This window comes from Pantoea sp. M_10 (genome assembly GCF_008631515.1).
In the GTDB taxonomy this organism is placed as follows: domain Bacteria; phylum Pseudomonadota; class Gammaproteobacteria; order Enterobacterales; family Enterobacteriaceae; genus Pantoea; species Pantoea anthophila.
In genome coordinates this window covers 1-57,671 of the sequence record NZ_VWUL01000004.1, presented here as the reverse complement: position 1 = coordinate 57,671, position 57,671 = coordinate 1, and the positions used below count along the sequence as shown (strand labels likewise).

The window sequence follows — 57,671 nt, the reverse complement described above, 5'->3', positions numbered from 1 at the left end:
TACGCTGGCGTCCCCGGGCGGCCAGATGTCGCACCACAGCCTGCGCGGCGCGCTGATCGTCAATGCCGACGCAGGAGACCCGCCCCTCATCATCGTGTTCGGCGCACTGCACCCAGGGCGCAGCGCCAATCAGCTGACTCAGCTCCGGCAGCTTACTGAAAGCATCCATGGTGATGATGCCATCCACCATCTTGCCGGAAAGCAGTTGCAGACTGGATCGCGACCGGGCGATATCGGCCCCCGAATTACAGAGCAGAATGCGATACCCCTGTTGCTCCGCCTGCGTCTCAATGCCTTTAACCACCTCAGCGCAGAAGGGGTTAGAGATATCGGAGACCAGTACCAGAATCATCGAGCTGCGGGCGGTGCGCAGCTGTCGCGCCAGCAGGTTGGGCTGATAACGGCTCTCTTCTATCGCCGCCAGCACTTTCTCCCGGTTGGCCGGTTTAACCCGGTCGCTGTTATTCAGCACTCTGGAAACCGTGGCGACGGACACCCCGGCCATCCGGGCGATTTTCTGAACAGACATAGCGCTCCCTGTTTTAATCCTGTGCGGTTCCGGTTATCCGCGCACTTCACGCGTCGCGATCCAGCCCCAGCTGCTGACGCACTGACGGGCGGTTTTCACCGGACGCGGCAAAATCATCAAAGGCGCGATCGGCCACCGGAATAATATGACGCTGGATAAACGCCGCACCTTCCCGCGCGCCCGTCTCACCCGCCTTCAGGCAACACTCCCACTCCAGTACCGCCCAGCCGTCATAGTCATACTGCGCCAGCTTACTGAAGATGCCGCCGAAGTCTATCTGGCCGTCGCCCGGCGAGCGAAAACGCCCGGCGCGCGTCAGCCAGGGCTGATAGCCGCCATAGACCCCGCTACGCCCGTTAATCTGATACTCCGCGTCCTTGACGTGAAAGGCTTTGATGCGTGAATGGTAGTGGTCGATGAACTGCAGATAATCGATGTGTTGCAGGTGAAGATGGCTGGGATCGAACAGGATATTGCAACGGGGATGATGATTGACCTCAGCCAGAAAACGTTCAAACGTGACACCGTCATGCAGATCTTCGCCGGGATGGATCTCATAACAGAGATCAACACCGTGCTGGTCAAAAACGTCCAGCAGCGGCAACCAGCGGCGCGCCAGTTCGGCAAAGGCTTCTGCAAACAGCGCGGCATTGTGGGGCGGCCAGGGATAGAACCAGGGCCAGGCAAGCGAGCCGGAGAAGGTGGCGTGAGCGCGCAGGCCGAGCCTTTCCGACGCGGCTGCGGCACGTCTGAGGGTGGTCATCGCCCACTCCGTGCGCCTGGCAGGATCGCCACGCAGCGTTGCCGGTGCAAAATTATCGAAAGCGCTATCGAAGACGGGATTGACGGCAATCAGCTGTCCTTCCAGATGCGTCGACAGTTCGCTGATTTCGAGGCCAGAATCGGCCAGCACCCCCCGCACGTCATCACAGTAAGTCTGGCTCACCGCCGCCTGTTCAAGGTCAAAAATGGCGGGCTGATGGCAGGGGATCTGCAGCGCCCGGTATCCCAGTCCCGCCGCCCATTCCGCCAGTCCGGCCAGCGAGTTGAACGGAGGCTGAGAGGTAATGAACTGTGACAGGAAGAGTCCCGGCCCTTTAACTGTTTTCATCTGTCGCTCCTGCGCGCCGCCAGCGCTTATTCACGGTATCGGAATGAGAAGAAGAAAATAATCGCGATCAGCGCGGCGGCGCCCGCCGGGATCCACCAGAACAGCGCCCAGTTCTGCGCACTCACCTGACCCGCAACCAGATGGTTGTAGAGCGCGCCGGAGATTTGCGAACCCAGCAGCATGCCGATGCCATAGGTGAACATCACCACCATGCTCTGTGCCTGTCCCTTGACCTTTTCACCGGCGATGCGATCGGTGTAGATAAATCCCACCACAAAAAAGAAGTCGTAGCAGACGCCATGCAGCAGAATGCCGAGGTAGATCAGGGTGCGCGTCTCATCACTCATGCCCAGTGCAAACAGGGCATAACGCACAAACCACGCTGACATGCCAATCAGCAGCATCGCCTTCACGCCAAGGCGGCGAAACAGCAGCGGGATGATCAGCATGAAGAGAATTTCAGACATCTGACCCAGTGACATCAGTGTGCTGACGTTGCGGACACCGGCATCCGCCAGCCAGGAGGCGGTGAAGGCGTAGTAGGTGCCCAGCGGAATCGAGATCAGGGTGGCGCACAGCGCGAAGACAAAGAAATGACGCTGTTTAAGCAGGGCAAAGGCATCCGCGCAGAAGAGATCGCGGACTTTCACCGGCAGACCTTTAGCCGGCGCTGGCGTGTGCGGCAGCGTCAGGCTGTAAAGAGCGAGCAGCACGGAACAGAGTGCGGCCAGCTGGAACACGGCCACACTGTCGGCAATCGCGGCGACGCCAATAAAGATCCCCGCCGCAATCCAGCCGATAGTGCCGAAAACCCTGACGATGGGAAAACTCTTCTCACTGCTGGCGAGGCTGTGAAAAGCGATGTTGTTTGCGAGCGCCAGCGTCGGCATAAAGCAGAGCGTGTAGCCAAATAACAGCGCGATCAGCAGCGCCCCGTTCTCTGCCATAAGTGCCTGTGGCACAAACCAGAGAATCATCGCACCGGCCAGATTCATCACCGCCATCACCTTCTGGGAAGGGAAAAAGCGATCCACCAGCATGCCGAGCACAAACGGCGACAGAATCGAGGCGATAGGCCCGGCAGAGAAGGCATCCCCGATCAGCAACGGCATGTTGTGGCGGGTCATGACCAGGCCCAGCGTCACCGACCAGCTGCCCCAGATAAAGAACTGCATAAACATCATCAGAGAGAGGCGCGGAACCAGCAGCTTATGCTGCACCCGCTGGCCTGCACTCTCCTGCACCGTTGCAATCATAGGAACCTCACCTGTGAGTCATCGATTACCTTGTCTGAGTGTAAAAGTAATCGATTACAAAATGAGCTTCTCTCGCCGGGATCACAAATTATTAACGCTGCGTTATCATTGCGCGCTTTATACACACGCGCCGGACGCTGCAGATCATGAGCTGACATTCGCCATCTGCGTTTTGCGGAAACGATAACGCTCATAGAGCACGGCGTAGAGACCGCCTGTTACCACCAGGATCGCACCGACCACGGTGGCAGAGTCCGGCAGGCTGCCCAGCAGCAGATAGCCCACCGCCACCGACCAGATCAGGGTGGTGTAGTCAAACGGGGCTAGTAGTGAGGCCTCGGCGTAGCGCAGACTCAGCGTCATCAGAATCTGGGTGATGCCGCCCAGCAACCCGCAGCCCACCAGCAACGCCAGTTGATTGCCCTGCGGCACCTTCCATCCGGCAGGCAGCGTAACCAGCGACGTTAAGGCGGTGGTAATGGCGAACCAGAAAGCGATGGCTCCCGGTTTCTCTTTGCCGTTAAGAAAGCGGATCTGAACCAGCGCACAGGCGGTGCAGAATGCGGCCATTAACGCCAGCAGGATCCCGGCCGACGCGGAGAGCGAGAAGCTGCCCTGCTGCGTCAGCGAGAGATGCCCGGAGAACATGACCAGAATGCCGCTGAATCCCATAAACACGGCAACCCAGCGGTGATGACGGACTTTTTCACGCAGCAGCAGTGCCGCCAGCAGCACGGTAAACAGCGGCGCGGCATAGTTGATCGCGGTGGCATCGGTCAGTGAGATATAAAGTAGCGAAAGATAGCTGAAATAGAGCCCACCGGTCCCCGCCAGCCCACGCACAACGTGGCCGCGAATGTTACGGGTGCGGATGCCGTCCAGCACGCTGCCCTGGATACGCAGCCAGATGAGCAGCGGCACCAGCGCCAGCAGCGAGCGAAAAAAGATCACTTCGCCAACCGGTATCGCCCCATCCAGTTGTTTCACACAGGCCAGCATCAGCGTGGAGCTCAGCGCAGCCATGACCTTCATTGCGATGCCAGCAGAGGCGTTCATAGAGCAGATAACCTTCCGGGTGGTAAACGTCAGCAGGAGAAGTTCTTTGCCTCTATAGTCGCACAGCCATAAACGGCTATCTGCCGCGATAAGCCTGCTGACGGCATTTTATCTTTTTTTCTCACCGTTTTACGGCATGAAGAGGTCCGCGGCTCAGCCGCTGTCAGGAGGGAATGGCTTAGTGGCTGGCTTCAGAACGCAAAAAACCCGCACAGGGCGGGTTTTTTCAATCATCAATGCTCGCTTAACTGCTCAGGCTGTTGCCGTCATCGCTATCGTAAGCCGCATTGATCATCAGATGTTACATCGGGACAACGTTTGCCGCTGATGGGCCTTTAGCGCCGTTTTCAATGGTGAATTCGACCTGCTGACCTTCATCGAGGGTTTTATAATCGTTGCTCTGAATGGCAGAGAAATGAACGAATACATCTTTGCTGCCATCCTGCGGGGAGATAAAACCAAAACCTTTGCCCGCATCAAACCATTTTACTAAACCAGTCATTTTATTCGACATCGATACTTCCTTAATAATGAGCCACAAGGTGGCAGAGATGGCCTGTCTTCCAGAAATAAACTTACCAGGATTTTAGGAGGAGACTCACGAAGAAGGGGTATCTTGAGATATCGCTTGCACTGAGGACTGCTTGACTAAAACTGCTTTGATAAGGTCTGTGTTCCAAACCGATGACGCTATTAAGTCATGCCTGCCCGACATTAGCAAACATTATTTTAATTTAATTTTAACATCCAGACGGCCAGGCATCTTTACTGATTTATCTGGCCTTTTTTATTTCCTGAACGGCGGAAAAGATAACGAACGCTGAATCTTCATAGCCGCAACCCGGTTCTGAGGCTGGCTGCACCCCGTTTCCCACGGGTCTCAGCCAGCCCCGCGCAGCGACAACCCCGGCTGCCGCTGCGCCCTGCCCGGCGGCTATCAGGCCAGTTCAGCCTGCTGGCGGGCGGCATGCCGCGCCGTCATTACAAAGACCATCAGGCCACCGACCCCCAGCGCCACGCCAACCCACGCCGTTGACAGCCAGCCATAACCCAGCGACACCGTCAGGCCACCGAGATAGGCGCCCATCGCATTGGCGATATTCAGCGCCGAATGGTTCATCGCGGCTGCCAGGGTCTGTGACTCATTGGCAACATCCATCAGGCGGATCTGCAGTGATGGCAGCAGCACTGAACAGGTGCCGATCAGGAAGGTCGCCAGTAGGCCGGTTGCCACATGCTGGACCAGCACCGGGAAGGCCAGCATCACCAGCACGTTCCAGAGCAGTGTCCAGCCGATAATGTTCAGCACCGGCCCGTCCGCCAGACGGCCACCGACCAGATTACCGATGATCATCCCCAGCCCGAACGCCACCATCGCCCACGGGATCAGCGAGGGAGAGATACCCGCGATGTTAATCAGCGTCGGCGCGATATAGCTGAAGATCGCAAACATGCCGCCAAAACCGACGGCGCCCACCAGCAGAGTCAGCAGCACCTGCGCGTTTTTCAGCGCACCCAGTTCACGCAGCGGATGAGCCTCTGTATCGCCGGGTGTATAAGGCACATAGCGACCAATCAGCAGACAGGTCAGCAGACCAATCGCGCCGACAAAGGTGAAGACCACGTGCCAGCTGAACAGCTGACCTATCCAGGAGCCGAGCGGCACCCCAATCAGGGTGGCCACCGTCAGTCCCAGCATCAGCGAGGCCAGCGCACGCCCCCGCCGCGCCGGCGACACCAGTGACGCCGCGACCAGTGAGGCCACGCCAAAGTAAGCGCCGTGCGGCAGGCCGGTCAGAAAACGCGCCACGATCAGGCCGTGATAATTGTCGGCCATCGCGCTGGCGACGTTGCCGATGCTGAACAGTGCCATCAGGATGAGCAGCAGCGATTTACGCGCCATCCGCGCCGCCAGCACCGCAATAAATGGCGCGCCAACCACCACCCCCAGCGCATAACTGGCGATGGCGTTGCCCGCCTGCGGTTCGGTGATGGCGAGCGAGCGCGACACGTCCGGCAGCAGGCCCATCATGATGAATTCGCCGGTTCCGATGCCGAAGCCGCCCAGTGCAAGGGCCAGCAATGCCCAGCGGACAAAACCGGCATCGTCGGTTTTATGATCTTTTCTTAACAAAATGGATTCCCAATGGCCTGATCTGAAAAACTGAAGTGAGCCGGAGGAAGGAAGCAGAGCGTGTTCCGTCCGGATGAAGCGGCCAGACTATAAAAAGTCAGACCGCGCATGGCAACCCATTTTGTGATCTGGCGCACATTCCATCCGCACAGGCGACTATGGCATGCCGGTATTCACCCGACGGCCAATGTCTTTCAGCTGCGAATACTTCTCCAGCAGCTGAGGGCCATCATCGAGGCTCATGGCAAACATCCACATATAGGTCATTACCGAATAGATGTGACCCGCGCTGGTGCCACCCCGGCCCGCCATTAACGCGATGGTGCCAGCAAACAGCAGCGCGGCCATGCTGCCGATGGCCAGATAACCGCAGGCTTCCCGATTAGAGAGACGGATACGCAGGCTGGCTAAAACCCCATAGTGACGGCCGAGTGAAGCGGCGTTCGCATGGGTAACGAAATTCACCTCTTTCTCCAGCCGGTTGTTAAGTCGATTAAACAACGCATCATTTTTGCGGGTAAAGCCTGGCAGAAAACAGGCGAAAAACAGCAGGATCGCCAGGCACCCTGCGCCAGTCCAGAACTCAATGGCCAGCAGCATCACCGCCGCCCCGGTCATCGACGCCAGCGAGGTAATCAGCACCGGCAGATGTTTCTCAAAGAAATCGACAAACTCACGTGATAGCGCCACCCTTGCCGCAATCGTCGACGCGCTCTGATTTTCGCTGCGCTGCGCCACAATCACTGGCACCGCCAGCTCCGCATAGATGCGGGCAAAGGTGTGGGTGTCGACGCTGCGCCGGGCTGCGCCAATCGCCCACATGGTAAACACCATCGCCGCATAGAGTATCGCCTGCCACGTTCTGCCGGAGAGGATGGCATTGATAGCAAAGCCCGCCAGCAGCGGATAAAGCAGATACATGACATTTTCCGCGACCACCAGCAGCAGCGTAAAGAAGAGCTTGCGGCGATGGCGACGGCCAAGCGCTTTCAGTGTCAGAATAGCGCTGCGGGGAGCCGCAACGGGAAGGATAAGTTTAGAGGAAGACATCGTTTCTGTTTCTGATAGTGTTATCCTTGAGCGGTTGCTCAAGTATGAAAAAGAGTCTATTTGAGCGTTTGCTCAAAGTCAATGTGAGAGTCATGATGAAAGCGTCAGCAGAAGCACTGAAGACAAAAATCCTGGATGCCGCGATAGCATTATTTATTGAGAAAGGGATAGAAAAGGTCACCACCCGCGAGCTCACCGAGTCGGTGGGCATTTCACGCAGCCACATTTATCACTACTTCAGTAACTGGCAGAGCCTCTGTCTGGCCGCACTGGAGCGCTTCATGCGGCAGGATTATGAAGCCTTCGCAGATTCCCTGTCCGGCCTCATGCCGCGTCAGAAACTGCTGCGCCTCTTTGAAAGCCATCTGCCCGCCGCACCGGATGCCACCTGGCAGCTTTATGCCTCCTTCTGGCAGAGTGCGGCACACTATCAGCCCTATGCCGGGCTGGCAGAGACGATGACGGCAGAGTGGCAGGAACTGATGGAAACCATTATCCGTGACGGCGTCACTGACGGGACACTGCGCTGCGCCGATATCGCCCGCACCGCCAGACAGATCAGCGCCATGCTTAACGGTTATGCCGACTTACTGACGGTTAATCCCTCAGAAGCGAAGGCGCGTGAAGCGCTGGCGGATTTAAACCACTTTATAGATTGTGTGCTGGGATAAAGGGATTAAACCGCGCACTGACCCAACTGCAACGGGACGTTTTTAATTAAATGTTAAAAAAAGGTTTATTATTTTAATTGGTCATTACATCTATAGCGGGATATATGCAGCTTCGCTAATTAAACTGACTTATGCTTTTTCTGTCTGAAAAGTGCCCTTTTTGATAGCGTTTCGCCTCCGAAACAGCTGTTTACACAGATTATTATCATTGACTTAGCACAGGCTGTGAGCTGTAAGCCGGTGTTTTTTCGCCATTTATTATTTAACCATTAGCGAAGCGGCAGTAAAGCATGCGGTCACAATCTCAACAACTGATTGATAACTATAGTAAAGAAGCACTTTTTTTCTGATCAAATTAATCATTGAGTCGGACCTTAAAAACCCCTATATTGGCCGCGCTTTAAACATACCCATGACTTTTTTAATTCATTTATTCAACTGAGACGTTACTCCCGTCGCGGTTGTAGGAGAGATATGATGACGGATAAAGTCCGTATTGACAGTTCGAATGCACAGACATTAAACGCAACCAATGAGACCTATTTAGCCCGTCAGGCCGAATTTGAATCTAACGTTCGAAGTTATCCGCGCAAATTGCCGTTCGCTATTGCGAAAGCACAGGGTGTCTGGATCACCGACGTCGAGAACAATCAGTATCTTGATTGTCTTGCGGGTGCCGGAACGCTGGCATTGGGCCATAACCACCCAGACGTTCTGCAGAGCATTCAAAATGTCATTACCAGCGGCTTGCCGTTACATACTCTGGATTTAACCACGCCGTTAAAAGACGCGTTTTCTGAGTACCTGCTCTCCCTGTTACCAGGCCAGGGCAAGGATTACTGCCTGCAGTTTACCGGCCCGTCCGGCGCCGATGCCGTGGAAGCGGCGCTGAAGCTGGCGAAAAAGCACACCGGCCGTTCCGGTGTTATCAGCTTCTCCGGTGCCTACCACGGTATGACCCATGGCGCGCTGTCAGTGACCGGTAACCTGTCACCGAAAGAAGCCGTTGACGGCATGATGCCGGAAGTGCAGTTCATGCCTTATCCGCACCTCTACCGCTGCCCGCTGGGCATTGGCGGCGAAGCGGGCGTGAAAGCGCTGACCTACTATTTTGAAAACCTGATCAACGACGTTGAGAGCGGTGTACGTAAACCTGCGGCGGTCATTCTGGAAGCCGTTCAGGGTGAAGGCGGCGTGAACCCGGCTCCGGCGGAATGGCTGCAGCGCATTCGTAAAGTCACCCAGGAGCACGGCATCCTGCTGATCCTCGACGAAGTTCAGGCAGGCTTTGCCCGTACCGGTAAATTCTTCGCCTTCGAGCACGCGGGTATTGAGCCAGACATCATCGTGATGTCCAAAGCTGTGGGTGGCGGTCTGCCACTGGCCGTTCTGGGCATTAAGAAAGAGTTCGATGCCTGGTCACCGGGTCATCACACCGGCACCTTCCGCGGAAACCAGCTGGCGATGGCAACCGGCCTGACCACGCTGAAACTGCTGAAAGAGAACAACATCGCAGATAAAGTCGCGGCACAGGGCGAACTGCTGAAAGGCAAACTGAACGAACTGCAGCAGCGCTACCCGGTGATTGGCAACGTCCGTGGCCTGGGTCTGATGATCGGTATCGAGCTGGTGAAACCTGACGAAGCCGCTGATCATATGGGCAGCTTCCCGGCTGACGGCGAGCTCTCTGCGCTGGTACAGAAGAAATGTTTCGAGAACGGCCTGATCCTGGAGCGCGGGGGACGTCACGGTAGCGTATTGCGCCTGCTGCCTTCCCTGCTGATCACCGATGCTGAACTTGACGTGTTTATGGATAAATTTGAAAACGCCCTGCTGTCAGCTGGCGTGAAACCAGTATAAGTGGAGTGAATGCAATGTCCCGGTTAAACCCAATCCTGGCGGCCTCATCTCAGAGTACCGAGGCCTACCAGCAGGCGATCGCCCAGAGTAGCGCGGCGGTCGTTAAGTGGCTGGAACAACCTGAGATGTATCAGGGAAAAACCGTCGCAGAGCTGCGCGAGCGTATTACGCTGGACTTCAATCCTGACGGCCTGGGCAACCAGGCTGCGATTGAACGTGCCATTGAGTACTTCCTGAAAGACAGCCTGTCGGTGCATCACCCACAGTGTGTGGCGCACCTGCACTGCCCTAGCCTGGTGATCAGCCAGGCGGCGGAAGTGCTGATCAACGCCACCAACCAGAGTATGGACTCCTGGGATCAGGCTCCCTCTGCAACCCTGATTGAGATGAAGCTGATCGAATGGCTGCGTACCCAGGTGGGTTATCAGCCGGGCGATGCCGGTGTCTTCACCAGCGGCGGCACCCAGAGCAACCTGATGGGCCTGATGCTGGCGCGCGACGCATGGTATGCCCGTCAGGGTCATTCTGTTCAGCAGGATGGCTTAACCGGTGACCTGAAGAAGATGAAAGTCTTCTGTTCAGAAAATGCGCACTTCTCCGTTCAGAAGAACATGGCGCTGCTGGGTCTGGGTTATCAGTCCGTTACGCAGGTGAAAACCGATAGCTTTGCCCGCATGGATATGGATGACCTGCGTCACAAGCTGGCCGCAGCCAAAGCCAACGGCGAGCATATTCTGGCGATTGTTGCCACCGCAGGCACCACCGATGCCGGTGCAATCGATCCGCTGCGTGAAATTGCCACGCTGGCGGCTGAAGAGAACATCTGGGTTCACGTGGATGCTGCGTGGGGCGGCGCACTGCTGCTCTCCGAGCTGTATCGCGACTATCTGGACGGCATTGAGCTGGTGGACTCCATTACGCTGGACTTCCACAAGCAGTTCTTCCAGACCATCAGCTGTGGCGCTTTCCTGCTGAAGGAAGCACGTCACTACGAGCTGATGCGTTACCAGGCTGCGTATCTGAACTCTGAGTTTGACGAAGCGCAGGGCGTACCGAATCTGGTGTCGAAATCCCTGCAGACCACCCGCCGTTTTGATGCACTGAAACTGTGGATGGGTCTGGAAGCCCTGGGTCAGAAACAGTATGCCGCCATCATCGACCACGGTGTGACGCTGGCACAGCACGTTGCAGCATATGTGGATGCGCAGCCGGCGCTGGAGCTGGTAATGAAGCCGCAGCTGGCGAGCGTGCTGTTCCGCTACCGTCCGGCGCATCTGGCGCACCTCAGCGACGCGGATATCGCGCTGCTGAACCAGCGTATCGGTGATGCCCTGCTGGAGTCGGGCCGTGCTAACGTCGGCGTGACCGAGCACGATGGCGTGACCTGTCTGAAGATGACGCTGCTCAACCCGACCGTGACGCTGGAAGACATTAAAATCCTGCTGACGCTGGTAGAAACCACAGCTCAGCAGCTGGTTTAACAGTTCTGCTAAAACTCTGAAGGGCGCCTGAAGGCGCCCTTTTTTTATGCCGCTGTTTCCCTCTTTGCACGCTTTCCGGTCAATTCAGTATCAGGATCAAAGAATGCGATCCCGCCATCAGGCACTCTCTATGGGTGTTGTAATTAAAGCCGCGCTGGCCAGCCGTTACGGCCCCGGTATCAGACCTCACTGAACTGTCAGGAATGCACATTTACTATCATGCGTAAAATTTTCATCCTCCTTCTGGCGTTAGCGATGGCCGCCATCATCCTGATCGCCGATAGTCACGGGACCAAGGTTCACAACCGCGATCAGATTTTCAGCCTGAATGCCCCCTCCGGGCGCTGAGCCTGCGGTCACCCCTCATCCAGCGCTCGCTTATGATCGTCTTTGTTCAGCGTCATCAGCGCCACAATACTGACCAGTGCGGTCGCCATGACATACCAGGCGGGAATATCGGGATTGCCCGTCTCTTTAATCAGCCCGGTGATGATCAGACCGGCACAGCCGGAGAAGAGCGCGTTAGAGAGTGAATAGGCAAGGCCCAGACCGGTATAACGCACCCGCGTCGGAAACATCTCTGACAGCATCGCCGGTCCCGGCCCGGCCAGCAGGCCCACCACACCCCCTGCGATAAAGACCACCAGCCCTTTCAGCCCGGTTGCGGTGTTCTCAGCCTGCAACAGGTTGAGCAGCGGCAGAGAGAGCACCAGCAGCAGGATCGCCGCCGAGACCATCACCGTCCGGCGGCCTATCCTGTCGCTCAGCATTCCCGCCGGAATAATCGTGACGGCAAACCCGAGGTTCGAAATCACCGCAATCAGCAGCGCCTCATTAAAGCCGGTGTGCAGTGAGGCCTGCAGGTAGGTCGGCATAATCACCAGCCAGGTGTACCCGGCCGCCGACCACACCATCAGCCGGCAGATGCCGAGCAGAATCGTTTTCAGGGTGTCACTCAGGCTGGCGGTCACTTTTTCGCGGGGCTGCGTCTGCTGCCGGATAAACGCCGGAGTCTCCTCCATGCCAGCCCGCAGCCAGAGCGCGATGCCCCCCAGCGGCAGGGCAATAAAGAACGGAATCCGCCATCCCCAGCTCAGCATCTCTTCCGGCGTCAGCAGCCGCGAAAGCAGCGCAACGATCGCTGCACCCGCCAGCAATCCCAGCGCAACGGTAAAGGATTGCCAGGCACCATACAGGCCACGCCTGCCGGGCGGAGCAAATTCGGTCATCAGCGACACCGCCCCGCCATACTCGCCTCCGGCAAACAGCCCCTGCAGAATACGCAGCCCGGTAACGATCAGGGGAGCCAGCACGCCCAGCTGGGCATAGGTCGGCACCAGGCCGATAGCCGCAGTGGCCAGCGTCATCATGATCAGCACAAAAATCAGGGTGGGCTTGCGCCCAATCCTGTCGCCCATCCGGCCAAACAGCACGGCGCCAAGCGGACGGAAGAAAAAGGCGATGGCAAAAGAGGCGTAGGTCAGCAGGATACCGGTCAGCGCGGATTCGCCCTGAAGCCGGAAGAAGTTCTCCGCAATCAGGGTAGCCAGGAAGCCATAAACGGCAAACTCATACCATTCAATGAAATTTCCGACCGAACCGGCAATCAGGGCACGTTTGCGGCGGGGGGAGCTGAGCAGATCAGTATCGGAAGCGGACATGGCAGGCGATCCTCAGTCAATTACGGGTCGCTTATGATTAGCACAATCGCTGCCCGGCTGCGCACGCTTCTGCCTGCCGCGTTAGCGCGGACACAGAAAAAGGGCGATAGCACGGTGTGGCAGACCTTTTTCATCCTCAGCCCTTGCACATCCGCTTCACCGTTGTCAGGATGTGCGCCATTGACTGAATCAGGCGAAAAGAAAATGAACGCGCACACCTCAAAAGATCCTCTGCACGGCGTCACTCTGGAGATGCAGATCAACCATTTAGTCGCGCAGTATGGCTGGGCGGAGCTGGGAAATCGGGTCAACATCAACTGCTTTAAAAACGATCCCAGCGTGAAATCGAGCCTGAAGTTTCTGCGACGCACCCCCTGGGCGCGGGCGGAAGTGGAAGCGCTCTATCTCGCCTCGCTAAAAGCGTAACGCAGCACACTTGTTTCTCTTAAGCATAACCGGGGTGAGTCTGAGCTTATCCACTGTTGTTACTGATGCTGCACATCCCGGCATGAACAAGCCCGCGGGTGAGCATTATGCGCAGCATCTCTTTCAGCGATAGCCCGGACAAGGGCAATCCTTCGCCCTTACAATCTTAATCCTGACGATGAGCAGTCTCTCTGGCTTTCCACAACGCGAATAGCGTAATCGCCAGTGCCAAACTGACGTACAAAGAGACCCACAGCGTGCTGCCCATTTCTTTAAATAACGTGGTGATGATCAGAGGCGCAAAGCCCCCGCCGACAATGCCCGCCAGGGTATAGGCCAGGGATGAACCCGCGTAACGCACATGTCCCGGAAACTGCTCAGTGACAAACGCGGCCTGCGGCCCGTACATCATCGCATGGATCAGCAAACCGCCAATCACCGCCAGCACGATCAATACCGGATGCGCGCTATCAAGCAGCACAAAGAACAGAAATGACCATACAATCGCCAGCAGCGCGCCGGTAATGTAAACCGGGCGTCGTCCCCACCTGTCTGAAAGCGCGCCAAACATCGGCACCGTAATCGCGTTAACTATTGCGCCCAGCATTGTAGCCATTAACGCCAGCGGTCGCGGTAATTGCAGCACGGTGGTGACGTAGGTCAGCGTAAAGACGACCACCAGCGCGTAAAGGACATCCGAGCCGATACGCGATCCTCCGGCAATGAGTAGCTGTTTCGGATAGTTTACGAAAACCTCTTTTAACGGGGTGTGCGTGGTTTTCTCCTGTTCCTGCATTGCGACAAAGGTGGGTGTCTCTTCCACACCGCGACGCAGCCACAGGCCAAATATGACCAGTACCAGGCTTAGCAGGAACGGAATGCGCCAGCCCCACGCCTGAAACTGATCGGCGCTCATCATCACCGTCACCAGCGTAATAAAGCCCGTGCCGATCAGCGTGCCGCAGGATGGACCAACCTGCGCAAAGGAGGCGTTACGCCCGCGTTTATTCGCGTCGCCATGCTCCATCGATAACAATACGGCCCCTGCCCATTCGCCGCCCAGCGCGATGCCCTGCACAAACCTCAGCGCGACTAAAAGAACCGGGCTCCAGATGCCCCAGACCGCATAGCCCGGCAGCAGGCCCATTAACGCCGTGGTTACGCCCATTATCACCAGCGTGATGATCAACACTGCTTTACGCCCCGCGACATCGCCAAGGTGACCGAACACGAAGCCCCCCAGCGGACGTGAAATGTAGCCTACCGCATAGGTTGAAAACGCCAGAATGGTGCCGACCAGCGGATCGAAGCTGGGGAAAAAGATATGGTTAAACACCAGCGCGGCCATGATGTTGTAAACGGTAAAGTCGTACCACTCAAGCGCGGTGCCAATCGAACTGGCAGCAGCCAGACGCCCGGTCTTCGATTTGGTGCGTAGGGCGCCTGCTGCATGTTGCAGAGAATCGGTATCAGCCATGGGTCAGCTCCTGTTTTGTTAACTGCCAGTTGAGGGCATAACGCTGTATCTCTCCCACAAGCAGCTGTGCCGCGGCCGCAGCGAGGCGATCGCAGCTCCGTGCATCGCTGCAATGAATCAGCAGCATCGGCTGCATTTTCCGCTGTTCCTGGCTTTCCTTCGGTAACGGCGAACTCAGGACGCTGTCTGGCATCAGCACGCAGGAGGAGATGTAGCCCGGCGTCTGGCTTATTTGCTGCTGCCAGTCGCTGAGCGCACTGCCATCGATCGCCTGCAGCGTCAACACCGCTAACTGATTGCCCGTGCCTTTGCCATGCTTGTGCGCGACCGTGCTCACCCGGCGCATGGGGTTAACCATTTTTTGCAGATTCTGTACCGACCATGCCGTCTGGTGCGTGAATGCGGCGTGATAATCGGCGCTGGTAAAGGCGTCCAGCGAGTCGGTTTCATATAAACCGAGATATCGATACTCAGCGTTAACTGCCTGATAGCGTGTACCGCTCAGGAATCCCGTAATGGCTACACGCTCCTCTACGTGTTCATGGTCATACCACTGGTTAAAGTCAGCCTCATCTTCAGCGCCAATGTTGGTGGCGACATATAGCATGCCGTGGGGTTGAGTCATCATCAGGATCTCCGGTTAAGGGCAGTTTCCACGGCAAGCGACCAGCTGATTAAGCGGGCGTCATCACCATGAATCGAAGCAAGGCTCAGGCCAACCGGAGCAGAGCCCGGTTGATGGCAGGGTAAAGAGAGCGCACAGCCGTCCAGCATGTTGATAATGCTGGGGTTGCGCAGCATCAGCGCGTTGATCTCCATATAGCGCTGGGCATCACTGAGTGACGCGATAGTGGGCGCGACAAGCGGAACGGTTGGCATGAGTAACGCATCAAAATCCCCTAGCGCTGCGTTGATGCGCTGTTGCCATGCAGCACGCTGCTGGTAAAGCTCGGTGGCATCCTGCACGGTGAGATGGCTGCCGCGCTGGATGCGCACCAGCACCTGGGGATCGTAAGCTTCAGGGTGTGCCTGCGCGCTTTTTTTATGCCATTGCCAGGCTTCATAAGCCGTAATGCCGCCACGCGCATTCATAGCATTCAGCTCATCCAGCTCAGGCAACGTGATGTCGATAATCGTCGCACCCGCCTGCTTCACAAGCGTGATGGCTCGCTGCCAGGCCTGCGCCACATGCTGATCCAGACCATCCAGTACGCGCGTTTGCGGCACAGCAAAGCGCGCGTTACGCAGATCCAGCGACTGTAACGCCAGCGGCCGATCGGCAATGACGCTATCCAGCAGCCAGCAGCTGCGCACGTCGTCCGCGATCACCCCGATGCTGTCGAGTGAGGTCGAAAGCGGTAACGTTCCACGCTGATTGATGCGCTCTGCCGTGGGTTTGAAGCCGGTCAGGCCACAGAGTGCAGCAGGGATCCGCACTGAACCGCCGGTATCGGTGCCAACGGCAGCCAGACACATGCCCTCAGCAACCGCAACGGCCGCGCCAGAGGACGATCCGCCGGGGATACGCTGCTGTTCGCGCTGCCACGGATTGACTGGCGTGCCGTAATGGTGATTGATGCCTAAGCCGGAAAAAGCGAACTCTGTCATCGTGGTTTTACCGACGATGGCGGCGCCCGCCAGCAGCAGCTTATCGACGACGCTGGCATTGGCAGCCGCCACGGGCGCATCGGCCAGTAAGCGTGAACCGGCCGTGGTCGCCTCTCCCTGGACATCGAACAGATCTTTAATGCTGACTGGCAGTCCATCGATGGGACTTAGCGCCTGCTTTGCCTGCCAGCGGGCGTTTGCCGCGCTACAAGACGCGGCGTAGCGTTGCGTGAACACCAGTGCCCCCTGTTGTTCAGGATCCTGCGCGGCCTGCAACGCGGATTCAGTAAAGGCTTCGGGCAGAGCATCGCCGCTCTGCAACTGCTGACTGGCTTGCCAGAGTGTGGTCATCGGCGCTCTCCTCATGCCACCACCGGCAGCGCGCCGGTGGTGTAAGTGTGTTCCAGCGTGCGATTAAGCACCGGGTCGTGCAGCGCCATGCGGAACTGGCTGGATGGCCGGATGCCGCCAATGGCGCCCAGCGTGCCGCAGGACATAGCAACGCCCTCTTCCACAACACCGCCAGCAAAATAGCGAGCGAGCAAATCCTGTGGTGTCAGCAGTGAGGCCAGCGTGCCCTGCTGATAAATGACCCATTTACCCTGCTCTTTAATCCATGAACTGAGTTCAAGCACATCCCAGTGTTCGGTAACGTCGCTCATGCGCCACGCGGCGCTGGCAACCGGCTTGATGCACGCCTGCTTAGAGAGCGCGACGCTAAAAGTTTCCAGATGGCGGTCGGTATGATCAGAGGTGAGGGACACCCACAATTCGCCGCGATGCGAGAAAACGAAGGGTTCGGCTTCGCCGGAGGTCTGCTCGCCTACCACTTCAAGCTCTGATTGCTGGCTGAGCTGATTAACCGCAACCCGGTAAAAAAGCGGAACTGCACCGGGTGCGGGCACACCGAGGGCTTCTAATTCACGAATATGGTGCAATACGGCTTCCTTATCGCGGCCGGCCCAGCCAGCAATAATGAAATGCGTAATGTCCACGTTCAGTGTGGTCGCGGCTTTGTCGCCCGTAGAGAATCGCAACTGCATGAGAAAACCTCCGGTTGAAAAATCACAGTGAAATTTCACAGTAATTTTAAACTAGCGATTTTCATGCCAGATTTTTGTGTAAGATGTCTTACAGGTAAAAAAAGGAACGTAGTGATGAGTGAATCAGTGGCGGAAAATGTGAACCCAGGCCGTGCAGATAAAAGCCTTTCTCTTAATGAACAAGCCTATCTGGCTTTCAGGCACAAGCTCATTACGTTGCGTTACAAACCTGGCGAATACCTTAATACCGCTCAGGTGATGGATGATCTGGCGATAGGTCGTACACCGGTTAATCAGGCGGTTCATCGCCTCGCAACCGAAGGTTTACTGCAAATTATCCCGCGTAAAGGTGTCATGGTGGCGCCATTATCAATTGATGACGCACTGGAGTTGATTGAAGTACGGCTGGTAAATGAAACGCTCTGTGTTGAGCTTGGCAGCCAGAAGGTGACGGAGGCGCAGCTTGAGCGTCTGCGTCATCTTAATCAGCAAATTGATGAGGCGAGCCAGTTACGCAGCCGCGAACAGATGATGCTGCTGGATCGCGAGTTTCATCAGGTCCTGGCCGAGATTGCCGGTAATCGCCATCTGGCCGATATCCTTAGCGTGATTCATGCACAAGCGCAGCGCTTCTGGGCCACCACCCTTTCCAACGTGGCGCACATGGATGAAGTGATCGCTGAGCATAATGAAATCATTGCCGCGCTGGAATCAGGGGACACACAACGTGCAGCCGAAGCCGCACGTGCGCATATTTTCTCATTTAAGCGCGCCTTACTTTCCGCTTAAAAACCAGACCGCGTGCCGTCGCAAATTTAACAGCGCCTGATCGATTTCAGTTTATGCATGACCCGGTTGCTGCGGACGGCGCGCTAATGATGGCTGGCGGCTGATACCGTTTTCAGGGCGGCAGCGGCGCTCGGGAGCATGATGTGCCCAGTGGGGAGTGTTGCCGGTTCGCTGTTTAGCCTGGGGCAATCGCGTTGAAACGGGGGCACGTCCGCTTTGGGCAGTGAGCGGACGTTGCTTACGACATGGTATGTTAGTTTACGGAGGGCTGGTCAAAACGGATCATCCTCCCTCACCACCTGTCTCAATACTGTGGCGGAAGTAATATGTGAAAGTAATTAGCAGGCTACCTTCACCGTACAGATTTAAACAAATTTCATGACCATATGAGATCCCTGGGTTTTTTTGACTGCTTCATCAATATAATGCTGGCGAACAGCATCAGTCACAGGTTCACTTTCATAGGGGGGTTCAAACTGTTTCATGGTGCTTTTTTCAGCCACAAACCCCCCCACGACCATTTCACCTTCTGCCCTGATTTTTTTGCCCTCGATATCAAGCATCACATATGAACTTGTGCCTGTAATTTTCATATCAGTTATCCCTTACAAAAATGACTTTTTCCGTCTGCGATACCGGATCGATTGTGGTGATTTTCGTGACATTATCGTTGCCCATCAGGCGTGGTAACTCAACGTTTTCCCATATATTACCTTCACGCAGGGACTGCCCCACTACGGCCCTGACTTCTCCAGAGACCTGTTTTGCATAAGACGCGGAGACATCCTCCCAGGCCTTGATGCTCTGCGGTTTATCGAAATCCCATTCAGGCATTTTAATATTTTTATCTTTAATTGTGGATTCGAGCGTGACACCGCCTCGGGACTTCGCGATGGCTTCTGCGACGTCAGGACCGCCGACACCTTCAGTGCGCCCTGACCAGAAAAAGGCTCTGTCCGGATCAGTGGCCAGTTGGGGTTCTATTTCTTTAAGGTTGATGAGGCTCTTAGGCGTGTTACGCCACGCATTAAAGGCTGCGCCTCCTTTTGCACCTGCAAGGCCGCCTGCAAACGCACCGCCTAATGAAAGCCACTTCTGACCGTCAGAGCCTTCTCCCCATAATTTCCCGCCTATGTAAGCGCCGCCATAACCTCCACCAAGACCTCCCGCAAAACCCAGCAGGGCTATCGCCGGTCCTGCCAGAACGGTCGTGGCCGCAAGGCCCACGCCCAGCAGTACTCTGTCCACCCAGTCAGGAATTTCAGGACTGATTACGTCAGTCTGCTCTTTAATGCCACCAATAATGACGTTAGTAGATCCACCGCTGATGACCCCACTGCAAGTCAGGCGGTCCCCCATCCTGGCAGCGGGCAGTCCGTTGATACAGACGCGTGAAGATCCTTCTGCCACCCGCTGTAAAGCCGGGCCATGCTCGTCACAGTCACCTACAGACATATGCGACATCACCGCCGGTCTTCCGTTGATTAATACGTTTGATGAACCAGTAACCAGATGGCCGGTTTCGTGGTGGGGTGCCCATGACATACTGCCGAGAACTTCTCCCAGTCCGCCGCCGCCAGCTGCGCCTGCGAGCGTCGCGGCCAGGACTACTGTTCCGACGCCCCCCGTGGCCAGAGTGAACGCCGCACCGGCAATGGCCCCGCCTATCAGACCGAGCACCAGCCAGTCTTTAGAGGCAGAATGTTCTATGCCGTCCCCCACGCGTGCAGCGGAAAAAGCTTCAGCGGCACCATTCATTTTCCATTTATCCGCTGGCGGAGGTAAGCCTCAACGACTTCAGTGGTATCAAGGCCGTCAATACCCCGGACAGTTCTGGCCAGGAGCAAACTTGATATAAGTCCAGGTCTCCTGGCACCTGCCATCTCCCACAGCGCAAAGCGGCCAGCATGCTCGCCATCAGGTATCGGAGACAGCATCAGTGGTTCGCCGACAGCGTCAAAGAACAGATAGTTGCCGTTTCTGGCCCGACTGAGATCAATCGACGAGTAGAGATCAGAAATTGAAGGGAACACATTCAGTTCGCGGCTATCACGGTCAAAGCTAAAGAAGAGTTCCTGGCTGTCGGCGGGGATCTGGCTCCCCCTTGCGGTAGAATCTGGTGCATCGTCCGGAAAGGTAATGCTGTCCGTGATGTTGTCATAGATACGTCCATAGTAATCGTCAAACGAATCCGGGCAGGTGCCAATGAAACAGAGCAACTTTTTTCCCGTATTATTTTCAGATGTCAGTACCACCCTCTGCTTCTGAAAGATGATTCTTTCGCCGGATTTGAAACTGTAAAACAGTTCCAGGGCCTGCCTGCCATTCAGTTCAGTGAGCCGGGCATGATTGAGTGAGAGATCCTGCAAAGTCGCCTGCAGTTCGGAAGACAGTCTCTGGGATACTGACTGAAGCGTGTCTTCTGCAGCAGCGGTTGCACGTGAAATCACAAAGGTGAATTCATTGGCATTCGTATGGCTTAGGGTAAAGAGGTTCATGGTGCGATCGCGAAATACGTCGGGCACCGTAATGTTGCAGTCCTGCAAGGTATATTCAGACATGTAAAGCTTCTCCGGTCCGTGAGTCCGGACCAGAATATCAACGTTAGTAAAATGATCCCTAGATGATACTGATTTAAATTTGATCTAATTCAAAGGTGTTCTTTGCACCTTCTGACCTGCTACCTGATAATTCACACAGAAGGCTGTTATCAATGTCCGCTTTTCGCTCATAGCAGAAATTGTCCTGTGCCCTGTCCGCTCTGTGCCAACAGCCGACATAATCATTATTGCTGAACAATAACTGCTAACAGAGAAGGTATCTAATGAACTACCAGGTGATTAACTTTTTAATGAAATAAAATTAATGGGAACTGTTTCGGTTAACCAAACCCCGTTTTCAGCCTGGAAAAATTTATATCCATGCTGGTACATTCGCTGGGATTCAATCTCCAGCAGTACTGGTTTACCGTAGCGTTGTCCGACAGCAATAGCCGTCCGGGTTTCCTTCGATAGATGCACATGGTGGCGTGAGCCTGCAATCAATCCTTGCTGAAAAATAGATTCAATGAAGCGTGTTGCAGTGCCATGGTAGAGGAGTTCTGGCGGTTCTTTTTCTCTATGCTGGAGATTCACGTCTGGTGCTGAGTGCCCCTGGGCGGCACGTATACGCTGACCATCGTCGGAGAGGGTAAACCGTTTCTTATCACTGCTATTCACAATTGTCTGAATCAGTGCCAGATCAAGTATATGACCTTCATTCGCTGCGCCGGTAATCAAAGAGTTAATGTCTGCCCAGCCTTCTGCATCGAGTTGCAATCCGATAGTGTGAGGCTCATGGCGCAAGATATAACTCAGGAACTTGCTTATTTCGTTAAGTTGCTTGTTACTCATGATTAGTCTGCATAATTTTTAAGATTTAATTACAGCCTTTATAATAGCCGGGAGCAGCTGTGCAAGTCTAAGTGAACGGAGCACGACTACATTCGTTTTCACCAGGAATGCCACTGTTGCACCCTTTCTGCAGTCACTTTACCTCACTTTCGCACCCATCGTGATGACTTACAGTCTGGCTGCTCAGTATGTAATAACGCATCTCATACGAGATCTATTATGCTACCTCACTTGTATCAATTACTTTTTCAATTTGCAGGGCGAATGCTTCAGCCGACAGCTTTTATTGTTTGGGGTAATTTCTGCTCTTAGCTCAAATCAGACATCCATCACCTGAAACCACCTCAAGCCATTAAAACACCCTCTTTGCCTGACACTAAACGCAACTGCTCGCCTGCCGGGAAGCCGTGACGCGGCAAGCCGTCAGCCTGAGGCACTGAACAGCGCGCAATAAAAAAGCCCGCGCAGGGTGACCCGCGCGGGCTTTTCACATCAGGACGCGATTACAGCGCCATATCGTGTTTGGCTGAAGGCGCTGCCTGCTCAGGCTGAGCCGCTGGCGCCGGTGCTGATTTGCCATCCATGTTGATCACAGGCGGCGTGGTCAGCTGCAGGGTTGCCGCAGTCTCATTCCAAACCTGCTGCAGCAACGGCACGTTGTCGTTCAGCTTCTGGCCATAACCAGGAATCATTTTGTGGATCTTGGCCTGCCACTCTGCTGACTTAAACTCTTCCGGGAACAGTTTCTGCATCACGCTTAACGCGATCGGAGCAGCGGTTGACGCGCCCGGCGACGCACCCAGCAGGGCTGCGACAGTTTTCTGCTGATCGGTCACAATTTCTGTACCCAGTTTCAGCACGCCACCTTTCTCAGCATCTTTCTTGATGATCTGAACACGCTGACCGGCCTGAATCAGTTTCCAGTCCTCTTTCTTCGCGTCCGGATAGTACTCTTTCAGCGCGTCGAAGCGATCTTCATCACTCAGCATCACCTGACCGATCAGGTATTTCACCAGGTCAAAGTTATCGATACCGACATCGGTCATTGGCACGATGTTGTGGGTCGTGGTGGTGCTCAGCAGGTCAAACAGCGAGCCGTTTTTCAGGAACTTGGTAGAGAAGGTCGCAAACGGTCCGAACAGCACGACGCGCTTGCCATCCAGATAACGGGTATCCAGATGCGGAACAGACATCGGTGGTGCACCGGTGGAAGCCTGACCATAGACTTTCGCCAGGTGACGATTCGCAATCGCGCTGTTTTCGGTCACGAGGAACGAGCCGCCAACCGGGAAGCCCGCGTAGTTGTCCGCTTCCGGGATGCCGGTTTTCTGCAGTAACTTCAGCGCGCCGCCACCGGCACCGATAAAGACATATTTCGCATCGACCGCGCGCTCGCTGCCATTTTTGACATCTTTAATGGTGACGTGCCAGGAGTTGTCGCCGTTGCGCTTGAACTCGGTGACTTCAGATGAGGTTTCCAGACGGAAGTTGTTATTCTTCTTCAGGCTGCCGATCAGCTGACGGGTAATTTCGCCGTAGTTAACATCGGTGCCGACCGGGGTCCAGGTTGCCGCGACTTTCTGCTGCGGATCACGACCTTCCATGACCAGCGGCGCCCACTGTTCGATCTGCTTGTGATCGGTGGAGAATTTCATGCCCTGGAACAGCGCGGTTTTCTGCAGTGCAGCATAGCGCTTGGTCAGGAAGTCGACGTTGTCGCCCCAGACGAAGCTCATGTGCGGTGTAGAGTTGATGAAAGAGCGCGGATCGTGCATCACGCCCTCTTTGACCTGCGCGGTCCAGAACTGACGTGAAACCATAAAGGCTTCGTTGATTTCCAGCGCTTTGGACACGTCGATAGAGCCATCTTTACGCTCAGGCGTATAGTTCAGCTCCATGTTAGCAGAGTGACCAGTACCGGCGTTGTTCCAGCCGTTTGAGGATTCCAGCGCCACGCCATCCAGCTTCTCAACCATGATCTGTTTCCAGCCAGGCTGCAGCTCTTCCAGCATGGTGCCCATGGAGGCGCTCATGATGCCGCCGCCAATTAACAGAACATCGGTTTTTTCTGGTGAGGTTTCAGCGTGAAGTGCGGATGAAACTAACAGGGCCGCAAGAGACAGCGCGGGAATAACTTTTTGTGAATTCATCATTTTAATCTACAGCTCGGACCGTACTGGTTAAAAAAAGTCCTCAAAGTTTAAAATAATGTTATTTACGAGTTAATGCGAAATTAGTTATAAAATTAAAAATAGCAATTTAGCCTTAATTTAATTACAAAAGGCTTACTTTATTGAGCGATTATTTTAACCACACATTAAGGGTGTCCTTTGAATTATACAATCCCCTAACACAAATATTCTTACTGAAACCGACGGCGGTCAGGCCGCTAAAACTGTACTGATGCGGCGAGTTAGCGTATGTTTCCCGGCGATCTCCCATCCGTACTGAAAGCCTATGACAAGCCAACCACAGAACCGACACGCCGTGACGAAACGACCCATGAAACTCAGTACCCTGACCACACTGATGATGACCGCGGTTATCTTCACCGTACTGCTGGCTGTCCATCTGCTCTATTTCGTTCAGATCGATAACTTTGCCCAGTCGCACCTGAAAGATAAGGCGATGGCGGTCGCCCGAACGCTGGCGGACAGCCCGGAAATTCAGCGGGGATTGCTGTTGCCTGACGGCAGCAGCCAGATTCAGCCGCTGGCTGAGGCGGCGCGTAAACGCAACGGCCTGCTGTTTGTGGTGGTGACGGATATGCGCGGCATTCGCTTTTCGCATCCCAATGCTGCGGTGATCGGCAAGCACTTTGTCGGTAACGATATCTATCCCACCCTGAGCGGTCGGGAGAATGTGGCGGTCAATCATGGTGTGCTGGTGGAAGCGTTGCGGGTCTTTACGCCGGTGTTTAACGCGCAGCATCAGCAGATCGGCGTGGTGGCGATCGGCATTGCGCTGAATGATGTGGCGGCGCAGATTGCGAAAAGCCGCTGGAACATCGTCTGGACCAGCCTGTTTGGCGGCGTGGTCGGGCTGCTGGGTATCCTGATTCTGGTCCGGCGGCTGAAAACCATCCTGCTGGGTCTGGAGCCACACGAGATTTCCAGCCTGTTTGAGCAGCGCCAGGCCATTCTTAACTCCATCAAAGAGGGGGTGATCGCGGTAGACGATCACTCCCGCGTCAGCCTGATCAATCAGGCCGCGCAGCAACTGCTGCATGAGACCACACAGAAAACGCCAGCCAGCGGCGATCTGATTGCTGAAGAGAGCGTGATGCACCGCCACCAGCAGGATGCGCTGCATGCGGGGAAAGCCTGGTATGATGAAGAACTGACGCTGGGAAATCGCATCCTGATCACTAACACCGTACCGGTGCGCAGCCGTGACCGGATTATCGGGGCGGTGACCACCTTCAGGGACAAAACCGAGATCAGCCAGCTGATGCAGCGTCTGGACGGCATGGTAAACTATGTGGATGCGTTGCGTGAGCGGTCCCATGAATTCATGAATAAACTGCATGTCATTCTGGGCCTGCTGCATATGAAAAACTATGCGCAGATGGAAGAGTACATTCTCAAAACCGCCAATGCCTATCAGACGGAGATCGGTTCGCTGCTGCAGAAGATCAAATCGCCGATCATTGCCGGTTTCCTGCTCAGTAAAATCAACCGGGTTACCGATGAGGGCCATCAGCTGATTATCGATGAGGCCAGTTTTTTGCCCGACTGCGGCAGTGAGGAGCAGAGCGCGGTGCTGATTACGGTGCTGGGCAATTTAATTGAGAATGCGCTTGAGGCGCTGGACCCGGAGACCGAGGGTGAAATCCACCTCATGCTGCACTATCAGAATGGCTGGTTAGCCTGCGAAGTGAGTGATGATGGTCCCGGCATTGATGCCGCGCAGCTGAACACCATCTTTGAACGGGGCGTCTCCACAAAGGGTGAGGATCGCGGTGTCGGACTGTTTCTGGTCAGACAGCAGACCGAAAGCCTGGGGGGTAGCGTCAGCGTCGAGTCAGAACCCGGCGTCTTTACCCAATTCTTAGTACAACTTCCGTGGGAGAGAGGAATGATTACCCAATGATTAATGTGTTAGTTGTCGATGATGACGCCATGGTCGCGGAGCTGAACCGCTGCTACATCGGGCAGATCCCGGGATTTACCTGCTGCGGAACGGCCTCGACGTTACAGCAGGCGAAAGAGCGGCTGGCTCAGGCCGAGCCGCAGGTGGATCTGATTCTGCTGGATATCTATATGCAGCAGGAAAACGGTCTCGACCTGCTCCCGGAGCTGCGCAGCGCAGGCCGTCCTGTTGACGTGATTATTATCTCGTCCGCTGCCGATGCCGCCACCATCAAAACCTCACTTAACTACGGGGTGGTCGATTACCTGATCAAACCTTTCCAGTTTGCCCGGTTTGAAGAGGCGCTCACCGGCTGGCGACAGAAGAAGTCGCTGATGGATAATCATCAGTTTTACCAGCAGTCAGACGTGGACCAGCTTCTGCATGGTAACCCGCCGGGGGCCAGCGAACAGAAACGCCTGCCGAAGGGACTGACGCCGCAGACGCTGCGGACGCTCTGCCTGTGGATCGACGCCCATCCGGGTACCGAGTTCTCGACCGACGAACTGGCAACCGAGGTGAATATCTCCCGCGTCTCCTGCCGCAAATACCTCATCTGGCTGGCGCAGATCAATATTCTGTTCACCAGCATTCACTATGGCGTCACCGGTCGCCCGGTCTACCGCTACCGCCTGCAGCCGGAATATCACACCCTGCTCAAACAATACTGTCAGTGAACCAGCCGGTAATCGTCATCCAGCAGCTGAAACGAAAAGTGACGTTGTGACGAACAGATGACCCGCCTGTCGCGGGTCACAAACAGGGCTTCAATACCCGGTTTGTCTGCCAGACAGGCAATGCCCTGTTCCACGCCCAGACCGTATAGCAGCGTGGTGTAGATATCGCCATCCAGCGACCGGTCAGAAATCACGGTAACGCTCAGCAGTTCGTTATCCAGCGGATACCCGGTGCGCGGGTCCAGAATGTGGTGATAACAGATCCCGTTCAGCTCGAAGTAACGTTCATAGATGCCGGATGTCACCACGGAGCGATTGTTCACGCCAATCACGCCGATCAGCTCGTCGGCAGCACCAAACGGTTTTTTCAGTCCGATTGCCCAGCCCTGTTCATCAGGGGGGGCCCCCACGGTCTGCACGTTGCCGCCCAGATTGATCAGCGCATGGCTGACCTGCTGCTGGCGCAGAAAGGCCTGCACAAGATCGGCGATATAGCCTTTGGCGATGGCCCCCAGGTCAATCTCCATACCCGGTCTGGCCAGCATTACGCTGCGGGCGTCGGCGTCAAGAATGACCTCATGGGGATCGATGAGCGCCCTGCGAGCCTGAAGCTCCGCTGGTGACGGCACGCTGTGCCCCTGAAAACCGATTTTCCAGCACTTCACCAGTGGACCGATCGCCAGATTAAACAGGCTGTCGGGCAGCAGGCTCACCGCATGCGCGCAGGCGATAAGATCGAACACCGGCTGGCTGACCACCACCGGATGCTGCCCTGCCGCATGGTTGATCGCCATCACCTCAGAGGCGGCGCGGTTCACGGTGAAGAGATTCTCCTGCTGTCTGATAAGCCGGAAAACCTGTGCGGCCAGGGTCTGATTGTCTTCGAAGAGTTTGAGCAGGATGGGCGATCCCATCAGGACGGCGGAGTAAGCATAGACACGCGCTTCAGTTAACATAGGCGACTCTGCTTCAGAATGGGAAAACCGGCACCCGCCTGAGGCGGATGCCGGGGAGGACCGTTAACGTCGGGCGTAAGCGGCGGCGTTACCACCGGCCAGAATACCAAAGATGATGATATCGGCGACGGCGTTCCCGCCGATACGGTTCGCGCCGTGGATACCGCCAACCACCTCACCACAGGCCCAGGCACCGTTGATTACCTGTTTCTGAGTGTCCAGCACCGCTGTCGTGGTGTCGATGGTCACGCCCCCCATGGTGTGGTGAACACCCGGCGCGATACGAATCGCGTAGAAGGGGCCTTCACTCAGCGGGTGACGCAGCGCGGTCTGACGACCAAAATCTTCATCTTTCTGCTGGATAACAAAGTTGTTGTAACGGGCCAGTGTCGCTTCCAGGGTGTGATGTTCGCCCATGTTAAGTTTCGCCGCCAGCTCCGCCACGGTAGGCGCGCTGATGACAAAGCCTTTGGCGATATATTCGTCGGCCGCTTTGTTATTCATCCGCACCTGTTCGTCAAACACAATCCAGGCGCTCTTCTCAGGCAGGGCGATAATCTGCGCCGAGACTTTGTCGCGGGTTTCCATTTCATTATAGAAGCGCTTACCCGCCTGGCTGACCAGGATAGCCCCGCCGCCGCGAATGGATTCAGAGACCAGGTAAGAGGTGGTTTGCTCCACCGTTGGGTGAATCTGGATCTCGCCCATATCCACCGTGCCCGCGCCGATTTTCTCCAGCATCGCAATCCCGCTGCCGGTAGCGCCTTTGTGGTTAGTGGTGACAAAGCCATCGAGTTCAGGACGGTATTTCACCACCAGCTCGCGGTTGGCACTGAATCCGCCGGTCGCCACAATCACGCTTTTCGCGTAGAGGATGCGGCTGTCGTTGTACTCATCGACCACCTTCACACCGGTGACCGCGCCATTTTCATACAGGATTTCTGCGACTGAGGTCTCCAGCAGGACTTCGATGTTACGGCTGTTGATGTTTTTCACCAGACCGCTGATCAGGAAGCCCCCCACCGCGGAACGGTCAGCCGGACGGTGAGTCCGGTCAATGCTCATCCCGCCGGTAATGGTAATGTCGTTGAGTTCGATTCCGTGGTTAGCCAGCCATTCGATCGCTTCCGGTGCCAGATCCACAAACTCACGCAGCAGCACCGGGTTGTTTTTGAACTGACCGCCCTTCAGCGTCTCTTCATAGAACAGCTCTTTGCTGTCCTCGATGCCTTTGAGTTTCTGGAAGCGGGTTTCGGCAGCATTCATACCGACCGACGCCTTGATGGTGTTACCCCCGATAGTCGGCATCTTCTCGATGATGACGACGCGAGCGCCCTCGTCGTGCGCCTGAATTGCCGCAGCCAGACCTGCCCCGCCACTGCCGACAATCACCACATCGTAATTCTGCGGTGCATTCGGGTTGCCCCCCTCTTCAATCACATGCGCTTTGCTGGAGGTGGTCATGGCGCGTGAAACCGCTTTTTTCAGCGCCTCACTCTGGGTGGTTGCGCCGGTAATGGCGTCCACGTGCGGGCTGTTTGCTACCAGAATGCGGTTACGCAGGCTTTCAAACGTGGTGGTGAAATCGACATCGAGGGTGTCATCCGGCACCAGTGAAATGTCGGTGATACGGTCTGTGTCGAGCGTCACGTTGATTTTCAGCTTCAGCGCTTCTGCTTCCACTTTTTCCTGATAAACGCCCGCTTTGTATTTACGGCCCGATTCGCTCATGTCGCGGATCATCGCGTCGACCAGCGAGAAGCGCCACAGCGGTTCCGGGATCTGCAGCTCTTCGCGTTTGTTGCTGTCGATATAGAGTTCAAGGTGCTCGTTGTTGATGATCCGGTCAGCCCAGTTCGGGTAGGCGATACAGGCTTTACCAATCGCCACCAGATCGTAGCCTTTTTCCAGCGCCATCTCGGCATCGGCCCGGTTCACAACGCCGCCGACGCCAATCACCGGCACTTTTGCCAGTTCAGGCGACCGCATGGCGAGGTACTTCTCGATCAGCGGCGTCGGGTCCTGGGTATCCACAATCGACGGACGCAGCAGCTGGCCTACAGAGAAGTGGACATAATCCAGGCCACGCGCGGCCAGTTTTTCCAGCAGAAAGAGAGTGTCGTCAAAGCGAATGCCGGGCACTTCGATCTCTTCAGGCGAGAAGCGATAGCCGATGATGAAAGAGTTGTGGGCGAAGCGTTCCGCCATCTTGTGGGTGATTTCCAGCACTTCCAGCGGGAAGCGGGCGCGGTTGTCGCGGCTGCCGCCCCACTTGTCATCGCGCTGGTTAGAGTTGGGTGAATAGAACTGCTGGATCAGATAGGTATTGGCGCCATGAATTTCCACGCCATCGAAACCCGCCTTGATCGCACGGTTCACCGCATCACCAAATTTGGTGATCATGGTGTCGACTTCTTCTGCGCTGAGCGCCAGTGGTTTGGTGGCACCTTCTCGCGGCGCCGCGATGGCGCTCGGCGCAACCGGGGTTTTCCCGCCAATCAGCTCCGGCTCGACCATACGGCCGCCGTGATAGATCTGTAAAATGGCGGTAGAACCTTCAGATTTGATTGCGTCCGCAATGCGTTTCAGACCGGGGATTTTGTTGTCGCTGTCGATGGCAATGGCACCCGGAAAGGCCGGGCCGCGGTTATCGATAAAGCAGCACTCGACAATCACGGTTCCGATGCTGCCTGCCCGTGCGCGATAGTATTCAACCAGTTCACTGGTGACCGTGCCGTCATAGAAACCGGTACAGGTGGTCATCGGGGCCATCACCAGTCGGTTTTTTAACACGGCGCCATTTGGCAGGGTCAGTGGATTAAGGATGGGAGTGAGTGTATTCATTGCGATAAACTCCAAGATTTAAAAGTCTGGAAATTTTTTAGCGGACGCAAATTATCGCTTAATTAAGTGGTCCGATGTCATGCTGTTAATATACGCCTTTCTTTGCTTACGTAAGCGATAAATTTACTTATTTAACTTTTAAAGCATCTGGAGTTTTTATTTGCTGAATGGCGGAACTAAAGTTATATTTATTGTTAATCAAGGGTAACCAAAAATCAACCATTTGTTTACATTGAAATAAAATCATTCATTATCAGAATGTTATGTGATAACCTCCTGCTTTTCCGCCCTGCTCATTTGTTGACCCGCTTCACAAAAGTGTCAGAATACCGGTGGCAGAAATATAAATAGAAAATAAATGTTAAAAAATCGCGAATAATGAATTAATTTCTTTGATCTGGATCAAAATTTATATTTGCAGAAATCGCATCATATTTACAGGCTTTTAAAAATGCTGCTCAATCCTCAGGCAGCGGATTAAAAAAATCAGTGCATCGCGGTTTATTCACACTATCAAGAATAAGAACGAAATTCATCAGTGAAGGTCCGGGGCGCAAATCGTATTCTTCTTAACTTGCAGATAAAACACTATGAAAACACTCTCAGCTGTAACTGAACCCCCAAAAGCCGCACCTGCGGGTGCGGGGAAAAAGAAAGCGATCATGCTGGCGCTGCCGGTGCTGGTGGCCGTGCTGCTGTTACTGGTGCCGACACCTGCGGGCCTTGAACCCTACGCCTGGCACTTCTTCGCCATCTTCGTCGGCGTCATCGTCGGCCTGATCTTTGAACCCCTGCCCGGCGCCGTGATCGGCCTGACGGGCGTTGTCGTCATCGCGCTGTTCAGTCAGTTCCTGCTTTTCAGCCCGGCAGAGCTGGCTAATCCGAAATTCAAAGTCGCCAGTGAATCCTTTAAGTGGGCGGTCAGCGGTTTCGGTAACTCCACGGTCTGGCTGATCTTCGGTGCCTTTATGTTCGCCGCAGGGTATGACAAAACGCAGTTTGGTCGTCGCCTGGCGCTGATCCTGGTGAAATATCTGGGTCGCCGCAGCCTGACGCTGGGTTATGCCATTACCTTTGCTGACCTGTTGCTGGCACCCTTTACCCCGTCGAACACCGCGCGTAGTGGCGGCACCATCTATCCGATTATCGCCAACCTGCCTCCGCTCTACGGCTCTAAACCGAATGACCCAAGCGCCCGCAAAATCGGTTCCTATCTGATGTGGGTCGCCATTACCGCCGCCTGTATCACCAGTTCAATGTTCCTCTCTGCACTGGCACCCAACCTGCTGGCCCTGGCGCTGGTGAAAAGCATCATCGGTTTTGATATCTCCTGGGGCATGTGGTTCCTGGCCTTCCTGCCGCTGGGTCTGCTGCTGATTCTGACCATGCCGCTGCTGGCTTACTGGTTCTATCCGCCTGAAGTCAAAATCAACGATGAAGTGCCAAAATGGGCGATGGCTGAACTGGAGAAACTGGGCAGACTGACCCGCAATGAGATCCTGCTGCTGGTGTTCGTGGTCTGCGCCCTGCTGATGTGGATCTTTGCGACCTCGTGGATTGAGCCAGCCCTGGCGGCACTGCTGGTCGTGGTCCTGATGTTGTGGACAGGGGTGCTCAGCTGGAACGACATCACCAGCAATAAACCCGCCTGGAATACCTTTGCCTGGTTCGCTACCCTGGTGGCGCTGGCGGACGGTCTGGCTCGCGTCGGTTTCATCACCTGGTTAGGTAAAGAAGGTGGCATGCTGCTGCAGGGCTATGACCCGCAGATTTCAGCCGTCGTCCTGTTAATCGCCTTCTTCCTGCTGCACTACCTGTTTGCCAGTACCACCGCGCACACCACCGCGCTGTTACCAGCCATGCTGACCATTGCCGCCTCGATTCCTGGCATCAATATGCCGGTCTTCTGCCTGATGCTCTGTACCTCTCTGGGTGTGATGGGCATCATCACCCCTTACGGCACCGGCCCAAGTCCGATTTACTACGGCAGCGGTTATCTGCCGACTAAAGACTACTGGCGTCTGGGTACCATCTTCGGCGCAATCTTCCTGGTCTCCATGATGGTGATTGCCTATCCGTGGATGGTGTGGATGTTCTGACGGATACAACATGCAGATCAACGCGTTATAAGATACCATTCCTGCACTTCCCCGCTGCACCCGCGGCGGGGAAGCATAATAAACGATTAATTCGCCTATGATGTTGCGCCCCGCAGCCTGCTCGCGGTGGTTCAGCCGGTCATTAAGTGAGAAAAAATGTCGAACAAACCTTTTGTCTATCAGAACCCTTTTCCGCTGTCCCACGAAGAAACCGAATACTATCTGCTGAGCCGTGAGCATGTCTCAGTCGCCGAATTTGAAGGTCAGGAGATCCTGAAAGTTGACCCGCAGGCGCTGACGCTGCTGGCTCAGCAGGCCTTCCACGACGCCTCTTTTATGCTGCGTCCGGCTCACCAGCAGCAGGTTGCCTCAATCCTTGCTGACCCGGAAGCCAGCGACAACGACAGATATGTCGCCCTGCAGTTTTTACGCAACTCTGAGATTGCCGCCAAAGGCGTGCTGCCAACCTGTCAGGATACCGGCACCGCTATCATCATGGGTAAAAAGGGTCAGCGCGTCTGGACCGGAGGCGGGGATGAGGCCGCGCTGTCGCAGGGTATCTATAACACTTACATCGAAGATAACCTGCGCTACTCCCAGAACGCCGCACTGGATATGTACAAAGAGGTGAACACCGGCACCAACCTGCCTGCGCAGATTGACCTCTACAGCGTGGATGGCGACGAGTACAAATTCCTCTGTATTGCCAAAGGGGGCGGCTCTGCCAACAAGACCTATCTCTATCAGGAGACCAAAGCGCTGCTGAGTCCCGGCAAGCTGAAAAATTACCTGGTGGATAAGATGCGCACCCTGGGCACGGCCGCCTGTCCGCCGTACCACATCGCATTTGTTATCGGTGGCACCTCAGCGGAAAGCACGCTGAAGACGGTTAAGCTCGCCTCGACCCACTACTACGATGGTCTGCCGACCGAAGGCAACGAACATGGTCAGGCATTCCGTGATGTGCAGCTGGAGCAGGAACTGCTGGAAGCCGCGCAGAAGCTGGGTCTGGGCGCACAGTTTGGCGGCAAATATTTTGCGCACGACATTCGCGTGATTCGCCTGCCGCGCCACGGTGCCTCCTGCCCGGTCGGCATGGGTGTCTCCTGCTCCGCTGACCGTAACATCAAGGCGAAGATCAACCGCGAAGGCATCTGGATTGAGAAGCTGGAAGCCAACCCGGGCCGACTGATCCCGGAAGCGCTGCGTCAGCAGGGCGAAGGTGAAGTCTTACAGGTTGATCTGAACCGTCCGATGGAGCAGATTCTGGCGCAGCTCTCCGCCTACCCGGTCTCTACCCGTCTGTCTCTGACCGGCACCATTATTGTGGCGCGTGATATTGCGCACGCGAAGCTCAAAGAGCGTATCGATAACGGTGAAGGGTTGCCGCAGTACATTAAGGATCATCCGGTCTATTACGCTGGCCCGGCCAAAACGCCTGAAGGCTACGCCTCCGGTTCACTCGGCCCGACCACCGCCGGACGTATGGACTCCTACGTGGATCTGCTGCAGGCACACGGCGGCAGTAAGATCATGCTGGCAAAAGGCAACCGCAGCCAGCAGGTGACGGATGCCTGTCACAAGCATGGCGGCTTCTATCTCGGCAGCATTGGCGGCCCGGCAGCGGTGCTGGCGCAGCAGAGTATTAAGAGTCTGGAGTGCGTAGAGTATCCGGAGCTGGGGATGGAAGCGATCTGGAAGATTGAGGTCGAAAACTTCCCGGCCTTTATCCTGGTCGATGATAAAGGTAACGACTTCTTTCAGCATATTGAGCGCGCGCACTGCGCGAAATGTGTGAAGTGAGAGATGCGTTAAGTTATGAAAAAGCCCCCGGTTTCGGGGGCTTTTTTTCTGCAACGATCCCTGAAGGCATGCTGGCTGTGGTAGCGAGCCTGCGCAGGGAACGGGGTCAAAACCCACATGCAGCCCAGTCTGACAGCAACACCTCAGGTCAGGGCACAGGGAGCCCGGTCAGAAGAGGAAAGCGTCCCGCGCCAGGGACGGCGCGGGCCGAGCGGTCATGGATGACAGCTTTTGCGTCTTTCCGATCTGACCGGGCTCTCTGTGCAGGCTCGATCCCTGAGCCAGCAGAGCCTTTTTTTCTTGCTTAACGTGCTACTGATAGTGGCATTAGCCACGCTGCAACCGCTGCAACGCCTCATCGATCGGGCCGTCGCCCTGAGTCAGTTCAATGATCTGATATTTAATGGCTGGCTGTTCGATCAGCCCGACCAGGGTTGCCGCCACATCTGCCCGCGGCACCACGCCATAGGGGATCGCCAGGTCGGCATGAATCCGTCCGCTGCCCGCTTCGTCAGTCAGCGTGCCAGGGCGCAGGATCACCCACTCCAGGCGGCTCGCCACCAGCTCAGCATCAGCCTGTCGTTTGACCCGCATGTAGTTCTCAAAGCCCTCTGAAGGGGTTTTGCCGCGACCTGCATCGGGAAAGGCCGAAACCAGCATAAAGCGTGGAACATCTGCCTGCTCTGCTGCCGCCACGGCCAGTGTCAGCCCCTCACCATCAATGGCATTGGTCAGCGCGATTCCGGCACCACCGGCCCCCGCCGTAAACACCACGACATCATGCTCAGTCATCAGCTGTGCCAGCTCCGGGACGCTCAGCTGCTGAAGGTCGCCTGACACAGCCGTTGCGCCTGCTGCCTGCAACGTCTCAGCCTGCTCCGGTTTGCGGTGCATTGCCGTTACCCTGTGCCCCTTGCTGCTCAGCTGACGGGTCAGCTGCTGACCCACCTTGCCCGCAGCCCCGATAATGAAACATCTCGCCATGGGTTCTGAACCTCCACTGAATGATCAAATATGCCGGAAACGAAACAGGCGCCGGATAGGGCGCCTGCAGGTTTTTACTCAGGGATCACTTTTTCCGCTTTCAGCTTATCGAACAGCTGGGTGAAGGAGTCCAGCGTGCTGCGATAGCCGGTAAAGCCCGCTTTGCGGCTCTTACTCATGTCGGTAAAGGCTTCCATCGGACGTCCCAGATCGGCATCGGTGTGCCACCAAGAGGCGAGTTTATTGATATCCGCCTCACGCAGATGATGCTTCTCTGCAATCGCCTGCCATGCGCTGGCGGCCTCATCCATCCGGCCTTCCAGCGGCATCATCTGCGCCGGATAGTCCGCGGCCTCGATACCAAAGTATTCTGCCAGTTTCGGCCACATCCAGTTCCAGCGGAAGACATCGCCGTTTACGGCGTTAAAGTCCTGGTTAGCGGCATTAGGCGAGGTGGCGGCCCAGAGCAGCTGCTCAGCCAGCAGACCCGCATCGGTCATATCCGCCACACCGTTCCACTGCTCAGGCGAACCCGGGAAGATAAACGGCCAGCCCTTCTCTTTACACAGGGTGGCGTAAACGGCCAGCGTCTGCCCCATGTTCATCGCATTACCCACCGCGTAGCCGATGATGGTGTGCGGACGATGCACGCTCCAGCGATAGTCATACTTTTCAGCGCCTGCGAACAGTTCATCTTCCTGCGCGTAGTAGAAGTTATCAACCGGCTGACGGCCCTGCTCTTCGCGGAATGGCGTAACCGGCACCGCACCTTTACCGTAGGCTTCAAACGGGCCCAGATAGTGCTTCAGTCCGGTGACCAGCGCCACGTGAGAACCCTGCAGGCGATCGCTCAGTGCTTCGATCACGTTGCGCACCATGCCGCCGTTGACGCGGATATTCTCTTTTTCATTCTCCTGACGCGCCCAGACGCTGAAAAACAGCGCATCCGGTTTGACCGATTTCAGCGCGTCACGCACCGCATCGGCATCGGTCAGATCGGCAGTCAGGCTGGTCGCGCCCGCTGGCACGGCACCGCGGCCGCGTGACAGGCCGCTGACCTGCCAGCCTTCCTGCTGTAATTTGTCTGCCAGTGCGCGACCGATTACGCCGCTGATGCCCACAATCAAAGCGTGCTTTTTCATTTGATTTCTCCTCAATTTGCGTAATGCTAAGCCTAATAGAGAATTCAGTTCTTATCTCTGTCATTTATTCACATCATTCTCAACCTGAGTTCACGAATCGATGCACGATCATCGCCTGAAAGACATCCTGCCGTTTGTTGCCAGCGTCGAGTGCGGCAGTTTCACCGCGGCGGCCGAACGTTTGCATGTCACCGGCTCGGCGGTCAGTAAAAGCCTCAGCCGGCTGGAAACGCGCTTAGGCTCGCGCCTGCTGGAACGCACGACGCGCAGTCTGCAGCTGACCGACGCGGGCAGCGCCTATTACCAGACCTGCCTGCGGGTGCTGGAGGATCTGGCCGAAGCAGAAGCGGTGCTGGCGGCGCAGCGCACCATTCCTTCCGGCCGCCTGCGGCTGGCTGTGCCCACCACCTATGGCCGTCTTAACGTCATGCCGCTGCTGATGCCCTTTTGTCAGCAGCACCCCGAACTGGCGCTGAGCCTGAGTCTGTCCGATCGCTTTGTTGACCTGTTTGAAGAGGGGGTGGATGTCGCGGTACGGATTGGCGGGGCACCTGACCTGCCTGCCTCTCTGGGCTGGCGCAATATGGGTCGCGAGAAGATGCAGTTCTGTGCGTCACCCGCTTATCTGGCACGTGAGGGACGCCCGGAAGATGAGGCGGCGCTGCTGAATCACCCCGCCATCCTTTATGAGCGCGTAGATGGCAGCACCAAACCCTGGCTGTTTACTACTCAGGATGGGCAGGCGCACTGGCGGGAGGTGCCCTGGCGGCTGGCTGTCGGGGACGTTGATGCGCAGTTACAGGCGGTTATCGCCGGGCTGGGTGTGGCACAGATGCCATCCTGGCTGATCCAGCGCGCCGTGGACGCGGGTGAACTCGACATTATTCTGCCGGAACTGCAGCCTGACGGGCTGACGCTGAGCGTGGTATGGCCACGGCGCAAACAGTTCTTGCCCAAAGTGGACGCGCTGCTGTCGGCGCTGAATGAACTGACCATCCGCTAATCTCTCTTCGTGCGGCAGGCGCGCCACGCTGCCAGCGTCGTGTCATAGCGAGGCCGGAACCCTGCGTCCGGCCTGCCGGGAGAATTACGGCGCCGTGATGACGATGGCCACACGGCGGTTCTGCGCCCGCCCCTGAGGAGTGCTGTTGCTGGCCACCGGAGCGCTCATGCCTAACCCGCGTGTGATGATATTTTCAGGGGGGATCGCGGCGCCCTGCGCCCACTGTGCCGCGACCGCGTTTGCCCTTTTCAGTGACAGCTGCTGGTTGTAATCCGGTTTGCCATAGTTGTCGGTGTGCCCGTCAATGCGCACATGCTCAATACCGGTCGAGGCCAGGTTTCTCGCCATCGTCTGAATGGTCGTTTTGCTGGCAGGGGTCAGTTCGGATTCGTTGATACCAAACAGGATTTTATCGGACAGGCCCAATCCCCAGCCCTCCATGTTCTGCGTAAAGCCAGCGCTTTTCATCGCAGCGATCTGCGCCTCACTGAAGCGCGCCGTCGACTGACAGCCCGCCAGCGTCATCACAAGTAATACCAGGGAAAATTTCATTCTCATCTTTTCGCCTTACCTGCTCGTTTATTCCTGTACATGTTCATATCGGCACGTTCGAGAATGGCCGCGACCGTGTCACCCTGCTGTGACCAGGCATAACCAACGGTCACCGAGGTCGTTATCTGCGTATCCCCGGCAATCGTAATCGCCTGCGTGATAACCTCATGAATGCACTGCACCAGACGCTGAAGCTCCTCCTCACTGACGCGACTGCTCACCAGCATGGCAAACTCATCGCCCCCTAAGCGGGCAACCAGATCCTGATCGGCCGCCAGAGACAGGAGGCGTGAGCCTATCGCTTTTAAAACGTCATCGCCTGCGGCATGACCCCAGCTGTCGTTGATGCTCTTGAAACGATCGCCATCCAGAAACAGCAGAGCAAAGCGCCCCTTCTCCTGCTGTCGATCCAGAAGCCGGGCGAGATGCGCCGTAAAGGCGCTGCGATTGGCCAGCCCGGTCAGCGGATCTTCCAGCGCTTTGGCCGCCAGCGAGCGATTGTCACGGATCAGCGAAGCCTTCAGCGACTGCATCTCCTTCAGCAGCGAATTGAGATCATCGGAGAACAGCTGAAACTCACTCGTCGGGCTGCCGGGTATGCGCAGGGAAAAATCACCCGAATGAATCACATAGTGAATGGAACTGGTAATGTTGCGCAGCGTCGCGACGATACCCCGATGCAAAAAGGCGCTCAGCATCAGCGAGACAATCAGCACACACAGCATTCCGCTGGTCAGGATCAGGAAGGAGTAGCGAATAAATCGCATCGCGCCGGTCACGGTCCCTTCCAGCGTCAGTGTGCCGACCGTGACGTCAGCATGATTGATGGCGACATTAAGCGGTTTGCTATACATCCACTCGCGTAACCAGCGTGAATACCAGCCCGTCGGTTCCTGCTGCGCATGCCAGCGGACCAGTTCAATATTATCCCGGGTGACGAGCTTTGCAGAGGCATAAAGGCCCTGCTCACCGAGCTGTTCAATTTTATTACGCGCATCATAGCTGTCGGCAAAAACGGTCGCGGCGGTCAGCGTCGTGCTGAGTGTTGAGCCAATCAGTTCAAGATTACATTTCTCATAATTTTTAATGAAGAGCAGCGAGGTCGAGGAGAGCAGCAGCCAGCACAACAGTAATATTACCGCCGCATTGATGGTGCTTATTTTCTGCAGTTTATTACGTATTGATGATTTGTCGTTTCTTACTTTATCGAATTTCATATTATTCGACTCTCTGGCGGGAGAGCAAAAGCACATCCGGACTCACCCTGACGCCACTTCTGGCAAGCGAATCAAGGTTAACGGAAAAAAGCGTTCGGTCCGGATGAAATATCAGGCAAAAAGCGGCCCCCACGGTGCACTCCGGGCTGCTCTCTGCAAGGGTAAGCACCGCTCTGCCCCGTAACTGCTGAATAGTTTTTGCCTGCTGCTGCGAGGTTTCCGCGCCAAAATAGAGTGCATCGCACCGGCGCGTCGCAAGCTGGCTGGCAGCAGCAATATAGACAACGGTAAAGGTTGCAGCAGGCGAAGTGATATTTTCCGGCAGGGAGAGATGCCGTGCCGATGAAAAGACACATAACTGGGGCGGACTGTTCAGGCCGGGCCAATGGCTGAAGCTGATAATTCCGCTGACGATACGGTTGGCTTTGCCATCCCGTATTTCGCCATAAGCCAGATGAGGAATGAGCAGCAGCAGAATAATGAGTGTCAGGACGCTTCTGCAGACAGGGCGCAGGGAATGCAGCAAACAGGCATTCAGATAAAAAGGATATTTTACGGTCATACTGCGTTCCCGGAAATAGATCGCTCGGCAGGACGCCTGAATAAGCGCCGGAATATTAACACAGCGTTAATAAGAATTGTACCGGATGAATAATTAAACAGGGTGGCGGAAAACTATATTGTCTTTCTGTCACAGGGAGCGTGACGCGATGCTGAACGTGAGACGGACATCGCGTCAGATGTCAGACATAGCCCATCATTTTCAGCAGCGACTGCACCTGGTTCATCGCTTCACTGCGGTGAGACACGCCCAGCTTCTGATAGAGATTGCGGATATGGGTCTTGATGGTGGTGGAGGCCACAGCCAGCTCCCCGGCAATCTGATCGTTGCTGTAGCCCGAATAGATCAGCCCCAGCACCTGCCATTCACGCTGTGTCAGCGGGCTGGTGCGGATCAGCTCCGGCACGTCAGGATGGTTGAGCAACCGGCTGACAAACCCCTCATCGAAATGGGCAAACTTGTGACGGTGATATTTATTGATCTCCAGCAGGATGCGGCGGGCGCGATGGCTGTCCAGCTCATTCAGGGTATTCAGCTGAATCAACTGCCGCAGCTGTTGTGCCATCATCTCGCCTTCAATCACAAAGTGACTGATAAAACCGGTACTGCGCGCCAGCTTCAGCGCCTCGATCAGCACACGCTGCGCCTCCGCTTTGCGTTCAGTCTGCCAGTAGATCTGATTCAGCAGCAGCAGGTTGCGGTTCAGATCGCTCATCAGGCGCAGGGCGCGGGCATTCTCGTTCAGCTCTTCCAGCACCACTTCCGCCTGGCTGACATCGCCCAGCAGGATCTGCGCACGGGCGATGTTGCGCCACTGCCCCTGCAGAAAATGGTTGTTGGCAAAGGCAGGTTTAGGCGTCTGGCGCATCCAGTCGCGTGCGTTCTGACTGTCGCCGGTCATCTGCCAGTAGATCACCCGGACCTTATCGGCATTGGCAATCCAGTCGCTGTGCCAGTTGCCGTTGTTCAGCAGGTTTTCCAGCCGGTTAAGATAGCTGCGGGCATTATCCAGATTGCCCCGCGCCAGCGAGCACTGCACCAGCAGGCCCAGACACTGGATCTGCTGCTGCGGCTGAAAACCGTTCAGTACGCTGATGCCGTCGCGTGCGGCCTGTTCCGCCTCTTCCAGCCGCCCCCAGGCCCACAGCAACTGAGCGCGAATGCGCAGCAAAAACTCATGCAGCGGGAACTGTGCCAGATGCTGCTCTTCCACCAGCACAAAGGCGCGACTCTGGATTTCATAGGCTGCCTGCAAAAAGCCCTGCGCAAACAGAATTTCGCTCTGCTGAATCAGGCTCCAGAGGGCGTAGTGCCACACCTCATCGCGGCGCGCCAGCTGCTCGGTCTGACGCATCAGCTTGAGGGAATCCTCCAGCTCGCCTTTGCAGTGCATCACTTCGCCATGTACCGACATTGCCACAATACGGCTGTAGTGACGATTGCCGGGCAGCGTGTCGAGCGCCACTTTTGCCAGTCGCTCCGCTTCGTCGATGTTGCCGTCGTTAATCGCTACCTGAGCGCGTAATGCATTAAATTCGCCGCGCAGCGCCGCGTCAATCTCGCAGCGACTGGCCTGTTCAAAGCGTGCCAGCAGGCTGTCCACCTCGGAAAAGCGGTGCTGAGTCTGCATCAGCCAGGCCTGCAGCAGCACCAGCATCGGGTTCTCCAGCATCATCTCCCACGGCAGCGCCCTGAGGGAGTTCTCCAGCAGCGGCAGCTCACTCTGGTTGAACAGTGTCCAGGCGTGCTCCAGCAGCACGTCGCGCAGCATGCTGGCGTCGCCGGACGCCAGCGCATGATGAATCGCCTCGCCAGGGAAACCCTGCGCCATCCAGCTCTCAGCCGCCGCCCGGTGCAGCGCGGGCAGCTCCGCCGCCAGCTCCCACTGACAGCGCTGCCGCAGGAAATTACCGAACAGCGGGTGGTAACTGAACCAGCAGCCGGAATCATCCATGCGCTGCAGGAACAGCCCCTGACGCTCGATCTCTTCAAGCCGCATCTGGCCGTTCTCTTCGCAGGTAACCCGGGCGATGAGTTCATCATTCATGGAGCGCAGCAGCGCGGTTTTCAGCAGGAAATGGCGGGTGGGGAGATCGACATGATCCAGGACCTCCTCCACCAGATAGTCAGAGAGGTGGCTGGCATTGATGCCGGAGAGACGACGGGCCGAATGCTGAGCCGAACTGGCTCCCTGCCGCGCCGACAGCACAATCAGCTGCAGCGCGGTCGCCCAGCCCGCCACATCGTCACATAACCGGCTGCTCTCTTCGCTCTCCAGCGGGGCCGCCAGACGACAGTCGAAGAATTGCCGCGCCTCCTGATGGGTAAACGCCAGCTGCTGACTGCCCAGTTCAATCAGTTGCTCGCGCACCCGCAGGTTGGCAATACCCAGCTGGGGCAGATTGCGCGACATCAGGATCAGCGTCAGATTTTCAGGCTGGTGACGCAGGAAAAAGCGCATCGCATCGTGGATCACCGGATTGGTGATGAGGTGGTAATCATCGACGATCAGCCACAGCGGCTGCTGCCACTCCACCAGCTCGATAAAGAGCTGTGAAAACAGGGCGTTAAGATTGACATACTGCCGCTTCTGCGCCAGCTGTTCGCTGCGCGGACAGCCACCGTGGGTGGCCTGCTGCAGGGCCGCAATCAGGTAATCGGCAAAACGCTCCGGCTGGTTGTCGCCCTCATCCAGAGAGACCCAGCCCAGATCGCTTTTCCCCGCCGCCCACTGTGACACCAGCGTGGTTTTGCCGTAGCCCGCCGGACTGGTGACCAGCACCAGACGATAGTTTCCGGCTGCGGTGAGCTTTTGCAGCAGGCGCTCACGGATGACGGTGCCATCAAGACGCACCGGGCGGCTGAGTTTAGCGGGTATTAACATGGGCGCGCGTATCTCCGTTTGTCGAGCGCAGCATTATTTTACGCTTCGTAATTATTCCTTACACAGGTTCAGCATTTCGTCAGATGAATGCAAGCAAACCCATTAATTAAACTTTACAAAAGTGTGCGCTATCACACTCCTGAACCGATTTCGGATTAGCCTCATCCTCTCCACCCTCCCTATCCTCCTGCGCTAATTCTGTTCAGGAGGAGGAGCGCCAGCTTTCGCGCGGGCACACTGTCGCCATATTGACCCCCTTTTTCTGTTTTTCCAGGAGATCAACCATGACACAGCCCGAATTTAACCCGATTCAGTTCAACGCCGCCCTGACCCGTCAGTGGCAGCGTTTTGGCCTGCACGAAGCGCAGGAGATGACCCCGTCACAGTGGTGGCAGGCGCTCAGCGGTGCGCTGGCGGATATGCTGGCCGCACAGCCAGGCGCCCCGGCACCCGCAACACAGCGCCACGTTAACTATCTGTCGATGGAGTTTCTGATTGGCCGTCTGACCGGGAACAACCTGCTGAATCTGGGCTGGTATGACGCGGTCAATGACGCGCTCTCTGCGTGGCATATTTCGCTGACTGACGTGCTGGAAAATGAGACGGATCCGGCGCTGGGTAACGGCGGACTGGGTCGGCTGGCCGCCTGCTTTCTCGACTCTATGGCCAGTGTGGGCCAGCCTGCAACCGGCTATGGCCTCAATTATCAATATGGCCTGTTCCGCCAGCGCTTCGAACAGGGGGCGCAGCAAGAAACGCCGGATGAGTGGCAGCGCGATCGTTACCCCTGGTTCAATCATAACGCGGCGCTTAACGTTCGGGTCGGACTCGGCGGCAAAGTGGTCACCACAGAGGGGCAGCCTCAGTGGCAACCGGCGTTTGAACTGGTGGGTGAGGCCTGGGATTTACCGGTCGTTGGCTACCGGAATGGCATTACCCAGCCGCTGCGTTTGTGGCAGGCGAAACACGCTGAGCCGTTTAACCTCAATCGCTTCAACGACGGCGACTTTCTGCGCGCAGAGCAGCAGGGCATCGACGCTGAAAAACTGACGAAGGTGCTCTACCCCAATGACAATCATCAGAACGGTAAAAAACTGCGTCTGATGCAGCAATATTTTCAGTGCGCCTGTGCGCTGGCGGACATTCTGCGCCGCCATCATCAGGCCGGACGGTCGATTGAAACCCTGCCCGATCATGAAGTCATTCAGCTGAATGATACCCACCCTACGCTGGCGATCCCGGAGCTGATGCGTCTGCTGCTGGATGAGCACCAGCTGAGCTGGGATCAGGCCTGGCAGATTACCCGCCACACCTTTGCCTACACCAACCACACGCTGATGCCGGAAGCGCTGGAGTGCTGGGATGTCCGGCTGGTACGCAGCCTGCTGCCGCGCCATATGATGATCATCAACACGCTCAACGCCCGGCTGAAAGCCGTGGTCTCAGCACGCTGGCCGGAGGATGAGGCGAAATGGGCGAAGCTGGCGCTGGTCCACAATAATCAGCTGCGGATGGCGAACCTCTGCGTCACCAGTGGTTTTGCGGTAAACGGGGTGGCCGCGCTGCATTCGAAACTGGTGGTGCAGGATCTCTTCCCGGAGTATCACCAGCTCTGGCCGGAGAAATTTCACAACGTGACCAACGGCATTACCCCGCGTCGCTGGATTAACCAGTGCAACCCGGCGCTGAGTGCCCTGATTACCCGAACCCTGAACACGCCCTGGCTGAACGATCTCGATGCGTTGCAGGGGCTGGAAGCCTTTGCAGATGACGCCGCGTTTCGCGCCGAATACCGCGCCATCAAGCAGCAGAACAAGAAGGCGCTGGTCGGCTGGGTCAAAAACCGCACCGGCATTACGATCGATCCCACGGCGCTGTTCGACGTGCAGATTAAGCGCCTGCATGAGTACAAACGCCAGCATCTGAGCCTGCTGCATATCATCGCCCTGTGGCAGACGCTGGTGATCGATCCGCAGGCGAATCGTGTGCCGCGCGTGGTGCTGTTTGGCGCCAAAGCCGCGCCGGGTTATGCCCTGGCGAAGAACATCATCTATGCCATCAATAAAGTGGCTGAGGTGATCAATCACGATCCCCGCATCGGCAACCGTCTGAAGGTGGTCTTTATCCCCGACTACAACGTCTCTGTCGCGGAACGGCTGATCCCGGCCGCCGATCTCTCCGAGCAGATCTCGACCGCCGGCAAAGAGGCTTCCGGCACCGGTAACATGAAACTGGCGCTGAACGGTGCCCTGACCATCGGCACCCTCGACGGCGCAAACGTTGAGATCGCTGAACAGGTTGGCAGTGACAACATCTTTATCTTTGGTCATACCGTTGAACAGGTCGTGGCCTTGAAAGCTGGCGGATATGATCCCGCTCAGTGGCGTAAAAAAGATCCGCAGCTTAACCAGGTACTGCAGGCGCTGGAGGATGGCACCTTCAGCCAGGGCGATCGCCACGCCTTTGACGCGATGCTGCACAGTCTTGGCCCGGAGGGTGGTGACCCCTATCTGGTGCTGGCCGACTTCCAGCCCTATCTGGAGGCCCAGGCGCAGGTGGAAGCGCTCTGGAGCGATCAGGACGCCTGGACCCGTGCCACTATCCTGAATACCGCGCGCTGCGGGATGTTCAGCGCCGACCGCGCTATCCGCGATTACCAGCAGCGCATCTGGCAAGCGAAACGCTGAGGAACGCCATGAAAACGAATCTGGTTAAGGATGATTTTTCCGTGGCGGGTATCGCTGCGGAATATATTAACGCCCACGGCAGACCGCAGGCGATCCCGGCCCTGACCCGCCAGCGTCTGCTGGCGGTGATGCAGCCACCGCGTCAGCAGAGCACGCCGCTGCCGCCGGTGGTGATCTTTCGCAGCGGCGATCTGCTGAGCCTGTCCCCTCAGCTGACGCAGGATGCGCAGTGGCAACTCACCCGTGAGGCGGGAGGAGTCACTTCGGGTCGCTGTCATCCCGCTCAGCCGCTGCATCTGCCGCCGCTGCCGGAGGGCTACCATCAGCTAACGCTGCAGCAGGGCGCCCGGCAGTGGTCGTGCCGGATCATCATTGCTCCGCCCCGCTGCTATGAGCCGCCAGCGTTGCAGGCGGGGGAATCGCTGTGGGGAGCCTGTGTGCAGCTCTATACATTACGTTCGGCGGAGAACTGGGGCATTGGCGACTTTGGCGATCTGCGCCGGATGCTGCCCGCTGTTGCGGCACGCGGCGGCGCGTTTATCGGGCTGAATCCCATTCACGCGCTGTTTCCCTCCAGCCCGGAGAGTGCCAGTCCCTACAGCCCCTCCTCCCGGCGCTGGCTCAATGTCCTCTATATCGATGTGAATGCGGTCAGTGACTTCCGGCAGAGCAGCGCCGCCCAGGCCTGGTGGCAGCAGCCGGAGACACAGCAGGCGCTGACGCAGGCGCGCGCCGCGGAGTGGGTCGACTATGCGGCGGTCACCCGCCTGAAAATCACGGCGCTGAGCCTGGCATGGCCGCAGTTCAGCCGGCGTGAGGACACCGATCCTGAGGTGCAGGCATTCCACGCCTTTATCAAAGAGGGTGGCGTCAGTCTGCAGCATCAGGCGCTGTTTGATGCCCTCCACGCCGATCAGATTGCGCAGGATAGCCAGCGCTGGGGCTGGCCGGTGTGGCCGGAGGCGTTGCAGGACCCTGCCAGCCCGGCGGTGAAAACCTTTCTGCAGCAGCATGCCGATCAGGTGCGTTTCTGGCTCTGGTTGCAATGGCTGGCCGCGCAGCAGTTTGCGGAGTGCTGGCAGGGCTGCCAGCAGCAGGCAATGCCCATCGGCCTTTACCGCGATCTGGCGGTCGGGGTGGCCAAAGGAGGAGCCGAGACGTGGAGCGATCGCGACCTCTACTGCATGGAGGCCAGTATCGGAGCCCCGCCCGATATCCTCGGCCCGCGCGGTCAGGACTGGGGACTGCCGCCGATGGACCCGCAGGTGATGCAGCAGCGCGCCTGGGAGCCGTGGATTGCCCTGCTGCGCGCGAATATGCGCCACTGCGGCGCACTGCGCATCGATCATGTGATGGCGCTGATGCGGCTCTGGTGGATACCGGCCGGGGAACCGGCGATGCACGGAGCCTATGTTCACTATCCCATCGACGACCTGCTGGCGATTCTTGCGCTGGAGAGCCAGCGACATCGCTGCATGGTGATTGGGGAAGATCTCGGCACGGTGCCGGAGGCGATTGTCGATAAGCTGCGGGATGGCGGCGTTTACTCCTACAAGGTGCTCTGGTTTGAACAGACCTCCCCGTCGGGATTTCGTCCACCCGCCGCCTGGCCGCGGCAGGCGATGGCCGTCGCGACCACCCACGATCTCCCGACGCTGCGCGGCTGGTGGCAAAGCGACGACCTGACCACGGGCGCCCGGCTGGGCCTCTACCCGGACAAGGTGGTGCTGGCCGGGCTGTATCAGGATCGGCTGCGGGCAAAGCAGGCGCTGCTCAACAGCCTGCATCAGGTGGGCGCCCTGCCAAAACGGGCCGGACGGTCTGCCGGACGTACCGGGATGAGCAAGGCGCTGAACCGGGCGATGCAGCGCTATCTGGCGGACAGTCACAGCGCCCTGCTGGGTCTGCAACCGGAGGACTGGCTGGATATGGCCACGCCGGTCAATATCCCCGGCACCAGCGATGAATACCCGAACTGGCGACGCAAGCTGAGCGTCACGCTGGAGGCGCTGTTCAGCGATGCGGAAACCTGTGCACTGTTGCGGGATCTGACGGCGCGACGGAAGCAGTCAGCATGAATCAGGAAAGCTGAAATCAGCGCGGATCAGGGATGACCGCGCTGTATTGCATGAATAACGCTTTAACCTTAATGGCAGACAACGGCTCTTTCTCCTGACATTTCTGTTAGTTAGTCCGCTCACAGGTCATATCTCCCCTCATTCAACATTATTTCAATCCAAAAAAAGGTGCGCCGGAGCGCACCAGATGGGACAACATCCCTGGTGTCGGGGCAGTTTCACCCCTTGCCTTTAACACCACGGATAAAGGTTTGCCGGGCGGAGGTGGAACCCAGCCGTTCGGCTTCATCCAGCAGCTTCAGCGCTTTGTCGATATTGCCGCTGTTTATCGCCTGAGTGATCTGCTGATTAAAGTAGCGCTCAGTGTCACTCATGATCGGTTCTGCCGCTGTTTTCGTCGCTGGTAAAGGCGCGGCGGTGGCGGCAGGGGCCGAACGATAAGCGGGCGCAGGCGCAGTATTACCGACGGTGACCGGGCCGGGACCGGACGATCCAAACAGCGGCCCGACCAGAATGGAGGAGCCGGAACTGGTCTGCATTTTCAGTTTGAGGGTGCCCTCCCGGCTGTGGCTGGCGATAGGGTCGGGAATGTCCGGCACAGCATGGCCGGTGCCCTGCGCGTAGGCTTTAGCCGGATCGAGCAGGGTGGTGGTCTGGGTCAGATCGCTGTCGGTGGTGAACACCAGCAGGTAAATTTTTTGCTGGCCCAGCGCCGGGGTCAGTTTCATCACCCCTTCCAGCCTGTCTGCCGCCATCACGCCTGGCTTCTGGTAGGTAAAGTAGCGGCTGGGGAACCAGGCGGCGGGCCGCAGAGTTTCATCCAGTACCAGCACGTTAGGCGCAAAAACCTGCCCGTTGGCCACTTCACTGCTCAGCGTCAGCGTCAGTTCGCCGATATTTGCTGGCAGGCTGTAGGCCGCCACCGGTCCGGCAATGTGCGGCGCGTTGAGCGTCTGCCCGCTGCTGGCGAGTTTTGTCGTCTGGGTCTGTGAGGCGGCCAGCGGCTGCCAGCTCAGATGTTGCAGGGTTTCAGCAGGGACAACCGGGGCGGAGGTGAGATCCTGCGGCACCAGGTTGACGTCCGCCAGGGCGGGCAGGCTCTGTCCGGCCAGTAATGTTGCACTCAGGCAGAGTGCAGTCAGCGTCTTTTTCATTTTCATTATGCGTACCTTATTACAGGTCGCGGCATGCACCAGGCAATGGCACACCGCGACCAGAGAGATTCATCAGGCGTGCAGGCACGCCCGTCAGAAACGGTGCGGGTTTACCACCAGATTTCCATCTGCGCGCCGAAGGTAAATTCATCGTTATTACCGCGGCTGTTGGTCAGGATGCCGTTGCCGGTAGAGTCAGCCGAGGCGAAGGTGGTGAGATCGCCGGCGCTGTCTTTGTTGTAGCCCCACTTCTCATCCCATTTGGCATAGGTAGCGAACAGACGCAGCGCCGGACGTGACCAGATGCTGTCACCCGCCTGCCACTGCTGTGCCAGCGTCACTTTGTACTGACCGTTGCGCTCGCTGGCCTGCTGTGACTTCACATTGTCATAGCCCAGTTCCAGCAACGTACTCATGATCGGCGTCCATTTGTACATCGGACGCACGCCGACGGTGTACCACTCGGTGCCGCGGTCGTTATCCAGATCGATGTTCTGATACATGGCGACATACATCAGGTCCCAGCGTTCTGCCAGCGAGATCGCCCCGTGGTCGAGGATGCGGTACATGTCCCCGTTGTTATTGAGACTGGTGCCCTGCGGCACCCCTTTGCCCTGCGAGGTCATCGCGTCGGTGGCGTACTGCAGTACAAATTTGTTGTAGCCCTTAAGCATGCTCTGGGTATGTTCGGCGGTGAACATCCAGCCATCTTTTGAGGCGCCATCTTCCAGACGATAGTCGTCACGGGCATTGGCACGACCGTAATCGACCCCCAGCTCCAGCACGCCATCCGGGTTGGTTTCCAGGCCCGCCAGGCGCACATCAAACACGTCATTCGCGGTGCTGGTGGCGAAGTCACGGATACGATCGCTGGAGAAGGTGTAAGAACCGCCCGCTTCCGAGGAGCGGGTTGCCGCGAAGGAGAGCTTACCGAAGCCGAGATCGACATCTTCCAGACCGGCACCCGGTCCGGAGATATCCCAGTAGTAGAAGTCGATCATATGAACGTCATGACGCTGATAGAAACGCTTACCGGCCCAGAGGGTCGATCCTGGCAGCGCATCGATCAGGTTTTTCCCTTTTACGTTGGCTTCACGGAATGCCGGTGAGGTGGCTTCCCAGTCGTTCTGCTGCGCTACGGAGTAAGCCACGTTGGTGTCGAAATAGAAGCTTTTGTCGCCCTCTTTCCACACTTCCTGGCCTAATTTCAGTTCGGCGTAGGTTTCACATTCGTTGCCCAGACGGTATTTACTTTGAGCACCGGTGGCCTGGAAACATTGCTGTTCGCCACCGCTGCCCGTCCAGCCGATGCCGGAACGGGCATAGCCGGTGAAATCGACCGCCATCGTCGGGGCGGAGAGCGTGCCCACCGCGACGGCGACGGCAAGGGGAAGTTTGCGCAGAGTTAACATTTTCTATCTCCTGAGGTCATGGCTTTTATTGTTTTGGCAGGGCTACACACCCGGCTCCTGGTACAGCCTGCGGCACGCGCTCCCGTCCTCGCGGAACAGGTGACAACGCTCGGGCGGCAGGCCAATCGCCAGGATCGCGCCCTCTTTTACCAGCACGACGTCCTCCTGGCGGTAGACCAGGTTCTGACGGATTGCGGGAATCTCGATGTGGATCTGTGTTTCATGCCCCAGCTGTTCCACCACCTGCACTTCCCCTTCAAGGGTGACGTCGGCGATATCGCTGGAGAGCAGATGTTCCGGGCGAATGCCCAGTGACATATTGCTGCCGACCAGTACGCCGGCGCTGTCAACCGGCAGCCAGACCAGCTGCTGATTCGGCAGACGGACCTGAACCTGATCGAGGGCGGTGGCGGTCACTTTGACCGGCAGGAAATTCATTTTGGGTGAGCCGATAAATCCGGCGACAAAGCGGTTGGCGGGATAGTGATAGAGCTCCAGCGGCTTGCCGACCTGCGCGATGCGCCCGGCATCGAGCACCACAATTTTGTCAGCCAGCGTCATCGCTTCAATCTGATCGTGGGTCACGTAAATCATGGTGCGCTTCAGGCGCTTATGCAGACGAGAGATCTCAATGCGCATCTGAACGCGCAGGGCTGCGTCAAGGTTGGACAGCGGTTCATCCAGCAGGAAGACGCGCGGTTCCGCCACCAGCGTGCGGCCGATGGCGACGCGCTGACGCTGTCCCCCAGAGAGGGCTTTTGGCCGGCGATCGAGCAGGTGCGCCAGCTGCAGAATTTCGGCCACCTGATTGACCCGCTGATGGATTTCGGCCTTTTTTACCCCGGCCAGTTTCAGGCCAAAAGACATGTTTTCCGCTACGGACAGGTGCGGATAGAGCGCATAAGACTGAAACACCATGCCGATGCCTCGCTCAGCAGGCGGCACCTCATTCATGCGCCGGTCGCCAATGAGCAGCTCGCCGCTGGTGATGGTTTCCAGTCCGGCAATCATGCGCAGCAGCGTCGATTTGCCACAGCCCGACGGGCCGACGAAAACAACAAATTCCCCTTCACGAATGGTGAGATCGATCTCTTTCGACACCACCGTTTCGCCCCAGGCTTTTGTGACATTGCGTAGCACAACGCTCGCCATGATCCCTTCCCTCTTAGCTGCACATTCGTGTCTGCTCAGCGGCAGACGGGTTCCGGGGCTCACTATGCGAGAGGAAACCGGCGGTCACATCCTCCACCGCAGCGCAATCCACTGGGGGAGGAGACGGGAGGAGGAGAAACCGTGGCAGACGAGGCAACCAGCGCGCCGCCGCGGTTTTTTGTGATCGTTCACGCAGACCTGCACGATTTTTTGCCGCGCCATCTCCCGCTCCGGACGCTTTTTGCCAGCGCGATCACAGTGATGGGTGGCGGGGCGTAGAGCAGAGGAGGATGAGATGCCGGTGTGGATACGCACAATGATGCCGACAGAGCATTCACCACTTCCGCTAACAGGATGGATTTATGACGATGAAAACCGGAGCAAGAATTCTGGCCCTCTCGGCCCTCTCTGCCGTGCTCTTTTCGGCCAGCGCGATGGCAAAGATTGAGGAAGGTAAACTGGTCATCTGGATCAACGGAGACAAGGGCTATAACGGTCTTGCTGAAGTGGGTAAGAAATTCGAGCAGGAGACCGGCATCAAAGTCACCGTTGAACATCCTGACAAAATGGAAGAGAAGTATCCGCAGGTGGCGGCGACGGGCGATGGTCCGGACATTATCTTTTGGGCGCACGACCGGTTTGGCGGCTATGCGCAGTCGGGCCTGCTGGCGGAAATCAGCCCGGACGCCAGCTTCCAGCAGAAGATTTTCCCCTTCACCTGGGATGCGGTTCGCTTTGACGGCAAGCTGATTGGCTACCCGATCTCGGTCGAGTCACTCTCGCTGATCTACAACAAAAAGCTGCTGCCTAATCCGCCAAAAACCTGGGAAGAGATGGCCGGTCTCGATAAGCAACTGCGCGCTAAGGGCAAAAGCGCCATTATGTTCAACCTGCAGGAACCCTACTTCACCTGGCCACTGCTGGCCGCTGGCGGAGCCTACGCCTTTAAGCTGACCGACGGGCGCTATGACGTGAAAGATGTCGGCGTGGATAACGCGGGCGCGAAAGCCGGGATGCAGTTCCTGGTCGATCAGGTCAAAGCTAAAATCCTGAATGCGGACACCGATTATTCGATTGCCGAGGCGGCCTTTAACAAAGGGGAAACCGCGATGACGATCAACGGCCCCTGGGCATGGAGCAACATCGACAAGAGCGGGATCGACTATGGCGTGACCACGCTGCCAACGCTGAACGGTAAACCCTCTAAGGCGTTTGTTGGGGTGCTGAGTGCCGGGATCAACGCCGCCAGTCCCAATAAAGAGCTGGCGAAGGAGTTCCTGGAGAACTACCTGCTGACCGATGCCGGCCTGGATGCGGTCAATAAAGATAAGCCGCTGGGCGCGGTGGCGCTGAAATCGTTCCAGCAGACGCTGGAGAAAGATTCCCGTATCGCCGCCACCATGACCAACGCCCGTCAGGGTGACATCATGCCGAATATCCCGCAGATGGCCGCATTCTGGTACGCGATGCGCACCGCCACGCTGAATGCCCTGGGAGGTCGTCAGAGCGTTGACGCCGCACTGAAAGATGCTCAGGCGCGTCTGAAGAAATAATTTTTCCCCGCCGCCGGGGCAACCCGGCCTGAGTTACCGTTAAGGAAAACCGCATCATGTCAGGAAAACCGAAAACGCACAGTCTGCTGTTAAAGGGCGTTCTCATCGGAATGGGCTGTCTGCTGGTCGGCTATCTGCTGGTGCTGATGTACGCGCAGGGCGAATATCTGTTTGCGCTGCTGACGCTGATCCTCAGTGCCACCGGGCTGTGGATTTACGCCAACCGTCGCGCCTATGCGTGGCGTTATGTCTATCCCGGCGTGGCCGGGATGGCGCTGTTTGTCCTGTTCCCCCTGGCCTGCACCGTGGCCATTGCGTTCACTAATTACAGCAGCACCAATCAGCTGACCTTTGAGCGCGCGCAACAGGTACTGCTGAGCCGCACCTTCCAGTCGGGGGACGCCGTCAGTTTCGCACTCTTCCCGGCAGGCGACCGCTGGCAGCTGGTGCTGAACGATGGCAAAGCAGACTTTGTCTCGCCGCCGTTTCAGTTTGGCGTTGAACAGACGCTGAAAATGGCCCCCGCGACGCCGCCAGCGGGTGAGCGGGCGACCCTGAGGGTCATCACATCCAATCGCCAGGCGCTGAGCCAGATCCGTGCTGAACTGCCGGATGGCCGTCAGCTGCGGATGAGTTCGCTGCGCCAGTTCTCCGGGACTCAGCCGCTCTACCGGGTGGGCGCGCCGGATGAGCTGATCAATCAGCAGAGTGGCGTGCACTATCGCGCCAATCCGCAGACCGGTTTTTATCAGGCCGTCAACGCCGCGAACAAATGGGACAACGAAACGCTGAGCCCCGGCTTCACCGTGAATACCGGCTGGAAAAACTTCCTGCGGGTCTTTACCGACGAAGGGATTCAGAAACCGTTCCTGGCGATTTTTGGCTGGACGCTCTTCTTCTCGCTGATCACCGTGGTGCTCACCGTCGCCGTCGGCATGGTGCTCGCCTGTCTGGTGCAGTGGGAGGCGCTGCGCGGCAAAGCCGTTTACCGGGTGATGCTGATTCTGCCCTATGCCGTGCCCGCGTTTATCTCGATTCTGATTTTCAAAGGGCTGTTTAACCAGAGCTTCGGTGAGATCAACGTGATGCTCAGCGCGCTGTTTGGTGTGAAACCCGCCTGGTTCAGCGATCCGACGCTGGCGCGCACCATGCTGATCATTGTGAATACCTGGCTGGGCTACCCCTACATGATGATCCTCTGCATGGGGCTGCTGAAGGCGATTCCGGACGATCTCTATGAAGCCTCGGCGATGGATGGCGCAGGCCCATTGCAGAACTTTTTCCTGATTACCCTGCCGCTGCTGCTGAAACCGCTGATGCCGCTGATGATTGCCAGCTTTGCCTTCAACTTTAATAACTTTGTGCTGGTGCAGTTACTGACCAACGGCGGGCCCGATCGTCTCGGTACCACCACGCCAGCCGGGTATACGGATCTGCTGGTGAACTACACCTGGCGTATCGCCTTTGAAGGCGGCGGCGGGCAGGACTTTGGTCTGGCGGCGGCGATTGCCACCCTGATCTTCCTGCTGGTGGGTGCGCTGGCGGTGATCAATCTGAAAGCCTCGCGGATGAAATTCGACTAAGCGTCTGGCCCGAGAGGCGCAGACCCGGACCGTGAGGATGGTAAGCACGATCCGGGTTCAGACTGACAAATCAAATTGCCTGATGGACCAGGTTTAAGGAGCTGTTATGGCTATGGTACAACCCAAATCGCAACGGCTGCGTCTGCTGACCACGCATCTGCTGCTGCTGTTATTTATCGCAGCGATTCTCTTTCCGCTGCTGATGGTGGTGGCGATTTCGCTGCGCGCCGGTAATTTCGCCACCGGCAGCCTCATCCCGGAGCAGATCTCATGGGAGCACTGGCGTCTGGCGCTGGGTTTCAGCGTGGAACATGCGGATGGACGGGTCACACCGCCACCCTTCCCGGTGCTGCTCTGGTTATGGAACTCGGTTAAGATCGCGGCCATCAGTGCGCTGGGCATCGTGGCGCTCTCCACCACCTGCGCCTATGCGTTTGCCCGCATGCGCTTTACCGGCCGTGCCAGCCTGCTGAAGGGGATGCTGATTTTCCAGATGTTCCCGGCGGTTCTGTCGCTGGTGGCCCTCTACGCGCTGTTTGACCGGCTCGGCCAGTATCTTCCGTTTATCGGGCTGAATACCCACGGCGGCGTGATCTTCGCCTATCTTGGCGGCATTGCGCTGCATGTCTGGACGATAAAAGGCTATTTCGAAACCATCGACGGTTCGCTGGAAGAGGCGGCGGCGCTGGATGGTGCCACCCCGTGGCAGGCGTTCCGGCTGGTGCTGCTGCCGCTGTCGGTGCCGATTCTGGCGGTGGTGTTTATTCTGGCCTTTATCGCGGCGGTGACAGAGGTGCCGGTCGCCTCGCTGCTGCTGCGCGATGTTAACAGCTACACCCTTGCGGTCGGGATGCAGCAGTATCTCAATCCGCAGAACTATCTGTGGGGTGACTTTGCCGCCGCTGCGGTGCTCTCTGCGATTCCGATTACCCTGGTCTTCCTGCTGGCCCAGCGCTGGCTGGTCAGCGGCTTAACCGCGGGCGGGGTGAAAGGCTAAACGATCATCATTGTACGTTGCCACTGCTTACACAACCTCTGTTGTGGTTGAAGGATTCGGCGGCCTGCGGGCCGCCTTTTTTTACGCTTCCTCTGCCGGTGTACGGCTGCCTGCCACCAGCGCCACGACAAGCGCGGTGATCGCCTGCTCGCCTGCCTGTTTATCGATATCGCCCCGTGCCACCGCGCCTGCGATAGCATCCGCGCCCCCCAGCAAGCCCCACATGCCTGCTTCGGCCATCCCATTGCTGCCCGTAAATGGAGCAAACCAGCGCTGACAGCGGGCGATAAAGTCGAGCTGATAGTGACGTTTGACGGCAGCGAGTTCAGGCGTGGTGCTGAGCGCGGAAAGGAGTTCAGGAATTTCACGTCCTTCCGTCATCACACAATCCACGTAACAGGCTGCGAGCACGACCGCTTTTTGCTGCATCTGCATCGGCGCAGCCTCCATGGCCGCTTCCATCCGATCGGTCTGGCGGCGATCGAAATCGTCATACAATGCCGCCAGCAGACCATGACGGGTCGTGAAGTGATCGTAAACGACGGGCTTACTGACGCCCGCTGCCTCACCCACCCGGGCCAGTGTCAGCGCCTCGCTGCCTTCGGCCTGCATGATCTGCCAGGCGACTTCGGACAGCTGTCGGCGACGCGCCTCGCGTGACAGACGTTTAGGGGAAGACTTTTTCGCGGTCATGCACTTTCCTCTCGGGCAAAAATCCGTTGCCCCCATTGCTGCGCCCGCTGATAGTGTGACTCAGGAAACCCCTCGTCGCTGGTCAGTAGCAGCTCGCTGGTAACCACCGGCGCACCACAATAATCAAAGATGCCGTGATCGATCAGATTCCGCATGCTGCCGAAATAGCCGCGGCGCATAAAAGTTCGCGTATCGGCTGCACCCAGCGCGATCAGATGCACGGGAAGATGCCCGAGGCGCTTCACTATCCGATCATCCTGCTCGTCAAAGGCCCAGCCTGCAATAAAGACCCGGTCGATCCAGCCCTTGAGCTGCGCCGGAAATGACCACCAGTAAATCGGGTAGACCAGCACCAGCGCATCAGCGCGATCCAGCCGCTGCTGCTCGGCCAGCACATCTGGCGGAGTTGCAGCCTCACCGTTAAAACGCTGGTGATCGCTGAGCGTAAAACGCGGGTCGAACCCCTCAGCGGCGAGATCGGCCTGTTCAACCGTATGGTGGCCTGACGCCAGAACCCCCTGCGCAAGCTGGTCCGCAATGCGGTGGGTGTGAGCATCATGATTGGGATGGGCAGTTACTATGAGTGCATGCATCGTCGTCACCTTACCTGATTAGCCATTAAGCTACTAAAGGTAGGTTACGGTTAGTAGGTTAGCAAGCGGCAATGTATGCAGAGATTCGGCTGACCGCATTTACTGTTCAGGTGAAGCTGTCGCCAGCAGGGATGTTTCAGGGACGGTTAACCGTAAAAGAGAGAAGCGCCAGGCGGTCGGTTGATTAAACAATTGCGTAAATCAATCGCATCATCAGTGCAGGCTACCTGAATAAGAGTCAGAAACATACAAAGGCAGGCGCTATAACTGAAACAGGATAACTAGCTGCTCTTATATTTAACGTTGATGATCAGAAAGATAACCGTGTTCAAAAAGATTGAGAATAAAAAACTCACTAAACAATAAAAATAAAACAAATCAGACAGGGTATATCTCTGTGTCAGATATACACTGGTCAGTGGATACAGGAAACAGACCAGCAGAGTGACAGGCAGTGAAATCAATAATTTCCTGTAATTTGCAACAGGTTTTGATTTATTTAGTAGCTGAATGCAAAATGCAAAAACAGAAAGAAAAACAGGTCCGAAAGCAAATTCACCCAACGTCATTACGTAACTCCCTCTCCTTAGCCAGGGAAAATTATTCCCTTATCCTTATTTAGCGACACGCCATCGTGACGCTGATAACAGATAACGTCATTATGAATTAACATGATTTTGCTGGTCACTCTGCATTATATCTCCAGACATCTTTTTTATTCTTAAAAGAAACGCCGGATTATATATGTGTTAATGATGACGGAAACAGAGGCGGGGATTAACGCTTTCTGCGGCGAGATCGGCCTGTTCAGCCGTATGGCGGCCTGACGCCATACGGTCAGCCGTTAACGACGATAAGCCAGCGAGCGCACCAGCCAGTCGCCCAGTTTCTGAATCAGCATCACCAGCGCCAGCAGCACGACAATGGTCGCTGCCATAATCTGATTATCAAAGCGCTGATAGCCGTAGCGAATCGCCAGATCCCCCAGTCCGCCGCCGCCGACCACGCCGGCCATCGCGGAGAAACCGATCAGCATCACTATCGTCAGGGTGATCCCTGCCACCAGCGCAGGCAGCGCCTCTGGCAGCAGCACGCGGCTGACGATATGCCACAGATTGCCCCCCATCGACACCACCGCCTCAATGCGGCCGCGATCGACTTCATCCAGCGCGTTCTCCACGATGCGCGCAAAGAAGGGAAACGCCCCCAGGGTAATCGGTACGATCGCAGCGCTACTGCCCAGCGTGGTGCCAACCAGCAGGCGGGTAAAGGGGATAAGCGCGATCAGGAGCACGACAAATGGCAGCGCGCGTCCGGTATTCACCAGCGTGTTCAGCAGGAGAGAGATGGCGCGATTGGGCAGAATACCTC

Annotated in this window: 45 protein-coding genes and 1 pseudogene (1 of these 46 running past the window's edge); 15 read left to right on the top strand and 31 right to left on the bottom strand. The window is 56.9% G+C overall.

All coding sequences use genetic code 11. The features are described 5' to 3' along the window. From F3I47_RS12660 to F3I47_RS12630, 7 genes are all read right to left on the bottom strand, one after another. On the bottom strand, window positions 1–529 hold the 5' portion of the coding sequence (locus F3I47_RS12660; RefSeq protein WP_150029033.1) for a LacI family DNA-binding transcriptional regulator. 452 nt of this gene lie to the left of the window's left edge; only the first 529 of its 981 coding nucleotides appear in the window; it begins with the start codon at window positions 527–529; its stop codon lies off the left edge, out of view. A 46-nt stretch (window positions 530–575) separates the two neighbouring features. Then, window positions 576–1,640 carry a sugar phosphate isomerase/epimerase gene (locus F3I47_RS12655; protein ID WP_150029032.1) on the bottom strand — a complete coding sequence of 355 codons (1,065 nt, stop codon included), beginning with the start codon at window positions 1,638–1,640 and terminating at the stop codon, window positions 576–578. A 26-nt stretch (window positions 1,641–1,666) separates the two neighbouring features. Further along, window positions 1,667–2,896 carry an MFS transporter gene (locus tag F3I47_RS12650; protein WP_150029031.1) on the bottom strand — a complete coding sequence of 410 codons (1,230 nt, stop codon included), beginning with the start codon at window positions 2,894–2,896 and terminating at the stop codon, window positions 1,667–1,669. Window positions 2,897–3,040: 144 nt separating this feature from the next. Next, on the bottom strand, window positions 3,041–3,952 hold the full coding sequence (locus F3I47_RS12645) for a DMT family transporter (protein WP_150029030.1): 912 nt from the start codon (window positions 3,950–3,952) through the stop codon (window positions 3,041–3,043). Between the two features lie 301 nt (window positions 3,953–4,253). Then, window positions 4,254–4,466 (bottom strand): RNA chaperone/antiterminator CspA, encoded by a 213-nt coding sequence (gene cspA / locus F3I47_RS12640; RefSeq protein ID WP_003855207.1) that lies wholly within the window; start codon window positions 4,464–4,466, stop codon window positions 4,254–4,256. A 423-nt stretch (window positions 4,467–4,889) separates the two neighbouring features. Then, window positions 4,890–6,086 carry an MFS transporter gene (locus F3I47_RS12635; protein WP_150029029.1) on the bottom strand — a complete coding sequence of 399 codons (1,197 nt, stop codon included), beginning with the start codon at window positions 6,084–6,086 and terminating at the stop codon, window positions 4,890–4,892. A 156-nt stretch (window positions 6,087–6,242) separates the two neighbouring features. Continuing rightward, window positions 6,243–7,136, bottom strand: coding sequence for an ABC transporter six-transmembrane domain-containing protein (locus F3I47_RS12630; RefSeq protein ID WP_150029028.1), 894 nt, complete (start codon window positions 7,134–7,136; stop codon window positions 6,243–6,245). Window positions 7,137–7,231: 95 nt separating this feature from the next. On the opposite strand from F3I47_RS12630, the gene F3I47_RS12625 reads away from it, so the two are divergent. From F3I47_RS12625 to F3I47_RS12615, 3 genes are all read left to right on the top strand, one after another. Next, a complete protein-coding gene (locus tag F3I47_RS12625) occupies window positions 7,232–7,807 on the top strand; it encodes a TetR/AcrR family transcriptional regulator (protein WP_150029293.1) in 576 nt (191 codons plus the stop codon). Between the two features lie 474 nt (window positions 7,808–8,281). After that, window positions 8,282–9,667, top strand: a complete 1,386-nt coding sequence (locus tag F3I47_RS12620) for a diaminobutyrate--2-oxoglutarate transaminase (RefSeq protein WP_009093017.1) — start codon at window positions 8,282–8,284, stop codon at window positions 9,665–9,667. 14 nt (window positions 9,668–9,681) lie between these two features. Continuing rightward, complete coding sequence (locus F3I47_RS12615; RefSeq protein WP_058957822.1) at window positions 9,682–11,148, top strand: aspartate aminotransferase family protein; 1,467 nt, start codon at window positions 9,682–9,684, stop codon at window positions 11,146–11,148. 356 nt (window positions 11,149–11,504) lie between these two features. On the opposite strand, the gene F3I47_RS12610 is transcribed toward F3I47_RS12615, so the two are convergent. Continuing rightward, the gene (locus F3I47_RS12610; RefSeq protein WP_150029027.1) at window positions 11,505–12,809 is read right to left on the bottom strand and encodes an MFS transporter; all 1,305 of its coding nucleotides are present in this window, start codon (window positions 12,807–12,809) and stop codon (window positions 11,505–11,507) included. A 204-nt stretch (window positions 12,810–13,013) separates the two neighbouring features. Between F3I47_RS12610 and F3I47_RS12605 the strand changes: the two are divergent. Next, a pseudogene (locus tag F3I47_RS12605) lies at window positions 13,014–13,226 on the top strand (VF530 family DNA-binding protein); the annotation flags it as partial. Window positions 13,227–13,401: 175 nt separating this feature from the next. Here the strand turns inward: F3I47_RS12605 and F3I47_RS12600 are convergent. Genes F3I47_RS12600 through F3I47_RS12585 form a run of 4 tightly spaced genes read right to left on the bottom strand, consistent with a single transcriptional unit; the run spans window position 13,402 to window position 17,363 of the window. Then, the gene (locus tag F3I47_RS12600) at window positions 13,402–14,712 is read right to left on the bottom strand and encodes an MFS transporter (protein WP_150029026.1); all 1,311 of its coding nucleotides are present in this window, start codon (window positions 14,710–14,712) and stop codon (window positions 13,402–13,404) included. Then, a complete protein-coding gene (locus F3I47_RS12595; protein WP_190311321.1) occupies window positions 14,705–15,340 on the bottom strand; it encodes a DUF4286 family protein in 636 nt (211 codons plus the stop codon). Before F3I47_RS12595 ends, F3I47_RS12600 begins: the two co-directional genes overlap by 8 nt. Further along, the gene (locus F3I47_RS12590; protein ID WP_150029025.1) at window positions 15,340–16,671 is read right to left on the bottom strand and encodes an amidase; all 1,332 of its coding nucleotides are present in this window, start codon (window positions 16,669–16,671) and stop codon (window positions 15,340–15,342) included. Before F3I47_RS12590 ends, F3I47_RS12595 begins: the two co-directional genes overlap by 1 nt. Window positions 16,672–16,682: 11 nt before the next feature. Next, window positions 16,683–17,363 (bottom strand): DUF2848 domain-containing protein, encoded by a 681-nt coding sequence (locus F3I47_RS12585; protein WP_009093024.1) that lies wholly within the window; start codon window positions 17,361–17,363, stop codon window positions 16,683–16,685. Window positions 17,364–17,477: 114 nt separating this feature from the next. On the opposite strand from F3I47_RS12585, the gene F3I47_RS12580 reads away from it, so the two are divergent. Then, complete coding sequence (locus F3I47_RS12580) at window positions 17,478–18,152, top strand: GntR family transcriptional regulator (protein WP_046102950.1); 675 nt, start codon at window positions 17,478–17,480, stop codon at window positions 18,150–18,152. A 365-nt stretch (window positions 18,153–18,517) separates the two neighbouring features. Here F3I47_RS12580 and F3I47_RS12575 read toward each other — a convergent pair whose 3' ends face one another. From F3I47_RS12575 to mqo, 5 genes are all read right to left on the bottom strand, one after another. Beyond that, complete coding sequence (locus tag F3I47_RS12575; protein ID WP_150029024.1) at window positions 18,518–18,745, bottom strand: Imm74 family immunity protein; 228 nt, start codon at window positions 18,743–18,745, stop codon at window positions 18,518–18,520. Between the two features lies 1 nt (window position 18,746). After that, window positions 18,747–19,910: a PAAR domain-containing protein gene (locus tag F3I47_RS12570; protein ID WP_150029023.1), complete on the bottom strand. Its 1,164-nt coding sequence runs from the start codon at window positions 19,908–19,910 to the stop codon at window positions 18,747–18,749. Next, complete coding sequence (locus F3I47_RS12565; protein WP_150029022.1) at window positions 19,907–20,713, bottom strand: DcrB-related protein; 807 nt, start codon at window positions 20,711–20,713, stop codon at window positions 19,907–19,909. Before F3I47_RS12565 ends, F3I47_RS12570 begins: the two co-directional genes overlap by 4 nt. A 279-nt stretch (window positions 20,714–20,992) precedes the next feature. After that, a complete protein-coding gene (locus F3I47_RS12560; protein ID WP_150029021.1) occupies window positions 20,993–21,544 on the bottom strand; it encodes an RNA 2'-phosphotransferase in 552 nt (183 codons plus the stop codon). 503 nt (window positions 21,545–22,047) lie between these two features. Beyond that, window positions 22,048–23,697 carry a malate dehydrogenase (quinone) gene (gene mqo / locus F3I47_RS12555; protein WP_150029020.1) on the bottom strand — a complete coding sequence of 550 codons (1,650 nt, stop codon included), beginning with the start codon at window positions 23,695–23,697 and terminating at the stop codon, window positions 22,048–22,050. Between the two features lie 349 nt (window positions 23,698–24,046). Here mqo and F3I47_RS12550 point away from each other — a divergent pair, with 349 nt between their 5' ends. Both F3I47_RS12550 and dcuR read left to right on the top strand, forming a co-directional pair. Next, window positions 24,047–25,636 carry a sensor histidine kinase gene (locus F3I47_RS12550; protein WP_009093029.1) on the top strand — a complete coding sequence of 530 codons (1,590 nt, stop codon included), beginning with the start codon at window positions 24,047–24,049 and terminating at the stop codon, window positions 25,634–25,636. Then, on the top strand, window positions 25,633–26,352 hold the full coding sequence (gene dcuR / locus F3I47_RS12545) for a two-component system response regulator DcuR (RefSeq protein ID WP_009093030.1): 720 nt from the start codon (window positions 25,633–25,635) through the stop codon (window positions 26,350–26,352). The genes F3I47_RS12550 and dcuR overlap by 4 nt, the downstream gene beginning before the upstream one ends. Here dcuR and F3I47_RS12540 read toward each other — a convergent pair. Together F3I47_RS12540 and F3I47_RS12535 are read right to left on the bottom strand one after the other, a co-directional pair. Further along, entirely contained in the window at window positions 26,346–27,308 is a 963-nt protein-coding gene (locus F3I47_RS12540; RefSeq protein ID WP_150029019.1) for an FAD:protein FMN transferase, read from the bottom strand. The genes dcuR and F3I47_RS12540 overlap by 7 nt on opposite strands. A 63-nt stretch (window positions 27,309–27,371) precedes the next feature. After that, window positions 27,372–30,152: a flavocytochrome c gene (locus F3I47_RS12535; RefSeq protein WP_150029018.1), complete on the bottom strand. Its 2,781-nt coding sequence runs from the start codon at window positions 30,150–30,152 to the stop codon at window positions 27,372–27,374. Window positions 30,153–30,742: 590 nt separating this feature from the next. Between F3I47_RS12535 and F3I47_RS12530 the strand changes: the two genes are divergently transcribed. Together F3I47_RS12530 and fumA are read left to right on the top strand one after the other, a co-directional pair. Beyond that, complete coding sequence (locus F3I47_RS12530; protein WP_033736769.1) at window positions 30,743–32,251, top strand: DASS family sodium-coupled anion symporter; 1,509 nt, start codon at window positions 30,743–30,745, stop codon at window positions 32,249–32,251. A gap of 156 nt (window positions 32,252–32,407) precedes the next feature. Continuing rightward, complete coding sequence (gene fumA, locus F3I47_RS12525; RefSeq protein WP_009093034.1) at window positions 32,408–34,054, top strand: class I fumarate hydratase FumA; 1,647 nt, start codon at window positions 32,408–32,410, stop codon at window positions 34,052–34,054. Window positions 34,055–34,381: 327 nt separating this feature from the next. On the opposite strand, the gene F3I47_RS12520 is transcribed toward fumA, so the two are convergent. Together F3I47_RS12520 and F3I47_RS12515 are read right to left on the bottom strand one after the other, a co-directional pair. Further along, a complete protein-coding gene (locus F3I47_RS12520; RefSeq protein WP_150029017.1) occupies window positions 34,382–35,038 on the bottom strand; it encodes an SDR family oxidoreductase in 657 nt (218 codons plus the stop codon). 74 nt (window positions 35,039–35,112) lie between these two features. Next, window positions 35,113–36,180, bottom strand: coding sequence for an SDR family oxidoreductase (locus tag F3I47_RS12515; protein ID WP_150029016.1), 1,068 nt, complete (start codon window positions 36,178–36,180; stop codon window positions 35,113–35,115). A 100-nt stretch (window positions 36,181–36,280) separates the two neighbouring features. Between F3I47_RS12515 and F3I47_RS12510 the strand changes: the two genes are divergently transcribed. Next, entirely contained in the window at window positions 36,281–37,183 is a 903-nt protein-coding gene (locus tag F3I47_RS12510) for a LysR family transcriptional regulator (protein ID WP_009093037.1), read from the top strand. An 84-nt stretch (window positions 37,184–37,267) separates the two neighbouring features. On the opposite strand, the gene F3I47_RS12505 is transcribed toward F3I47_RS12510, so the two are convergent. The 4 genes from F3I47_RS12505 to malT all read right to left on the bottom strand — a co-directional run bounded on the left by F3I47_RS12505 (window position 37,268) and on the right by malT (window position 42,398). Then, window positions 37,268–37,741 carry an OmpA family protein gene (locus tag F3I47_RS12505; RefSeq protein ID WP_150029015.1) on the bottom strand — a complete coding sequence of 158 codons (474 nt, stop codon included), beginning with the start codon at window positions 37,739–37,741 and terminating at the stop codon, window positions 37,268–37,270. Further along, complete coding sequence (locus F3I47_RS12500) at window positions 37,738–38,952, bottom strand: diguanylate cyclase domain-containing protein (protein ID WP_111207147.1); 1,215 nt, start codon at window positions 38,950–38,952, stop codon at window positions 37,738–37,740. The genes F3I47_RS12505 and F3I47_RS12500 overlap by 4 nt, the downstream gene beginning before the upstream one ends. A gap of 1 nt (window position 38,953) precedes the next feature. Next, window positions 38,954–39,514: a YfiR family protein gene (locus F3I47_RS12495; RefSeq protein ID WP_150029014.1), complete on the bottom strand. Its 561-nt coding sequence runs from the start codon at window positions 39,512–39,514 to the stop codon at window positions 38,954–38,956. A 181-nt stretch (window positions 39,515–39,695) separates the two neighbouring features. Beyond that, window positions 39,696–42,398, bottom strand: a complete 2,703-nt coding sequence (gene malT / locus F3I47_RS12490; protein WP_009093041.1) for an HTH-type transcriptional regulator MalT — start codon at window positions 42,396–42,398, stop codon at window positions 39,696–39,698. Window positions 42,399–42,682: 284 nt separating this feature from the next. Between malT and malP the strand changes: the two genes are divergently transcribed. Both malP and malQ read left to right on the top strand, forming a co-directional pair. Beyond that, window positions 42,683–45,085: a maltodextrin phosphorylase gene (gene malP / locus F3I47_RS12485; protein WP_150029013.1), complete on the top strand. Its 2,403-nt coding sequence runs from the start codon at window positions 42,683–42,685 to the stop codon at window positions 45,083–45,085. A gap of 8 nt (window positions 45,086–45,093) precedes the next feature. Beyond that, the gene (gene malQ / locus F3I47_RS12480) at window positions 45,094–47,163 is read left to right on the top strand and encodes a 4-alpha-glucanotransferase (RefSeq protein ID WP_150029012.1); all 2,070 of its coding nucleotides are present in this window, start codon (window positions 45,094–45,096) and stop codon (window positions 47,161–47,163) included. A 218-nt stretch (window positions 47,164–47,381) separates the two neighbouring features. Here the strand turns inward: malQ and malM are convergent, their stop codons facing one another. From malM to malK, 3 genes are all read right to left on the bottom strand, one after another. After that, the gene (gene malM / locus F3I47_RS12475) at window positions 47,382–48,323 is read right to left on the bottom strand and encodes a maltose operon protein MalM (protein WP_150029011.1); all 942 of its coding nucleotides are present in this window, start codon (window positions 48,321–48,323) and stop codon (window positions 47,382–47,384) included. A gap of 104 nt (window positions 48,324–48,427) precedes the next feature. After that, complete coding sequence (locus tag F3I47_RS12470) at window positions 48,428–49,729, bottom strand: maltoporin (RefSeq protein ID WP_009093047.1); 1,302 nt, start codon at window positions 49,727–49,729, stop codon at window positions 48,428–48,430. Window positions 49,730–49,771: 42 nt separating this feature from the next. Further along, window positions 49,772–50,881: a maltose/maltodextrin ABC transporter ATP-binding protein MalK gene (malK, locus tag F3I47_RS12465; RefSeq protein WP_009093048.1), complete on the bottom strand. Its 1,110-nt coding sequence runs from the start codon at window positions 50,879–50,881 to the stop codon at window positions 49,772–49,774. A 362-nt stretch (window positions 50,882–51,243) separates the two neighbouring features. Between malK and malE the strand changes: the two genes are divergently transcribed. The 3 genes from malE to malG all read left to right on the top strand — a co-directional run bounded on the left by malE (window position 51,244) and on the right by malG (window position 55,014). Further along, on the top strand, window positions 51,244–52,434 hold the full coding sequence (gene malE, locus F3I47_RS12460; RefSeq protein WP_150029010.1) for a maltose/maltodextrin ABC transporter substrate-binding protein MalE: 1,191 nt from the start codon (window positions 51,244–51,246) through the stop codon (window positions 52,432–52,434). 56 nt (window positions 52,435–52,490) lie between these two features. Continuing rightward, window positions 52,491–54,017, top strand: coding sequence for a maltose ABC transporter permease MalF (gene malF, locus F3I47_RS12455; protein ID WP_150029009.1), 1,527 nt, complete (start codon window positions 52,491–52,493; stop codon window positions 54,015–54,017). A gap of 106 nt (window positions 54,018–54,123) precedes the next feature. Continuing rightward, on the top strand, window positions 54,124–55,014 hold the full coding sequence (malG, locus tag F3I47_RS12450) for a maltose ABC transporter permease MalG (RefSeq protein ID WP_009093054.1): 891 nt from the start codon (window positions 54,124–54,126) through the stop codon (window positions 55,012–55,014). An 81-nt stretch (window positions 55,015–55,095) separates the two neighbouring features. Here malG and F3I47_RS12445 read toward each other — a convergent pair whose 3' ends face one another. The 3 genes from F3I47_RS12445 to F3I47_RS12435 all read right to left on the bottom strand — a co-directional run. After that, window positions 55,096–55,707 carry a TetR/AcrR family transcriptional regulator gene (locus F3I47_RS12445; protein ID WP_150029008.1) on the bottom strand — a complete coding sequence of 204 codons (612 nt, stop codon included), beginning with the start codon at window positions 55,705–55,707 and terminating at the stop codon, window positions 55,096–55,098. Further along, a complete protein-coding gene (locus F3I47_RS12440; RefSeq protein WP_058957798.1) occupies window positions 55,704–56,300 on the bottom strand; it encodes an NAD(P)H-dependent oxidoreductase in 597 nt (198 codons plus the stop codon). The genes F3I47_RS12445 and F3I47_RS12440 overlap by 4 nt, the downstream gene beginning before the upstream one ends. Window positions 56,301–57,144: 844 nt before the next feature. Beyond that, on the bottom strand, window positions 57,145–57,671 hold a 527-nt coding region (locus F3I47_RS12435; RefSeq protein WP_150042072.1), incomplete at its 5' end, for a methionine ABC transporter permease.

What these genes read in the sequence shown, in the direction of transcription:
- F3I47_RS12625 (WP_150029293.1), top strand. Translation starts at nt 7,232, where the DNA reads ATGAAAGCGTCAGCAGAAGCACTGAAGACAAAAATCCTGGATGCCGCG.
- F3I47_RS12440 (WP_058957798.1), bottom strand. Translation starts at nt 56,300, where the DNA reads ATGCATGCACTCATAGTAACTGCCCATCCCAATCATGATGCTCACACC.
- malQ (WP_150029012.1), top strand. Translation starts at nt 45,094, where the DNA reads ATGAAAACGAATCTGGTTAAGGATGATTTTTCCGTGGCGGGTATCGCT.
- F3I47_RS12520 (WP_150029017.1), bottom strand. Translation starts at nt 35,038, where the DNA reads ATGGCGAGATGTTTCATTATCGGGGCTGCGGGCAAGGTGGGTCAGCAG.
- F3I47_RS12495 (WP_150029014.1), bottom strand. Translation starts at nt 39,514, where the DNA reads ATGACCGTAAAATATCCTTTTTATCTGAATGCCTGTTTGCTGCATTCC.
- F3I47_RS12645 (WP_150029030.1), bottom strand. Translation starts at nt 3,952, where the DNA reads ATGAACGCCTCTGCTGGCATCGCAATGAAGGTCATGGCTGCGCTGAGC.
- malT (WP_009093041.1), bottom strand. Translation starts at nt 42,398, where the DNA reads ATGTTAATACCCGCTAAACTCAGCCGCCCGGTGCGTCTTGATGGCACC.
- F3I47_RS12600 (WP_150029026.1), bottom strand. Translation starts at nt 14,712, where the DNA reads ATGGCTGATACCGATTCTCTGCAACATGCAGCAGGCGCCCTACGCACC.
- F3I47_RS12610 (WP_150029027.1), bottom strand. Translation starts at nt 12,809, where the DNA reads ATGTCCGCTTCCGATACTGATCTGCTCAGCTCCCCCCGCCGCAAACGT.
- F3I47_RS12540 (WP_150029019.1), bottom strand. Translation starts at nt 27,308, where the DNA reads ATGTTAACTGAAGCGCGTGTCTATGCTTACTCCGCCGTCCTGATGGGA.
- F3I47_RS12655 (WP_150029032.1), bottom strand. Translation starts at nt 1,640, where the DNA reads ATGAAAACAGTTAAAGGGCCGGGACTCTTCCTGTCACAGTTCATTACC.
- F3I47_RS12470 (WP_009093047.1), bottom strand. Translation starts at nt 49,729, where the DNA reads ATGTTAACTCTGCGCAAACTTCCCCTTGCCGTCGCCGTCGCGGTGGGC.
- F3I47_RS12445 (WP_150029008.1), bottom strand. Translation starts at nt 55,707, where the DNA reads ATGACCGCGAAAAAGTCTTCCCCTAAACGTCTGTCACGCGAGGCGCGT.
- F3I47_RS12510 (WP_009093037.1), top strand. Translation starts at nt 36,281, where the DNA reads ATGCACGATCATCGCCTGAAAGACATCCTGCCGTTTGTTGCCAGCGTC.
- malE (WP_150029010.1), top strand. Translation starts at nt 51,244, where the DNA reads ATGACGATGAAAACCGGAGCAAGAATTCTGGCCCTCTCGGCCCTCTCT.
- F3I47_RS12550 (WP_009093029.1), top strand. Translation starts at nt 24,047, where the DNA reads ATGAAACTCAGTACCCTGACCACACTGATGATGACCGCGGTTATCTTC.
- F3I47_RS12620 (WP_009093017.1), top strand. Translation starts at nt 8,282, where the DNA reads ATGATGACGGATAAAGTCCGTATTGACAGTTCGAATGCACAGACATTA.
- F3I47_RS12500 (WP_111207147.1), bottom strand. Translation starts at nt 38,952, where the DNA reads ATGAAATTCGATAAAGTAAGAAACGACAAATCATCAATACGTAATAAA.
- F3I47_RS12535 (WP_150029018.1), bottom strand. Translation starts at nt 30,152, where the DNA reads ATGAATACACTCACTCCCATCCTTAATCCACTGACCCTGCCAAATGGC.
- F3I47_RS12530 (WP_033736769.1), top strand. Translation starts at nt 30,743, where the DNA reads ATGAAAACACTCTCAGCTGTAACTGAACCCCCAAAAGCCGCACCTGCG.
- F3I47_RS12595 (WP_190311321.1), bottom strand. Translation starts at nt 15,340, where the DNA reads ATGATGACTCAACCCCACGGCATGCTATATGTCGCCACCAACATTGGC.
- F3I47_RS12560 (WP_150029021.1), bottom strand. Translation starts at nt 21,544, where the DNA reads ATGAGTAACAAGCAACTTAACGAAATAAGCAAGTTCCTGAGTTATATC.
- malM (WP_150029011.1), bottom strand. Translation starts at nt 48,323, where the DNA reads ATGAAAATGAAAAAGACGCTGACTGCACTCTGCCTGAGTGCAACATTA.
- dcuR (WP_009093030.1), top strand. Translation starts at nt 25,633, where the DNA reads ATGATTAATGTGTTAGTTGTCGATGATGACGCCATGGTCGCGGAGCTG.
- F3I47_RS12630 (WP_150029028.1), bottom strand. Translation starts at nt 7,136, where the DNA reads ATGTCTTCCTCTAAACTTATCCTTCCCGTTGCGGCTCCCCGCAGCGCT.
- cspA (WP_003855207.1), bottom strand. Translation starts at nt 4,466, where the DNA reads ATGTCGAATAAAATGACTGGTTTAGTAAAATGGTTTGATGCGGGCAAA.
- malF (WP_150029009.1), top strand. Translation starts at nt 52,491, where the DNA reads ATGTCAGGAAAACCGAAAACGCACAGTCTGCTGTTAAAGGGCGTTCTC.
- F3I47_RS12615 (WP_058957822.1), top strand. Translation starts at nt 9,682, where the DNA reads ATGTCCCGGTTAAACCCAATCCTGGCGGCCTCATCTCAGAGTACCGAG.
- F3I47_RS12575 (WP_150029024.1), bottom strand. Translation starts at nt 18,745, where the DNA reads ATGAAAATTACAGGCACAAGTTCATATGTGATGCTTGATATCGAGGGC.
- malP (WP_150029013.1), top strand. Translation starts at nt 42,683, where the DNA reads ATGACACAGCCCGAATTTAACCCGATTCAGTTCAACGCCGCCCTGACC.
- mqo (WP_150029020.1), bottom strand. Translation starts at nt 23,697, where the DNA reads ATGATGAATTCACAAAAAGTTATTCCCGCGCTGTCTCTTGCGGCCCTG.
- malK (WP_009093048.1), bottom strand. Translation starts at nt 50,881, where the DNA reads ATGGCGAGCGTTGTGCTACGCAATGTCACAAAAGCCTGGGGCGAAACG.
- F3I47_RS12580 (WP_046102950.1), top strand. Translation starts at nt 17,478, where the DNA reads ATGAGTGAATCAGTGGCGGAAAATGTGAACCCAGGCCGTGCAGATAAA.
- F3I47_RS12505 (WP_150029015.1), bottom strand. Translation starts at nt 37,741, where the DNA reads ATGAGAATGAAATTTTCCCTGGTATTACTTGTGATGACGCTGGCGGGC.
- F3I47_RS12570 (WP_150029023.1), bottom strand. Translation starts at nt 19,910, where the DNA reads ATGAATGGTGCCGCTGAAGCTTTTTCCGCTGCACGCGTGGGGGACGGC.
- F3I47_RS12590 (WP_150029025.1), bottom strand. Translation starts at nt 16,671, where the DNA reads ATGACCACACTCTGGCAAGCCAGTCAGCAGTTGCAGAGCGGCGATGCT.
- F3I47_RS12585 (WP_009093024.1), bottom strand. Translation starts at nt 17,363, where the DNA reads ATGCAGTTGCGATTCTCTACGGGCGACAAAGCCGCGACCACACTGAAC.
- F3I47_RS12650 (WP_150029031.1), bottom strand. Translation starts at nt 2,896, where the DNA reads ATGATTGCAACGGTGCAGGAGAGTGCAGGCCAGCGGGTGCAGCATAAG.
- F3I47_RS12515 (WP_150029016.1), bottom strand. Translation starts at nt 36,180, where the DNA reads ATGAAAAAGCACGCTTTGATTGTGGGCATCAGCGGCGTAATCGGTCGC.
- fumA (WP_009093034.1), top strand. Translation starts at nt 32,408, where the DNA reads ATGTCGAACAAACCTTTTGTCTATCAGAACCCTTTTCCGCTGTCCCAC.
- malG (WP_009093054.1), top strand. Translation starts at nt 54,124, where the DNA reads ATGGCTATGGTACAACCCAAATCGCAACGGCTGCGTCTGCTGACCACG.
- F3I47_RS12565 (WP_150029022.1), bottom strand. Translation starts at nt 20,713, where the DNA reads ATGTCTGAATATACCTTGCAGGACTGCAACATTACGGTGCCCGACGTA.